Genomic DNA, 57671 nt, shown 5'->3' with positions numbered 1-57671 from the left:
ATGAGTTTTCCAAACATAGTATCCTCCTAAACTCTGAATGTCTCACGAAAGAGAGCATCAATTGATTTCCCATGCTCAGTTCGCAGGTCATCGGTGTTGCCTTGTAAGACAAGTTCCCCTTTTTTGATGAAAATGGCCTCATCTAAAATCGGCTCGACATCACTGATGAGATGAGTAGAGATGATGACAGAACTATCAGGGCTATAATTATTGATGATGGTGCGTAAGATATAATCTCGTGCAGCAGGGTCAACCCCACCAATTGGTTCATCAAGCACATAAAGTTTAGCACGACGACTCATCACAAGAATCAGTTGAACTTTTTCCTTGTTTCCTTTGGACAGGTTTTTCATGAGACTAGTTGGGTCAATGTCAAGGTCAGCCAACAAGATTATCGCTCTGCCATGGTCAAAATCACTATAAAAATCGTTGAACATGGTTAAGAGGTCTGATACCTTCATGTTGTCTCGTAAGTAAGTGGTATCTGGTAGATAGGATACGATAGCTTTGGTTGCTGGCGAAGGGCGTTGACCATCTACAAGCAACTCACCAGAACTTGGTTGCAACAGACCGTTGATGAGTTTGATGAGGGTTGTTTTCCCACTTCCATTTGGTCCCAATAGACCGATAATTTTTCCAGCATCAATTGTCAAGTTCAAGTCATTGATGGCTTGGTGATTGCCATATGATTTACTGAGGTGATATAGGTGCAATAAGTGCGTCATTGTCAGTCTCCTTATCTTCTTATCGTATAGAGGTAAACGAGTAGAGGCATTGAAGTAAAGGGTATGCTATTACTTATTCCTAACATTATCGCTAAGATAAGTAGTGAGTCTCCACTCTTTTTGGAAAATTTCTTAGCCTTTAGTTTCCTTGAGATAGGCTTTAATCTCAGAAATGATGTCCTTCTCGCTAAAACCAAGGGTCAGCATTTTTTTGATAAAGGTTGCAATTTCATTTGCAGCGAGTTCGTGACGTTTTTGGTCGATGAGTTCCTGATCATCAGTTACAAAACGTCCAGATGTCCGCTTGGTATAAACCAAGCCCTCACGTTCTAATTCTGTAAAAGCACGCTGCATCGTATTAGGATTTACACCAGCTTTTTCTGCAAAATCACGCACCGTTGGCAACTGCTCGCCACTCTTTATTTGGTAGCTAACAATTTGTAGCTTGATTTCTTGCACAATTTGTGAATAAATGGGCGATCTTTCGTCAAATGTCCAGACCATAATCTTTTTCCTTTCGCTTTAACGACCCAAAGGGTCTGTTAGTTTATCTCCTATCTAATAAATGAGATGAAAGTGAAACTCAATCAGTCATTTATCAGCAGTTGATGTTGTCGTGCTGCTTTGCCTAGTCCAACCTTTGTTTTTAGGTTGCTGAGACTAGCGCATTTGACGAGTTGTTCCGTCAATCAAGATGATTGACCTTTAAAGTCCGTAGGGATTGAGGGACCCAGCAGTGTTTTTCAACACTAAAGTACCTACTAGAACGGTGGAGGGAAAACTCAACATCCAACAAAGCTGATAAAAATTACCCCTAACCATTGTGTCTCGTTGATTTAATAACAATAACATGGAAGGCTGTAACGCTTGCCACACTCTTGATTTCTCAAGCATTAGTTTGTACTATTCTAATCATACGAAAAAAACTTAGATTTGTCAAGTGAAAACTCTTTTATAAAATAGTATAATAGACATAAGCATCAAGTAGTAGTTGTTCCCAGAAAAACTACTGCCACAAGTTTTGAGGAGGTCAGAATGTTTGTACCCTTAGACACAAAGACAGTCTACTCATTTTTAGATAGTTTGATCGATTTGCCAACCTACATCAGTACAGCTAAAGCTTTGGGCTATCAGAGCATTGGTATCATGGACAAGGAGAACCTCTACGCTGCTTATCATTTTATTCGTCAGACTAAAGCTGCTGGCTTGCAACCCATTCTAGGGATTGAAATCCATCAAGCGATTGCTGGGCTGGAATTGCCAATTTATCTCATTGCTAGGAACACAGCAGGCTACAAAACCTTGCTCAAATACTCCAGTCAACGGCTCACTGATGATGTTGTCCCTGACCTGCCAGAAACTGATGATGTTGCTGTTGTTGTCCCCTACCAAGAGGGCATTGAAGAGCTGGACTTGCCCCATCATGCCTTTATCGGTGTTTTTTTAGATAGTCCGCAAAAAGTGTTTAACCGTCCACTGCTCGCTCTACAAACTGTTCGTTACTTTCGCGAGGAAGAGACGCAGGAATTACGCGTTTTGCATGCTATCCGTGATAATCTACCTTTGCGAGATATTCCGCAGCCAACCTCTCATCAGTTGCTTTATCCTGCTGAACAGATGACCGAGCAGTTCAGACAAAGGTTTCCAGAAGCTTTGGAAAACCTCGAACATTTGGTGACAGGTATCGATTATCAGTTTGATACAGCTCTAAAACTACCGCGGTTTAACCGAAACCGCCCTGCCCATGAAGAATTACGTGACCGTTCAGAACAAGGACTGCGTTCAAAAAATCTCTGGCAGCCCCTTTACTGCAATCGATTAGATGAAGAGTTGGCCGTTATCCACGACATGGGCTTTGATGATTACTTTCTTATTGTTTGGGACTTGCTCCGTTTCGGACGTCATCAAGGCTATTATATGGGTATGGGAAGAGGTTCTGCAGCTGGCAGTCTTGTCGCTTACGCCCTAGATGTTACTGGTATTGATCCCGTGGCTAATCATTTACTGTTTGAACGTTTCCTCAATCGCGAACGTTACAGCATGCCAGATATTGATATTGACCTGCCTGACCTTTATCGTAGTGAGTTTCTACGCTATGTCCGTGATCGTTATGGCAGTCAGCACACCGCTCAAATTATCACTTTTTCAACATTTGGTGCTAAGCAAGCTATTCGTGATGTTTTCAAACGCTTCGGAACGTCTGAATACGAATTAACCAACATAACGAAGAAAATCGGTTTCAGAGACACATTAGCCAGCGCTTACGAGAACAATATCAGCTTTCGACAGCTCATCAACAGTAAGCCCGAATACCAAAAGGCTTTCGCTATCGCCAAGCGTATTGAAGGACAGCCACGTCAGACCTCTATCCATGCGGCTGGTATCGTGATGAGTGACGATGAGCTTACAGACCATATTCCCCTTAAAAATGGAGAGGAGATGTTCATCACGCAGTATGATGCTCCTGCCATCGAAGCAAATGGCCTCTTGAAAATGGATTTTTTAGGCTTAAGAAATTTGACCTTTGTTCAAAAAATGGCAGAAAAAGTCAAGGAAGAGACAGGTGTTACGATTGACATTGCAGCTATTGACCTAGAAGACTCAGCAACCTTGGCACTGTTTGCCCAAGGTCGGACCAAGGGCATTTTTCAATTTGAACAAGCTGGGGCTATTAACCTGTTGAAACGAATTAGGCCAAGACGATTTGAAGATGTTGTCGCAACGACCAGCCTCAATCGTCCAGGGGCTAGTGATTACATCGATAATTTTATCAAGCGACGAGAAGGAAGAGAAGCCGTTGATTTAATCGATGATGTGGTCGCACCGATTCTAGCACCAACCTATGGTATCATGCTTTACCAGGAGCAGGTGATGCAGATTGCCCAGTCCTATGCTGGCTTTAGCCTTGGAAAAGCCGATTTGCTAAGGCGTGCTATGTCGAAAAAAGATAAGGCTGAAATGAACAAGATGGAAACAGAATTCCTTCAAGGCGCGGCTACACTTGGTCGCAACCTAGAGACAGCAAAACGCCTCTATCAAATGATGGCAAAATTTGCAGGATACGGTTTTAACCGAAGCCACGCTTTTGCTTATTCAGCATTAGCTTTTCAGCTCTGCTATTTTAAGGCCCACTACCCAGCCGTTTTTTACGATGTCATGCTCAATTACTCGAACACCGATTACATTGACGATGCACTAGCCGCAGGCTTTCAGCTGGGACGACTCTCGATAAACACGGTTCCTTACTATGACAAAATAGCAGAGCAGACGATTACACTTGGGTTACGTCACCTACGGGCAGTGCCAAGAGAGCTTGCTTACTCGATTCTTGAAAGCAGAGCGAGTCAGCCCTTCGAAAGCATAGAAGATTTCATCACCCGTCTACCTGTCAAGTACCACAAAACTGAGCTACTAGAGCCCCTGGTGCAGGTCGGACTGTTTGACCAATTTGATCGCAATCGTCGTAAAATCATCTCCAACCTAAGCCATCTCTTCACCTTTGTCACCGAGCTAGGTAGTCTGTTTTCGGGTAGCTCCTACAGTTGGCTGACTGCTGAGGATTACAGCCCATCAGAGAAGTATCAGCTAGAAATTGACTTGTTAGGTGTTGGCATTAGTCCACACCCTCTTGTAACCATTAGCAAACAAGAACAGGGTAATTTCATCCCTTTATCTGAGCTAGTTGTTAATAGTCAAGCCACCATTCTCGTTCAACTGATGAGACTTCGCGTCATTAGGACAAAAACGAACGGGCAACAAATGGCTTTTGCCACCGTAACAGATACCAAGCAACAATTGGATGTGACCCTTTTCCCAGAAACTTATCAGTTGTACCATCAGCAGTTAGTGGAAGGGCAAATCTACCTGATGACGGGGCGTTTGCAGGAGCGAAATGGTAACTTGCAGATGATTCTCTCCCAGCTGCATCAGCCTGTCACGGAAAAGTGCTGGATTCAACTGTCTAACCATGACCAAGACAAGGAAATTTTAGCTGTTTTAACAGAACATCCTGGTAACTATCCTGTCGTTCTACACTATGAGGACACTAAGAAAACACTTCAGATAAAACAGCCACGAGTGCAAAAAACGCTTGCACTGATTGAGGAACTAAAACCTCTTGTTATGAAAACGATTTTTCGATAAAATTTTGATACTATTCATTACATTTTTTTCTAACTATGCTATAATAGATAAGTCAAATTGATTTTGAGTCAACTGGTTGACAGTTGGTTATTTTCCTAGAAAAGGAGTTACAAATGAAACGTATTGCTGTTTTAACTAGTGGTGGTGACGCCCCTGGTATGAACGCTGCTGTCCGTGCCGTCGTTCGTAAGGCGATTGTCGAAGGTATGGAGGTCTATGGTATTAACCGTGGTTACAAAGGCATGGTTGAGGGAGACATTTTCCCGCTGAACGCTCGCGGGGTGTCTGATCGCTTAACACGTGGAGGTACCTTCCTCCAGTCTGCACGCTACCCTGAGTTTAGGGAATTAGAGGGCCAACTCAAAGGAATCGAGCAACTGAAAAAACACGGTATCGAAGGTCTTGTTGTTATCGGTGGTGACGGTTCTTATCATGGTGCTATGCGTTTAACAGAACATGGCTTCCCAGCTATCGGTGTTCCTGGCACAATTGACAATGACATTGTCGGTACAGATTTTACAATCGGTTTTGATACAGCTGTTAATACTGCGACAGAAGCCTTGGATAAAATTCGCGACACCTCATTTAGCCATAAACGTACCTTTGTGGTTGAAGTTATGGGACGCAACGCCGGTGATATTGCTCTCTGGTCTGGTATCGCCTCAGGTGCTGACCAAATCATTATCCCAGAAGAAGAGTACGACATCAATGATGTTGTTGCTAATATTCGTGATGGGTATGAGAAAAAAGGAAAAAATCACCACATTATCGTCTTAGCTGAAGGGGTGATGCGAGCAGAAGATTTCGCAGAGCAATTAAAAGCAGCCGGTGACACAAGTGACCTCAGGGTGACAGACCTTGGTCATATCCTGCGCGGAGGGAACCCAACGCCACGTGACCGTGTTCTTGCTTCATGGATGGGAGCTCATGCTGTTGAGTTGCTTAAAGCTGGTCGTGGAGGTCTTGCTGTTGGTATTCATAACGAAGAATTGGTTGAAAGCCCAATCCTTGGTACAGCAGAAGAAGGTGCCCTGTTTAGCTTGACTGAAGACGGCAATATTATTGTTAATAACCCACACAAGGCACGTCTTGACTTTGCGGCCCTTAACCGTGACTTAGCACATTAATCTATCGTAAAACAAAAAGGAGTATCCTAACAAATGAATAAACGTGTAAAAATTGTCTCAACCCTTGGTCCTGCAGTTGAAATCCGTGGCGGTAAACGCTTCGGTGAAGAAGGTTATTGGGCTGGTGAGCTTGATGTTGAAGCATCAGCTCAAATTATCGCTCAGTTAATTAAAGAAGGTGCTAACGTCTTCCGTTTCAACTTCTCTCATGGTGACCACGCTGAGCAAGGCGCTCGTATGGCAACTGTGCGTCGTGCAGAAGAAATTGCGGGAAGAAAAGTAGGTTTCCTGCTTGATACTAAAGGTCCTGAAATCCGTACAGAACTTTTTGCTGACGATACTAAGGGATATGATTACAAAACTGGTGATCAGTTGCGTGTCGCTACTAAACAAAGTATCAAATCAACACGTGATGTCATCGCCCTCAACGTTGCAGGTGCTCTTGATATTTTTGATGATGTTGCTGTAGGAAACCAAATTTTAGTTGACGATGGTAAACTTGGTTTGACTGTCATCGCAAAAGATGAGGATACCCGTGAATTTATCGTTGGTGTCGAAAACGATGGCAAGATCGAAAAACAAAAAGGTGTTAACATCCCTTACACCAAAATTCCTTTCCCTGCTCTTGCTGAACGTGACAACGCGGATATTCGTTTCGGTCTTGAGCAAGGTCTCAACTACATTGCTATCTCATTTGTTCGTACGGCTAAAGATGTTGAAGAAGTTCGTAATATCCTTCGCGAGACTGGCAATGAGCATGTGCAACTAATTTCTAAAATCGAAAACCAACAAGGTATCGAGAACCTTGAAGAGATTCTTGAAGCCTCAGACGGTATCATGGTAGCTCGTGGTGATATGGGTATCGAAGTACCATTTGAGATGGTTCCTGTTTACCAAAAACAAATCATTTCAGCATGTAACGCTGCTGGTAAACCAGTAATCACTGCAACAAACATGCTTGAAACCATGACTGAGAAGCCACGTGCGACTCGTTCAGAAGTTTCTGATGTGTTCAACGCCGTCATTGATGGTACCGATGCAACCATGCTTTCTGGTGAGTCAGCAAATGGTAAATACCCTGTTGAAGCTGTTCGTACTATGGCAACTATCAATAAGAATGCCCAACACCTTCTTAATGAATACGGTCACTTGTCATCTGACGCTTACCACCGTGATTCTAAGACAGATGTCATCGCCTCAGCAGTAAAAGATGCAACTAACTCAATGGACATCAAACTTGTTGTAACTGTGACAGAAACTGGTCATACTGCACGTGCTATTTCCCAATTCCGCCCAAATGCTGATATTCTCGCAGTGACATTTACTGAACTTGTTCAAAAGAGCCTCATGCTCAACTGGGGTGTTATCCCAGTTGTTACAGACAAGCCAAAATCAACTGATGACATGTTCGAATTGGCTGAAAAAGTTGCAATCGAACAAGGTCTTGTCGAAGCAGGTGACAACATCATTATCGTTGCTGGAGTTCCTGTAGGTGTGGCTGGTTCAACCAACACAATGCGTGTACGTACAGTACAATAATCTAAACCGCTAGTAGCCAGTTAGATACTTACTTATCTACTGGCTTTTTGCACTTCTGATTTGATTAAGTAGGTCTGATATGTCAATTGTTCAAAAATCAATAAAGCTTGTCCTTGCTACTAGTTTTGCGATCTATTTAGCTCATCAATTTGGTTTGCTGTACGCTAATTCAGCTGGTGTTATCGCTTTACTTAGTGTGTTAGATACGAGACGTACCTCTTTACTTGTCGCAAAGGAGCGATTGCTGGCGAATTTGTTGGGTCTGTTTCTAGCTAGTTTTGTTTTTTCGATACTAGGTTTCTCACAACTTAGCTTAACTTCTTTTCTGGTGCTCTATTTGCCCTCGGCATTTTATTGGAAACTTGACAAAGGGATTGCGCCAAGTACTGTCCTTGTTCTTCATCTTTTTCAAGAAGGGCAAGTAATGTTCCAGCTTTTGTTAAATGAATTGGCTTTGTTTGGCATCGGGACTGGGCTTGCTTTAGTAGTTAATCTCTACATGCCCTCAAAAGCAACAGCTATCGCCCAATACCGTCAGCAGGTTGAGGAGCAGTTGCGAGTGATTATGCGACGATTCGAGTCTTTTCTCCTGTCAGGCAACGGTATTAACGAAGGCTTGCTTGTCATCGAGCTTGAACAGCTTTTAGAAACTGCCCTGGATCTAGTTTATCAAGAACGTCATAACCAAATCTTCCATCAAACCAATTATGATGTCCATTATTTTGAAATGAGACGGATGCAAGCAACTATTCTAAAACGAATGGCAAAGCTCATCAACGGACTCAAGGAATCATCTCCAGAGAGCATTATTTTAGCTCAGCTATTTTCAGAAACAGCCCAACAAATTAGTGAAAAAAATTCGGGTTATCAACTGCTCAAGGATATTGATGCTTTCTTGACCTCTTTCCGCAAACGAGAACTGCCTCAGACACGATTAGCATTTGAAAATCGAGCCTTGCTCTTTCAGTTACTCAATGATATGCAACACTTTATTCAAGTGAAGTTGGATTTTTATCAGCATTATGAAGGAATCTTGCTCAAAAATGAGCCAAATTCGGCACCTGAACTATAAAATCTGTTATAATAGAAGAAGTAGTTGAAAAGGAGGAGCTGATGCTAGAGCAACCATTGTTAAAACCGGATCAGGAAAATGCCTATGATCATGTTATTGAACACCTTAAGAGCAAGCAGATACGGATTACAGAAACGCGAAAAGCTGTCACCCGTTATATGATTGCCACAGCGCATCACCCTAGTGCTGAGCAAATTTATCAAGACCTACTCCCTATGATTCCTGGAATGAGCCTGGCTACCGTTTATAATAACTTGAGGGTATTAGTGGAAGCGGGATTTGTCTCTGAACTCAAACTTTCTAACGATAACACGACTTATTTTGACTTTTTAGGTCACGAGCACTTGCATGTTGTGTGTGAGTCTTGCGGCAAAATTGCGGATATCATGGATGCAGATGTTTCGATTTTCAAACAGACTGCCCAATCGGCGACTGGCTATAAAATCAGCAAGGAACAGTTTCTCCTCTACGGGATTTGTCCTAGCTGTCAGAACAATTAAAAATCCATTCTGAACTTATTCAGAATGGATTTTTTCGATTATAATGTTACAGCGTTAAAGGTGTCACCATGTTCAATATCACCATACTGGTAGCCACGGTCAAACCAGCGTTTACGCTGCTCAGATGTCCCATGTGTGAAACTATCAGGCACCACTCGCCCGTAAGCTTCTTTTTGCAAGGTATCATCTCCAACTGCATGAGCAGCAGCCATCGCTTCTTCAATATCGCCGACATCAAGATAACCTAGACCATCAACATATTTTGCCCAAGCGCCTGCATAATAATCAGCCTGCAGTTCTAAACGAACAGTTAGCTCATTAGCTTGTTTTTCAGACATCCCTTGACGTGAACGTGCGTATTGATTCATGATCCCTGACTCATTCTGAACATGATGACCGACTTCATGTGCAATGACATAGGCCATCGCAAAATCACCCTTGGCACGGTATTTGGTCGTTAATTCATGATAGAAAGAAATATCTAAATAGACAGTTCGATCAGCTGAACAGTAAAAAGGTCCAGAAGATGCCTGTCCGACTCCACAAGCTGTATGTGTTTGTCCGGTATAGAAGACCAACTTCGGCGCATTATAGGTCTGACCATGGCGACGGAATTCTTCTGTCCAAAAGTCCTCTGTCGATGCCAGAACCTTACTAACAAATTCAGCTTCGTCATCAGTCACATCACTGGCTGGCGTCCCAACTTGAGTTGATTGGTAGGAAGAGTAGCCAGTATCTCCGCCCAGAAGATTCCCCATTCCTCCCCCAGCAAAGACCAGTAAAAGCAAGAGAAGAAGTAATTTACCCTTCCAGCCCATGCGTGAAAATAATAGTGGTAGTAAAATGTTACCACCAGACATGCCACCTTGTCTTCCATAGTTCCCGCCTGGCAATGAACCCGATTGCCCACGTCGGTCTTCGACGTTGTTACTTTTTCGTAAATGATCAGTTTTCATACGATTCTCCTTTAGTGATAGCCTTATTATACGTTATTTTCTTAAAAATGTCATTAGACTTGCCTTTAGTTTATGAAAAGGTTATAATGGCAATTAGAAAGGTAGGCAACATGTCCATTGAGCTAATTATTATTATTGTTTTAGTAGCTTTTTCTATTGTCAAAATCGTTTCAATCAGCAAAGTCACCAAACTCATGACTGAAAAAATCAAAAAAGAGGCAGAAGAAGCTAAACAAGCAGAAAAAAATGAGAATTAACTACGGTTTACATGATAAGGTTAGAGTTGGTATACTTTCCAACTCTTTTTACATAATTATAATTACGCAAAAACATAGTATTTCCTAATAGAAAATGCTATTAAAACAAGGGAAAATCTGCTATAATAAACCTATGGAAATTGAAAAAACCAACCGAATGAACGCCTTGTTTGAGTTCTATGCAGCGCTCTTAACAGATAAGCAGATGAACTATATCGAGCTTTACTATGCCGATGATTATAGTTTAGCAGAGATTGCAGAGGAGTTTCAAGTTAGTCGGCAGGCTGTTTATGACAATATCAAGCGGACAGAGAAAATCTTAGAAGATTATGAGATGAAGCTCCATATGTACTCTGATTACATCGTTCGTTCCCAGATTTTTGAAGAAATAGCAGAGCGCTATCCAGAGGAGGGGTTCCTACAAGAGCGACTAGCCATCCTCAGCAGTATCGATAACCGTGAATGATTTTTACGTAACTTTATTTATGTAAAAATCAAATTTACATCAAAACATAGACAAAAGGAGGTTTACATAATTTATTTTATGTAATATTTTATGGCATTTGAAAGTTTAACCGAACGCTTGCAGGGCGTTTTCAAAAACCTGCGTGGTAAGAAAAAGCTGAATGAAAAAGATGTTCAAGAAGTCACCAAGGAAATTCGTCTGGCTCTCTTAGAAGCTGACGTTGCTCTTCCTGTCGTTAAGGACTTTATCAAAAAAGTTCGTGAGCGAGCCATTGGTCACGAAGTCATCGACACGCTCAATCCCAGTCAGCAAATTGTTAAAATTGTCAACGAAGAGCTGACAACCATTTTAGGTTCTGAAACAGCTGGTCTTAACAAATCGCCAAAAATCCCAACGATTATCATGATGGTTGGTTTGCAGGGGGCTGGTAAAACAACATTTGCAGGCAAGCTCGCAAACAAGCTCATCAAAGAAGAAAATGCTCGCCCACTGATGATTGCAGCGGATATTTATCGTCCAGCTGCCATTGACCAACTTAAAACCTTAGGTCAGCAAATCAATGTCCCTGTTTTTGATATGGGGACAGAGGTCCCTGCGGTTCAAATCGTAGCAGAAGGTCTCAAGCAGGCGCAGATAAATCGCAATGACTACGTCCTCATCGATACGGCAGGTCGGTTGCAGATTGATGAGAAGCTTATGGAGGAGCTACGTGATGTCAAGGCACTAGCTCAGCCAAATGAGATTTTGCTGGTTGTCGACAGCATGATTGGTCAAGAAGCCGCCAATGTTGCTCGTGAATTTAACGACCAGTTAGACATCACAGGGGTCATTTTAACCAAAATTGATGGTGATACTCGCGGTGGTGCCGCCTTGTCTATCCGCCACATTACTGGTAAGCCGATTAAGTTCACTGGTATCGGTGAAAAAATTACTGACATAGAAACCTTCCACCCAGACCGCATGTCCAGTCGTATCTTAGGGATGGGTGACCTCTTAACCTTGATAGAGAAGGCTTCAGCCGAATATGATGAGAAAAAATCGTTAGAATTGGCTGAAAAAATGCGGGAAAATACCTTTGATTTTAATGATTTCATCGATCAGCTGGATCAGGTACAAAGCATGGGCCCAATGGAAGACCTACTTAAAATGCTACCAGGCATGGCTGGTAACCCGGCACTTGCTAATCTCAAAGTTGACCAGCGCGAAATCGCTAGAAAACGCGCCATTGTCTCATCCATGACCCCTGAAGAACGGGAAAATCCAGACTTACTGACACCGAGCCGTCGTCGCCGTATTGCTAGCGGTTCAGGCAATAGCTTTGTTGATGTCAACAAGTTTATCAAAGATTTTAACCAAGCTAAGGTCATGATGCAGGGGATGATGAATGGGGATATGACTCAAATGATGAAGAAGATGGGTATCAATCCCAACAATCTGCCGAAAAACCTCCCAAATATGGGGGGGGGTCTGCCTGATTTTGGTGGTATGGATATGTCTTCCCTCAGCGATATGATGGGGGGCGGTGCTATGCCATCTATGTCAGATATGTTTGGCGGCGGTCTCAAAGGGAAAATTGGTGAATTTGCCATGAAGTCTGCCATGAAACGTCAAGTGAATAAGATGAAAAAAGCTAAGAAGAAACGTAAATAAGATAATCAAACTCACACCTTTTGATCTGCGACTGACAGAAACAAAAGGTGTTTTTTAATCATGCACTTTTTAATTAATAAAATAGTTGACTTTTATTTTTTTATCAGTTATAATTGATAAAATCCGAATGAAAAAGGTGTATTATAGATGGATATTCAACAACTACCTAAAGCCGAGCTACATTGCCATCTGGATGGTTCCCTATCATTCTCAGCTATTCGTCAACTAGCCCATTGGGCCGATATCAGTCTTCCAGAAAGCGATGAGGAGTTAAAAACACTTGTCACAGCTCCTTCAGATATTAGTAGCCTTAATGATTATCTAAGGACTTTTGATACTATTCTTCCTTTGTTACAGACTAAAAAAGCACTGAGGTTTGCTGCCTATGATGTGGCTCAGCAAGCCGCTAAAGAAGGTGTCATTTATGCCGAAATTCGTTTCGCACCAACCCTATCCACCGCTAAGGGGCTGACTGCCATAGAAGTCGTCGAAGCGGTTTTAGATGGCTTTGAACAGGCTCAAGATGATTTTGGTATTGTTGTCAAAGCCTTGGCTTGTGGGATGAGGCAGTCAAATCTTGATGAAACTTATCGCATGTTTAAGGAAGTTAGCCGTCTTGCGACACGAGGCCTAGTTGGTTTTGACTTTGCTGGAAATGAGGCTGATTTTCCGACTGGTGTTTTAGAAAAAATCATCACAGATACTCAGGCACTAGGGTTGCCTTTTACCCTCCATGCTGGAGAATGCGGGTGCGCTAACAATATTGCACAAGGTCTGAAACTAGGCATTAAGCGGTTTGGTCATGCGACAGCCCTATCCTTATCAGCAGAGATTCTTGATGATTTTGTTGCGAAAGAAGCAACTGCTGAATTATGCTTAACAAGCAATCTTCAAACAAAAGCAATTTCTGAATTAAGTGAATATCCTTACCATATTTTCTACGATAAAGGCGTACGAATAACGATAAACACCGATAACCGAACAGTTTCTGACACCAATTTAACAAAAGAATACCAATTATTTGCTGATTATTTTGGGGTATCTATAACAGATTTTTTAAGGTTTAATGAATATGCTTTAGAGGCCAGCTTTGCCACTCCAGCGGAAAAAATGAAACTTTTGGAAAAATTACATCAGGGCTACGCACCATTTTTAAACACAGACAGCAATTAACTAGACAGAGTTGAGATGAGCAAACAATTCATACTTGAGATTGTCAGCGCATCCTACTCTAATTTTCACCTTACATCTTTCCGAAAAACTATAATTTTCTTGAAAAATATATCTTTCTATGCTATACTACTTATATAGAAAGATATAGTATAGGTGATTTATGCGACGTGAGTTGTTATTGGAGAAAATTGAGGAATTAAAAGGAATGATGCCCTGGTATGTCTTGGATTATTACCAGTCCAAGCTCGCTGTTCCTTATAGTTTCACGACCCTGTACGAGTATCTAAAGGAATACCGTCGATTTTTTGAATGGTTGCAAGATACAGACTTGGTCAGCGCTCAGCGGCTGGCAGATATCCCCTTGGATACACTGGAACATTTAACCAAAAAAGAGGTCGAAGCCTTTATCCTCTACCTACGAGAGCGTCCTCTGCTCAATGCTAATACCACCCAACAGGGAGTCTCGCAAACGACCATTAACCGTACCCTGTCAGCTCTTTCAAGTCTTTATAAATACCTGACGGAAGAGGTCGAAAACGAACAAGGAGAGCCTTATTTTTATCGCAATGTCATGAAAAAAGTCTCCACCCAGAAAAAAAGAGAGACTCTAGCCTCTCGTGCGGAAAACATCAAGCAAAAACTCTTTTTAGGTGATGAAACGACTGCCTTTCTCGACTATGTGAACACCGAGTACGAGCACAAACTCTCCAATCGTGCTGCTTCTTCTTTCCGAAAAAACAAGGAGCGGGACTTAGCGATTTTAGCTCTGCTATTGGCGTCTGGCGTGCGATTATCCGAAGCGGTCAACCTCGACCTCAAGGATGTCAATCTCAAGATGATGATCATCGACGTGACGCGAAAAGGTGGCAAGCGCGATGCTGTTAATGTGGCAAATTTTGCCAAACCGTATCTGGAAGCCTATGTCGCTATTCGCAAGCAACGCTACCGATCAGAAAAAACGGATGTTGCCTTTTTCTTGTCTGAATACCGCGGTAAAGCTAATCGTATCGACGCTTCTTCTATTGAAAAAATGGTGGCAAAGTACTCCGCTGACTTCAAAATCCGTGTCACTCCTCACAAACTCCGCCATACGCTAGCCACTCGCCTCTACGATGCCACCAAGTCTCAGGTCCTTGTCAGTCACCAGCTCGGGCATGCCAATACCCAAGTCACAGACCTTTATACCCATATTGTCAATGATGAGCAAAAAGATGCCCTAAACAAGCTATAATGTTACATATTTATAATTATGTAAAACACCAACTCGGAAAGTCGGTGTTTTTTTACGGTTAACTTCTTGTGAATACGATATTGATAACAAGGTCGGGGTGCAATAACTGCTTAACCCGACATTTATCGGCGATGTAAGCTTCTAACTCAAGTTCAAGGTCAGGCTGTATTGGCTCTGATAGGGCAACCTGTATATCAAATGTTGCCTCACTATAGCTTGCAGAAACCTCAACTGGAAAATCCTCGTTTCCGTGTCGTCGTGCAAAGTAGCCTTGGACACACATGCTGACACAAGAGGCTAGGGCAACGACAACCAAACTGACAGGGGTCTCTCCTTGTTCAGTTGTTGCAAATGTGGTGATTGGCTCCCCATAACCTGTTGATTTCACTTGAAATAGCTGTTCCCCTTTGACGTATGTCTGATACATCACTTGTTCTCCTGATTCTCATCCTCATTGGCTGATACAGCTTTTTTGAATTCGGTAATCATTTTACCGATGGAAGCGCCTAGTTCTGGTAGTTTTTGCGGTCCAAAGATAATCAGAGCTGCAATCACAATAACCAAAACACCTGGTGCACCAATATCTCTTAACAATCCCATTATTATCCTCGTTTCTTTTCTACACTTCTACTTACTATGATACCAATTTCATAAATCAATAGCAAGGGTAAACTCATGATCAGGTCACTAATCACATCTGCTGGTGTTAACATCACTGCCAAACAAATCATGGCAAAATAAGCCTGCCTACGATAGCTTCTTAGGAAGCGAGCATTAACAAGACCTAGACGTGTCAAAAAGGCGATAATAACTGGAAATTCAAACAAAATAGCTAACGGCAGGGTGGTGTGCCAAACGAAAGACAGGTAATTTTGTGCTGTTATCTGGGTGATAAATAAATCATCTCCCAATGATAGTAAGACCCGAAATAAAGACGGTGTAACCAGATAAAAACCAAATGCTAAGCCTGTGATAAAACAGGCAAAAACAGCTGGAATATAGGTCAGTACCCCTCTTGCTTCACTAGGTTTTAGCGCGGGACGAACATAAGCCCAAATCTGATAAGTGATGAATGGCAATATCAGGCTGAAGCTCATCAAGCTCGCCAACCGAACATAAATCCATAAAATATCATTCGGACCAAGAACCAGCAATTTTTGTTTCAGGGGACTGGTGATAAAACGATACAGTTCAGGTGACCAGTACAGACTTAGGATAAAAAATCCGACAAAGGTCAATAAGACAATGATGAGCCTTTTCCTAAGTTCGGTCAAATGCTCTAAGATACTTTCTTCTTTATGGGTCATGCTTCCCTACTTTTTATAACAAACAGGCTAACAGCGACCGCCAGAATAAGGATTATCTGCAGTAGGACAACTTCCCAGCTCGGATAAATGCCCAACCAGTCAATACTTGGCAGCCAAGTGATGTGATGGCTCGAAACCTGATTGGTCAACTGTAAGGTGTGAATGCTGACACCTAACATCTTAAAGGCTAGCCCATAAATCAACCACCCCAAAACATAAAAGAGACGGTTAATCGGCAATCGTTTGGCAGAATTCAAGAAAATGACGGTCAAAACGAGTAAGCAGGCTAGGGCTAGTCCAATACCAACCAAAAAATCAGGCAGGGAAATGTGAGGCAACATGCCTGCATAAAACAAAATGGCCTCAGCTCCTTCACGAAAAACAGCTAAAAATGATAGAAGAAACATGGAAAAGAAAGATCCTGTTGACATGACAAGGGACAGTTGTTTTGTCATATAAGCTTGCCAGGCAGTAGCTTGAGATTTACGATGTAACCACATGCCGATGGTCAGCATCATCACAACCGCAAAAATACCAATAAATCCTTCTAAAATTTCACGGTTAGCACCTGAGGTAAAAGTTGGAAAGAGCTGATGGAGCAACCAAGCTGTCACTGCGCTCGCTACTAGTCCTGCTACTGCTCCGCCATATACCCAGCGTAAGCCTTTCTTTTGCCCGACTGAGCGTAAGACACCCACTAAACTCAAAACAATGAGCAGAGCTTCAACTCCTTCACGTAGCAAAATCAACATGCTATCAAAAGGTGTATAAGCCGCTGTCGTATCAATGGTTTTTAACTGACTGATTAAGTCACGCAGGTCTTGCTGCGAATCTTTTTCAGAAAACTTTGCCATGATAATCGGTATCTGGCTTTCTACCTGACGGTACAAACTGGCATTCCTTGTGCTGACGGCACTTTCAAAGCTCGGCCAGGCAAGAATAAATTCACGCAACTGTTGTTGTCCCTTGCTCAAGTTTCCCTCGTTAGAAGCTTTTACTGCTGCTTCTAGGGTGGCAATGCCTTGACTGAGACTAGAAATCGTGGAAATGGCAGCTACGTCTTCTCCTGAAACAAATGCCTTAAGCGCCGTTTCTAGCTCATTTAACTGGCTAATGATGAGTGTTTTGTCTAAAGGGTCGGTCTCGATAGCTGCTCGCAAAAAGGATAAAGCTGTTTCGATACGCCCATAATGCTTAATGGTTGGGCGAACCCGAGCCTCATGACGTGTCCAAACACTATTAAAGGCTAAAAAGGCTGTTTTTAACTCCTCTCTATCCTCTACACCGCTGATGGTTTGGCGCAGGCGCTCAAGAGCTGGAAAAACCTTGTTCTCAAATTTTTCAAGTTCGGTCTCGTAATCGACAGGATTTTGTTCCTGTTCAAACTGCAGCAACTGTTTGGATAGATTAGTGAGTTCAGCTTCTGTGATGGTTTTATCAGATAAGCTATCGGCTACTGCAACTAAAACTTCCTGACCTGCTTTAGACTTGCTCTCTTCTAAAGCAACAAATGCTTGCTGGAAATTTTCTAGCTCTGTGAGAGCTTTGTCTGCTTGATGATTTTGTAGAGCTGTTTTGGCATCGGAGATTTTGATAAAAAATTCACTGTAAGACTGGGCATGAACTGGGCTGACAAACAAGGCAAATGCCGCTATTATCAGCAACACAAGTCTATTCAAATAAGTCTTGACCAAGATAGCCTCCTTTTTTGACACCAGCAAAGCAAGCAAATAGCCCAGAACCAATATGAGTGATGTATTCATTAAGCTTATCACTGGCCCCCATCATGGTCTGGATTTTGACAAATTGGTCAGGGTCCTTTTGAAAGGAGATAAAGAGCAGACCAGACTCAAATTGCCCTGTTGTCTCGTTAATCCCGTCAGAATAGCTATAAGAACGACGATAAAGCTCCAGACCGGTTTTCTTAGCCAGATGAACATGAGAATCAACAGGAATGACAGGATTTCCTTGAGCATCTGTTTTCTCAATATCGACTGTGGCAAATTCATCAGTTTCTCCCAAGGGTGCTCCGCTAATCTTATGACGACCGAAGGTATTTTCCTGCTCATTCAAACTGGTTCTGTCCCATGTTTCTAAATGCATGCGGATTTTTCGAATCGCCATAAATGTCCCATCTGCCAGCCAGTCCTTACCATCGTACCAGATAATATCCTGCTGGGCTTTAGGTTTTGTTGGGTTGGCAGTTCCGTCTTTAAATCCAAAAAGGTTACGTGGTGTTTCCTTACCGTTGCCGATGGCTGTAAACCCAGACTGACTCCATTTCATGGTGACTGAACCTCTGGCTTTCCTGATTAGATTGCGAACAGCATGAAAGGCGACTTGCTCATCATCTGCACAGGCCTGAATCATGATGTCGCCACCTGTATAACGTTCCTCTAGCTGCTCACCAGGAAAGGGCGGAAACTCTTTGAAAACACTAGGAATTTTATGGGTCCAGCCTAATTTTTCCAGAAAACGTCTGCTAATGCCAAAGGTCAAGGTTAAGCGATAAGGATTTAGCCCGACGGTTTCTCCAGTATCTTTTGGCGGTAAGTGAATGTTATCTGGTTCGTCTTCGACAGCCTTACCATCAATGAGGTTCTCAGCATAGACCGTCCAGTCCTTAAAGACCTGACGCAACTGATTTCTATCTTTTGTCGCCAAATCGAGTACCACAAGGTAGATGTTTTTCTGCACTGGGCTGACGATACCGGCCTGATGACGGCCGTAAAAGGCAAAACTATCCTGACCGACCAACTCGTTTTTAACTGATTGAACCTGCTTGGTCAAGAGACCTCCGACGACTGATGAACCGACCAGTGCTCCAGCACCTGCTAAACTAGCCTGCTTGAGAAAATCTCGTCTACTCAGTTTTTTGTCGAAAAATCTTGTTTTTTTATCATCTTGAGTCATCGATGTCTCCTATTCAATGACAATCCCCATTTGAGATAGGGGTTCACCTAACTTCGTGACCGCTTCTGACAAGGCACGTGTGTCTTCCTTGGTCAAGTCAGTATAGGATTTGTAGTTGGTACCATCCGTCATGTGGCTGTCAAGTAGCGCATGTACATCTGCAAATCGAGCCTCCAACTCTTTAACAAGGTCAGAATTCTTTTCTTGTAAGAGCAGACGGAAGAGGTCAAAAATCTTTTCTGCTCCCTCGATATTGGCGCGGAAGTCGTACAGATCGGTATGCGAGTAGATTTCTTCTTCACCGGTTATCTTGCTTGTGGCAACTTCGTTGAGCAAATCAACCGCTCCCGTAGTCATCATGTCTGGAGTCACATCAACTGTTGATACCTTGGCACGGAGTTCCTTGATGTCTTTGACCAACTGGTCAGCGTATTCGACCGTTCCCTCGGTCGTGTTATTTTCCCAGAGAATGCGTTCGATACGGTGAAAACCAGACCAGCCCTCCTCCGTGTTATTCTCATCGACATAGTCTACCAAACGGAAATCAATTCGAACATCCAGCTCACCGAAACTCTCTGCAATCGGTTCGCTCCGTTCATAAGCCATCCTGATAATGGGATACTGCGCTTTAGCTTCTTCAAGTTTGCCCGCTTTTAAGAGCTCCGCCCATTTTTCGGTATCCGTCAGCAGCTGGTCGATTTGCTGTTCAACAAAAGCCTGATAGTCCTTAGTAATCTGATTTAACTGGTCTTGATTATTTAGGACAACCGTCTGACCAGACGAGGGAGATGTTGCCGTCGGGCTGTTTTGAGCACAAGCTGCAAGGCTAAGGGTAGCTACTGCCAATAGGGAATAACGCAAAATATTCTTCATTGTAACCTCTTTCTAATGCTTATATTATAACGGATAGGAACGAGTCTTGTAAACCATTTCTCAAATATGAGAACTGTTATAAAATAAGCTATCTCCACTCTCTTCTATCGTGACCTTTGCCTGGCTTTTTGGTAAAATAAAGAAATGAAAAGCATTCTTAAACATTTCAAACCTTATGACTATCTTTTAATTGGGGTAACCCTGCTAATCAGCCTATCGCCTTGGTTTATTACTCTCTGGAAAGCCCAACACCCGCAACCAGCTAACCTGGTTGCTGTTGTCAAAATTAAGGGTGAAATTGTTGACCAGTTCGACCTGACTGCTGACAGCACCAATCAGACCATCACCTATACCCCAAATCCTGGTCAGTATAATATTGTCGAAATCGACAGCGGGCGGATTCGGGTCAAGGAAGACAACAGTCCTGATCAGATTGCTGTTCGGACTGGATGGATTAGCCAGGCTGGACAAGTTCTGGTCTGCCTGCCCCACCAATTTCTCATCGAAATCCAAGGTCAGGCTAGCGAGGATGAGCTTATTTTACCGCGATAGCAAAAAAGCCCAAACTAGGGCTTTTTCTTCTTAACGAAACAGTCCAGCAATCAGCAAGACCAGCACATAGAGCCCGCTCCAAAGCACAAAACTCTTTATGCTCTCTATAAAAGTCTCCCGTTTGACCTGATTGGCTGAAAAACGTTTGATACTGCTCAGGTGCAAGGGAATAGCTAAGCAGATAAGCAAGCTCCACCAAGGTAACAGCCTTAGCAGAACAGCTAAAAGAAAACTCACCCAAGGCAGAGCGGACAACATTTGATAGAGCTTGACTGAGCGGTCCGGGGTCAAGTAATGCACCAAGGTGTAACGGTGATTGCGCACATCCTGTTCATAGTCGCAGATATTGTTGGCAAGCATGATATTGGCAATCAAGGCCACCAGAGGCAAGCTGATTAAGGCTAGCTCAACGAGAGGCCTGACATTGACTTGCAAGCTGAAGAAACCATCCACCCAGCCACTGCGGACAAAGTAGGTTGGGTACTGGACATAATTGGCCAAAAAGAAGATGCCAAAACCCATGGTCACTCCAGAAAAAGCTTCTCCCAGAGGCAGGCGAGACAGGGGCAGAGGACCAAAGGTATAGAAAATCCCAATCAAAAAGCAAACCATACCCATAGGCAGGAGCAACCAGTCCGTCTGCCAGACCAAGACCAGAGATAAGGCAGTTGCTAAGCCTAAAAGACCAAAGATAATTTGGACCATTCGATTATAATCGAGCCGATGTCGCCCAATGATATTATCTTCTGTTTTATAGAGTATGTCCTTAGCCTTCTTATAGTCCATCGTATTGTTGATGGCAGTGGTCGTCAAATCAAAAGTCAAGACCGCTAGGCTAAACAAAAAGGTATTGAGCCAATCCAGCTGACCGTACCAGTAACGGTACCAGAGCAAGCCCATGATCAGTGGGAAAATACTAGCCACTTTGGTCTTAAGTTCCACAAACTCTAAAAAAATTGGTAGGGTTAATTTGGTTTTAGTTGGCAAGGTGATACTCCTCGTTGCTTAATTCAAAGGTGTTTTTCAGACCATCACTAACATGAACTCCGTGGTCCTTGTCAACGAAAACAGCTTCCGCATCGTCCAGTTGGTTGATATGGGCAAGTCCTTCCTCTAAGCCCATGACAAAGAGACTCGTAGAGAGAGCATCAGCCTGGGTAGATGACTTGGTAAAGACCGTTACGCCGGAGATACTGTTGTCAATCGGGTAGCCCGTTTTAGGATTAAGGATATGGTGATATCGAACCTCATCCACTTCCAGATACCGCTCGTAAATGCCAGAAGTCACAATAGAGCTGTCGGTCTGAAGCACACTGCCAACCGTTGCTCCACGGATTTCGTCAGGGTCTTGAACACCGATCTTCCAGCCGTCAGGATTGTTGGGAGAGCTACCCATAACAATGACGTTACCTCCTAGATTGATGACGGCTGTTGTGATGCCTTTCTTGACAAAAAGATTTCTAATCTGGTCAGCAATGAAGCCTTTAGAAATGGCTCCCAGCTCCAAAATCATGCCTGCTGGAATTTTTACGGTCTGGTTGGTCTTGTCTAATTCAATTTTTCGATAGTCGATATGATTTAGCCCTTCAGTAATTTCTTCATCCGATGGTTTTCTGGCCTCAGTTGACCCAATTCGCCAGAGCTGACTGATAGCCCCGATAGAGATGTCAAAACGACCTTGGCTGGTCTTAGAGACCTCAATAGCTTCTTCTATCAGGCTAAAGGTGCGCGAATCCACCTTAATAGCCTCTTTACCTGCAGCCTGATTAATCTTGTAAATGTCGGACGTTTCTAAATTAGTGGAGAGTAGGCTTTCAAGCTCTGCTATTTCAGCCAAAGCTTCCTCCATAACCTCCTCTAGACCTTCGTGGTAGATGCTAAGGGTGACGACGGTGTGAAGGAGGGACTCGGTTCGGGTCAGGGGTGTTTTGGTGACGGTCAGACCGTCAGTGTTTTTGGTCTGGCAGGCGGTCAAGAGGGTCAAAACCAGACCTACAAGGACAAAAAAGCGTTTCATAAGATCCTTTCTTTGATAGGCGAAAAGCCCTCAAATGAGGACTTTCTTGACAATTATTTGATGATGATAGTCTCAGTTTTGCCTTCTTTAGCAGCTGCAATCAACTCAGCAATTGATTTTTTGAAGTCGTTAGAGATGGTTGTTGCACCTGAAACTACTTCGATGTTCTCAAGACCTGGTGTTGCAACAACGCCAGCGTTAAGTTTCTCGATAGCTTCTGCATGAGAAACGCCAACTTTATCTTTCATGTTGGTGTTATACTCAGCACTCTCACTTTTAAGTTGACCTTCAGCGTTGATGTAGTCGAATTTAGACTCAACTACTTTAGCGTCTTTAACAACAATCGTGTGAGTGATTTTCCAACCGTGCTCATCTGCTTCAGCACCTTCTGCTGTGTAAGTCCCATCAACAAGAGTGCCGTTAGTTGCACCTGATGTTGCTTCTGCTGAGCTTGAAGCTACCACTGATGAGCTTGCTTCTGAAGATGTAGCGGCAGTTTCTTCTTTCTTAGCACCACAAGCAGCCAGCGTCAAGCTAGCAGCCAAAACAAGAGCACTGTTTAAAAACCATTTTTTAGACATGTATGTTCCCTTTTCTATTTGTTTTTTTACTACTTAATGTTACCATATCGTGATAAAATTGTCAAATTTTTTTCGACAATTTTGCCAAAGACTGTGAGGATATCCCCAATTCCTTGAAAGCTCGTTCAGCCTTAGCCAAATAAGCTATTTTTAACCTTCTCGTTTTTTCCAGAGCCTGACTGGTTGCCAGTTTATCCATCAAAATCTGCAAATCTTCCTCTGACCAACCGTGTTTTTGTCGCTCATTTATCCAGCCCTTAAAATCAGGATAACCAACAAAGGCATAGAGGATTGGAGCCGTATAAATACCGTTTTGCACGTCCTGAAACCGAGGTTTACCTGACTGACCTAAAGCCTGCTCATAATCTAAGAGGTCGTCCGCTAGCTGAAAGGCCATCCCCAGAGCCCGTCCTGCCTGATGGGCTAACTGGAGCTCACGAGGACTACTTCCCACTCTCAGACTACCACCTTGACAGGCTAAGGAAAATAGCAGAGCTGTTTTACCTTGGATTTGTTTGAGGTAGTCTTTGAAGGTAATTTGGAGATTGTAGTGATTGAGGAGTTGACGGATTTCACCAACTAAAACCCCATCAATCAGCCGATCTTTAAGACCGTCTGGTGATTCTTTCAGACCAAGCAGTTGTAATCCCTTGGTTGCCAAATGTCCCGCCTTAGTTAAGAGGTAATCTCCTGTGTAAATGGCTAAGCGATTAGAAGTTACCTGATGCAGGGCTTCAATGCCTCTTCTGTAACTGGCCCCATCAATCACATCATCGTGCACCAGGGTGGCCAAGTGAAAGAGTTCTAAAGCAGCAGCCAAGTAGTAACGCCCTTCCCTTAACTCGCCATCCAACTCCAAGGCGACCAGGAGGATTAGACCAGACCTCAGGTATTTACCAGGAGCGGTGATATAACGTGCTACTTCCTGTCCAATCAGACCAGGCAAACCCTTAGATTCATCCAGCATAATCTGACGAACCTTAATCAGCCCAGCCTGAACCTGAGGAAAATCATCCCAAATCGGGTGAACCATAATAACCTCTCCTTTCGTCTCTTGTCGCTTGCAGAGGGAGTGAGGGGCCAGAGATAGTATTTCATCTTTTCACCCCTTGCTCGATTACTCGGGGTGAAAAGATAAGAATAACTTGCCAATTCTTCCCCCTGTGTCTTATTTCATTAACCGCGAACCTAAGAAGGTCAGGAACCTTGTCCTAACCTTTTTACATTTTCTTTTTATCCTTATTCTGGTTGAGAAAACGCATTGCTCTGCTATTTCCCAAAGGTAATCCATAAACTATTTCTTCTGCCCATAAATGTGGCGTTCTTTACCGTATAGGAGGCGATCTAGCTGGTTACCTAGCCAAGGCATTACCCAGTAGTCCAGACCAAAGGCTTGACCAGCGCCACCCATGAGGGCGATAGCAACTGGAATAAACCAGATGTTTACCCAATAGAACATGCCCGACAGGCTGAACATAGCCACCATACCAGCGGTTATTGCAGAAATCAACCAAACAAAGAGACCAGCAATCAGAGCCAAACCGATGGCAATCTCAACGAAGACCATGAATTTTTGCATGAGAAGAGCTACTTCTTGATTAGGCATCATAAATTCCATAATGGACGCAAACCAATCTGGCATTTGTTCAAAGACCGTCATCGGGGTTTCGCCGTAAGTGTAGCTCAGGCTAAAGACTGGCTCAGCCACTTCTGCTGCTGCCATTGAGGCACTGGTTGTTGCCTCCACTGCCTGAGAAGCACCTGAAACTGTCTCTTGCAACCAAGGAAATGGAAAGACCACCTTGTCTCCCAACCACGAGGTTGTGCCGAAGAGACCAAAAGCTTTTTTCAAGCCTTCAAAAAGCCAGACACTACCGTAGAAGACCCGCAAAGGCACTAGCCAGAGACGATTGCCTTTGCTGGACAAATGGCCACCAAAGACGTTACGACGGTTTTTGACATCAAAGAACTCGTGACGGGTATAGGTCACCATGTTGTAGAGGGAGCTGATACTGAAGAAGTAAACTAGGTTGACCAGATGCTTGACCAGGGTCGCCATAAAGCCTGACAGGTGGTACTTGTCATTGAGGTAAGCCACGGCATATTTGGCACCGATAGAGACCATGAAACCATCGTACTTGCCTTCGAAAGTGTGTTTTTCCCCTCCGGTAATGGCTGCTGCAATGTTGCTAGCTGCGGTATGCCCAGTTTGCTCAGCTGCTTGAACAATCTGAGGTACTGGTCGCCCTTCCTGACTGGCATCTTCATAGTAGACCAAGTCACCAGCCACATAAACATTTTCCTTGTCCAAGGCTTCCATGCATTGGTTAGCCATGAGACGTCCAGCACGACCTTTACTGATGTTGAAGTTTTCAGTATCTGAATTGGCCTGAACACCAGCTGTCCAAATTGATGTATAAGTTGGGATGGAACGACCTGACGCCAGATTGAGCTGATGATTGTCAACAGACGTTACCCCATCTGCCAAAATCAATTCAACACCTCTTTTCGTCAGGTACTTGGTCGCCTTCTCACGCTCCACCTCAGTCACCATAGCCAAGATGTTTGGTGTGGCTTCAACCAATTTGAGAGAAAATTCTTTTTCGTCCAAACGGAACTGTTTAGCCAAGATTGGTACCCAATCAATCAGCTCACCAATCATCTCAATCCCTGTAAAGCCTCCCCCAATAACAGTGAAGGTCAAGAGGGCACGGCGTTTGGATTCGTCATGTTCACGGCTTGCGCGGTAGCAGGCATCAATGATTTGGGCATGCAGGGCTTCCGCTGCTTCGATAGACCAGAGGGTAAAACCATTCTCTTTAACACCAGGTGTGCCGAAGTCATTGGCTTCACCCCCCATAGCTAAGAGCAGGTAGTCATAAGAAAAAGTGCCGTGCTCAGCAAGAACTGCCTTCTTATCATAGTCAACCTTGGTCACCTTGTCGGTCACTAGATCAACTTTGGAGTACTTTTTGAAAATTCGTTGTAGATCATGCTTGACCGCATCAGGTTCCACCCGACCAGCTGCTACTTCATGAAGCTCAGTCATATAGGTCATAAAGGGATTCTTGTCAATCAAGGTGATGCTGATATCTTGATTTTTCTTAAAGGTCTTTGCTAAATGGCGAGCAGCTGAAACACCAGCATAGCCAGCACCAACAATAACAATCCGTTTCATTGGGAAAAATCCTCTCTAACTATTGATAAGTTCTATTATAGCAGGTTCTCAAGAAAGAGCAAGGGAAATATTTCGACCAAGCCTAATAATAGGAGTTTTAGAGAATAATAATGGGCTTTTTTTATCTCACTTTCAATATACGCTCAACTTCCACAACAATCCTCACTTGCCTATTTGACTCAAAAGAGTTAGTATTAAAGTAAGAATAATTTTAAGTAATAATAGTTTTAGAAAGGACTGACGTGACCAAATCTATTAACAAAACCATGTTTATCACCATGTTGGCAGCACAGGCAGTGATTATCAGTCTAGTTGAGCGGACTATCCCAGCTCCCTTTGCCTTTGCACCTGGAGCCAAGCTAGGTCTAGGTAACCTGATTAGCTTAATCGCCATTTTTAGTCTCAGTCCCAAAGACAGTTTTAAGGTAATCAGCCTGAGGCTAGGTGTCTCTACTCTTCTGGCTGGGGGCTTTTCTAGCTTTCTTTATGCCTTGGCCGGAACCCTACTCAGCTACCTGGGTATGCTGGCTAGCAAACAGCTAGGACCAAGACGGGTCAGCCTAATCGGGATTTCTACTTTAGGTGGGATACTTCATAATCTTGGGCAACTCCTGGTCTTCTCAATCTTAGCGCGATCTTTTGCCCCGCTGAACTACCTCCCTATCCTAGCTTTTTCAGGTATCCTCTCAGGATTTGTCGTTGGTCTAGCTGGTCACTTCCTCCTCAAAAAAATTGCACCTCTACGCACCTATTATCCTGAACTAGCCAAGACTTGGCTGTAGTTATTTTTTAGGAAAATAGCTGATTAGTAAGGATGTACTCTACAAAAAAACTGAGATAGATTCGCATAACTGCCAGTCAGCCCTGCGAACCTGTCTCGGTTTTTTCTTTATGAGATTAGTTTTTCTTCTCAATCGGTGCTAGGCTGGCGAGCAGTTTTTTGAGACCGATTTCTGGGAACTTGATTTTGAGTTCTTGGTTGCTGCCTGTGCCCGTGACTTCAAGCACTAGACCTTGCCCCCATTTGCGGTGAATGGCAATATCTCCCACCTGCCAATCAGTTGCGTTGGTGTCTGGCTGACCGACACTTGGTCGAACAGGCTGTCCGAAGGTGGCTGGGCGAGCCTGAGCTTTGCGAGCTTGCAAGGCTTGAGATAAACTCATCCCTTGACCAAACTGGGTTGCTCCGCCATTTGCAGAAGAGGCAATAAAAGACGTGTGGGCTGGACGTGCCAGTCCCTGATAATCCAGCAGATCCGCTGAAATCTCGTTAAGGAAGCGACTAGGACGGTTGTAGCCCAGCTTACCAAAGAGGGTGCGGGCGTTGGCGTTGGTCAAGTAAAGCTGAGTCTCAGCTCGAGTGATGCCGACATAAGCTAGACGGCGCTCCTCCTCCAGCTCCTCAGGGTTTTCAGTCGCACGACTGAGCGGAAAGACGCCCTCCTCCATGCCGATAAGAAAGACCAGCGGAAACTCCAGTCCCTTGGCCGCATGAAGGGTCATGAGGGTCACCTCAGCGCTCTGACTGTCGCCATCATCGGTGTCTGCAATCAGGGCCAAGTCATTGAGAAAGCGACTGAGTTTATCAAGCCCTATCTCTTCTGTCGTTTCTTCCTTGTCGTCAAAGTTCTTAGTCACCGAGAGAAATTCTCGGATATTTTCTACCCTTGCCTGACTCTCCAGCGTATTTTGTAACTCAAGGGCGGACAGGTAACCTGTCTTGTCAAGAACGGTCTCCACTAACTCAGTCAAACTATAATTGTCTAATCGGTCACGGAGGTTGAGCAAGAGATTACCCAGCTCAAAGAGAGCTTGAGCGGCCTTGCCCTTGATGCCAGACAGCATAACCTGACTAGCCCCCTCCAGCAAGGATAGGCCAGCTGGATAGGCAAAATCGCGGATCTTGTCCAGCGTGCCTGGCCCCACACCACGCTTGGGTTCGTTGACAATCCGTTCAAAGCTCATGTTGTCGGCCGGGTTAGCAATGACATTAAGGTAGGCGATGAGGTCTCGTATTTCCTTACGGTTGTAGAATTTGGTGCCGCCGACCATGGTGTAGGGAATATCGGCCTTTAACAGGGCTTCCTCAATGGTACGAGACTGGGCATTCGTCCGATAGAGCACAGCCATATCCTTGAAAGACCTGCCGTCCTGTCTGACAGCTTGATCAATCTGGCTAGCGACAAAAATTGCTTCCTCATGCTCATCACGCGCCCGATAATAAACCAACTTGCCGCCGTCATCATTTTGCGTCCAGAGTTTCTTGTCCCTGCGATTGCGATTATTTTTGATGACCTCGTTAGCTGCCTGCAAGATGGTCTTGGTTGAGCGGTAGTTCTCCTCCAGGAGCACCACCTTAGCCTCAGGATAGTCCTTTTCAAAATCTAGGATATTCTGCATATCCGCACCCCGCCAGCCGTAGATGGACTGATCTGCGTCTCCGACCACACAGATGTTGCGAAAACGAGAGGCCAAGAGCTTAACCAGCTGGTACTGAGCATGGTTGGTGTCCTGATACTCGTCCACGTGGATATACTGGTAACGGTTTTGGTAATAGCTGAGCACCTCAGGTTGTTCGTCAAAGAGGCGCAGGGTCACCATAATCAGGTCATCAAAGTCCATAGCCTCGCTGCGGCGCAGTTCAGCCTGATAGAGCTTGTAGCACTTGGCGACCATTTGTGTGTAGATATCGCCAGCCTGCATCTCGTAGGCCTTGTCATCCAGTAAATCATTTTTAGCATTGGAAATGGTACCTAAAATCGCGCGTTCATTCCATTTTTTCGGATCCAGATTGAGCTGTTTGAGGATACGCTTCATCAGCGTCCGCTGCTCACCAGGATCAACGATGGTAAAGTTGTGACCATAGCCGATTTTGTCTCCCTCACGGCGCAAGATTCTCACGCACATGGCGTGAAAAGTGGCAATCAAGGTATCCGCTGTCGCTGGATTGAGGGCCATAGCACGCTCTTTCATCTCGCGTGCGGCCTTATTGGTAAAGGTGATGGCGAGAATGTTCCAAGGTGCTACACCGACCTCATCAATCAAATAAGCGATACGATGGGTCAATACCCTGGTCTTACCAGAGCCAGCCCCAGCCATAATCAAGAGCGGTCCTTGCGTTGTCTGCACAGCCTCTGCCTGTTTGTCATTCATTCCGTTTAATAATGGGTTCATATTATCCTCATTTCTTTGTCTTGAAAATTATAGCACATTTCCAACAGGAAAAAAAGAATGGCACAAGCGATTTGCGTCATTTCGTGCTATAATAGTCTCATGACACATCCTAGTAAGAACCTCAAGTTAGCGGAGCGTGGACCGCTGATTAGCATTGTGACCTATCTCATTTTAGCGATCAGCAAATTGACCGCTGGGTATTGGTTAACATCATCGTCATTGATTGCCGATGGCTTTAACAACCTTTCAGACATTCTGGGAAATTTGGCCATCCTCATCGGACTAAAAATGGCACAGAAACCAGCCGACGGTGACCATAAATTTGGGCACTGGAAGATTGAAGATTTGGCCAGTCTGGTTACTTCTTTTCTGATGTTTGTGGTGGGGGTTCAGGTTCTGGTTCAAACAACTAGAGACATTGTCGCTGACAGCCCTGTGACAGCTGACCCTCTAGGCAGTCTGGTCGGCTTGGTCTCAGCTGGCGTCATGTTTGCCCTCTACCGCTATAACAAGCACCTGTCTCAATCCCTAAAGTCGGGCTCACTCCTAGCTGCTGCCAAGGACAACCTCTCAGATGCGGTGACTTCGCTTGGAACCAGCTTAGCTATTGTCGCCTCAACCCTCAAGTTTCCCCTATTCGACAAACTCGTTGCCTTGGTTATCACGCTTTTTATCCTCAAAACCGCCTATGAGATCTTCAGCCGCGCTACCTTTAGTTTGTCGGACGGCTTTGACGACCAGCACCTGACTCAGTACGAAACGGCTATCCTCCAGTTGCCTAAGGTTTTGGCAGTCAAATCCCAAAGGGGTCGAACCTACGGTTCGAATGTGTATCTGGATATTGTGCTGGAAATGCACCCCGACCTATCGGTTTACGAGAGCCATGAGGTAACTGAACAGGTCGAGCAGCTCCTACGTGACCAGTTTGGTGTCTACGACATTGACATTCACGTCGAGCCTTCTCCTGTTCCTGAGGACGAAGTCTACGAGAATGTTTACCACAAGCTCATTAAACTGGAAAAAACTGTCCTCTCTAAAATCCCAGATTACGAGAACTTGTTGACAAGTGAATTTAGATATGTTGATTATACTGGTCAAGTCCTTTCAGCAAGAGACTTTGACCATGATAAACCGTCTATTGGCAACGACATGACGGCTATTGAACTAGTCTCTATCAGTCAGAAAACCAAACTCCTGACCTACGAGCTGGACGGCTGTCATCACAGCTCCCTCTGGCGACGGCATGAAACCTGGCAACTGATGTTTCATCAGGTAACACAAATCCCTCGTTAAGTAACCTTAGCGAGGGATTTCATATAGCGTCATCGTAAAACAGCTTCTGCCACGGCTTGTTGAATCTGGATGACACTGTTATCGCTCTTGAATTGGAGAATTTCAGCCGGTTCTGCTACCGAGGAAATCCAAATTTTCAACTCAGAGTCAAGGTCAAAATGACCAGAGGTTTCAACAGTAAAACGTGAAATGGAACGATACGGAATGGACTTGTAAGAGACTTTTTCCCAGTTACTCCCTGTTTATCCACTAAAATTAAACGTTTCTCTGTAAACACAATCAAGTCTCGAATCAGGCTAAAAGTCAGGTGTACCTGTTCGTTTGGAATGAGAATGTCTGCTAAGTCGCGCTCGACCTTATCGTTGTCACGTTGGGACGCATTGCCTAAAAGTCCTAAAAATAATCCCATTGTTAGCTCCTTTTATTTGAATAGATGAATTAAATACTGTAGTAACTTTGCACCATACACCCACAGCACAGAGTAGCCGATAATAGAAAAGGGTTTTGTCAAAAGGATGATGGTCGTAAATCGTCGTAAGCTCATCTTAGTCAAGCCTGTTATCATCACCATAATATCAGCTGGTGAGACAGGAGAGACCATACAGAAGATAAAGAACCATTCATACGTTTTACTCTCTAACTTCTTCTCGTACTTGTTGAACTCACTTTCTTTAACAAATAACAAAATGAAAGCTTTGCCATATTTCTTAACCAAGAGAAATAGCAAAATGCTACCGATGACAATACCTGTATAGTTGTAAATAAAGCCCCATATTGGACCAAAAACCAAGGCACCTGCTACTGTCGTGACCCCACCTGGAATGATTGGAATAACGATTTGAACGATTTGAATGAGAATAAAAATAACAGGAGCAAGTAATTTGTACTGTAAGACCCAATCTTTGAAAGCATTGCTATCATTGAGGATCCCTTGCTTAAAGAGCCAGATAACCATGACTGCTGATCCTACCAGAGCTAAAATACCTAAAATCTGGAAAAATTGCTGTAATCGTTTATACATGGATTCTATCATACCAAAATCTTTTTTATTTTGCTATTTTTTACTGTTTATGTTACAATGTTGTAAGCAACATAATTTTCGGGGTCGTTACGGATTCGACAGGCATTATGAGGCATGTTCTGCAACTCGTGTGGCGACGTTAACGCTCAGTTAAATATAACTGCAAAAAATAACACTTCTTACGCTCTCGCAGCTTAATAACCTGCAAGCGTGACTGACGGCTGTTTGCTTACGGCAACCTGAGGTCTTAATCTAGTAAGCTGGTTGACAAGAGAGGTTTCGTGCTTGTCAACGAGATTTAGAAACTCGCTAGTCGCAGGCCTGAGTGGTGTGTCGGCGATTAGTTAAAGCAAAACACCACCTATGGTTGTAGACGAATATGTTAGCAGGTGTTTGGACGTGGGTTCGACTCCCACCGGCTCCATAATAAGTTCTTAAAATTTTTTTAGAATAGCTAAAGACGTTGTTAAAGCAGCGTCTTTAGTTTTTACCTTGCTAATTTGCAATATTTTAAAATGTCATCTATCACGGTTTAACAGTCGGTTCTGTCAGTTCGACTGTTTCGTGCTTAATAACAGATGTCTCTAAATACCTTGTCTAACATCATATAGAGTGGGGCTTAATCGGGTTATCGTCAGAGCTATAAAAGCTGATGACATCAACTCATTAGGGAATAGAGATGATCTGCAACTCACGTTTTACAACTGTCAAGGCTCAGGCACTTTGGAGCGTTCAGCTATGTCTTACTTAGTGAATAATAATAAAAAGGAGAGAACTAATTTAGTTCTCTCCAAATTTTAGCGTTTCGCTAATTTATTTAAGGGCAATAATAATTTAAAATCTTATTTCGCACTTAAAGCTGCCATGGTGATGTAGTTGTATGGCTTATTGAAATGTGGCAAGAAGAGAATATCAAGAAGAGCCAACTTGTCGATGGTTACTTGCTCTTGGATAGCTAGTGAGAACATGTGCATACCCATAGAGATGTCTTCTTTAGAAGCTATTTGTGCACCTAAGATAACACGAGTATCAGCATCGTAAACGATACGGATTTTCACATCATGGTTATCGTGTTCCATGAATTCTGGTTTTTGCAAATCTTCAAAGTCAGTTGCAACAGCATTGAATCCGAAGCGTTTAGCTTTTTCAAGTGTCAAACCAGTTGATACCATCTTGAGATCAAAGATAGAGATACCGTTAGATCCTTGAACACCAGCTGTTTCAAGCTCAGTACCACAAGCATTATGTGCTGCAACAATAGCTGTACGGACTGCGTTTGATGCCAAAGCAATATAGTTTGTATCTTGCAATGAGTTGTCATAAACAGTTGCACAGTCACCAATGGCATAAACATCAGGGATGTTGGTTTCACCTTTTTTGTTAACCACAAAGGCACCGTTACGGAAGAGTTCAATCTTACCATCTCCAAGGGCAGTGTTTGGACGGAAACCAACAGCCAAGATAACCATATCAACATCGAAAGTTTCTTTGTCAGTCACCAAACGCTCAACTTTGCCATCGCCTTCCACGGCTTGTACAGTTTGACCAAATGCCAACTTGATACCATTTTCTTCAAGGTTTTTGTTCATCAAATCAGTGAATTCTGAATCGTAGTAACCACCGAGTGATGTTTCAGCAATATCAACCAAGATAACTTCTTTATCAAGGCGTTTGAAGGCTTCAGCCAACTCAACACCGATGTAACCTGCACCAACAACAGCTACACGTTTGATGTCTGGGTTGTTGAGTTTTTCGATAACCTCAGCAGAGTTTTGGTAAAGTTTTACGAATTGCAAGTTTTCCAAAGTTGCTTTGAACTCACGTGAACCTTCTTGGATTTCAGCACCTTTGATTGGAGGCAAGATTGGTTGTGAACCTGTCGCAAGGATCAACTTGTTATAGCTCTCAACATGTTTTTCACCGTTGACAATAGCATGCACTTCTTTTTTATCGTAGTCGATGAACTCAACAGGTGACTCCATGTAAACTTTAGCGCCTTTTGATTCAAGCGTTTCTTTATCTGAGTAGAACAAACCTTCTGGACCTGAGATTTGTTTACCAATCCAAAGCGCCATACCACATCCCAAGAATGAGATGTTGTTGTTTTGGTCGAAAACAACTACTTCGTTTTGATCGCCATAGTTGTTCAAGATAGTGTTAATAGCTGATGTACCGGCGTGGTTAGCACCGACAACAACGATTTTAGCCATGTGTAAATTCCTCTTTCTCATTTTATGTAATCATTTACAATAACTATTATAGCATACTTCACAAAGAGTTTCAAGTTTTTTCTCTGAAAGCCCTTAAATTAACAAAAATCAAGATTTTTATCCAAGTTTTTGTGAAATTTGTAACTTTCCGGAATCATAAATCAATCAAATACTACTAAAGAAGGTTTTAGCTCATATTGTTTTCTTGTTGGATTTATCTGGAATGACCTAACAGTAATAAGAAAAAATAGCATCATAAGACCGGCGTGTCTCACTGGTCTTATGATGACTATTATCATTTTGATTTGATATAATTGACACCGCCTGCTTTTGGTCCAACGGCTTTACCAAAGAAAGCAGCAAGAACGATAATTGTCAAGAGATACGGAGCCATCTGCAAATAGACCGTCGGAACTTTTGACAAGAATGATATTTGCCCGCCAATAACTGCTAAACTTTGTGATAAACCAAAGAACAAACTAGAGAGCATCGCCCCAATTGGATTCCAACGACCAAAGATCATGGCTGCTAGCGCAATGAACCCAGGACCCAGTATGGTTGTTACGGCAAAGTTAACAGAGACAGATTGTGCATACAAGGCACCGCCCATACCACCAAGGAAGCCTGAAATCATGATGCCTAGATACTTCATCAAATAAACGTTAATCCCTAAGGTATCTGCTGCTTGTGGGTGTTCCCCTACTGAACGTAATCTCAATCCAAATCGCGTCTTATAAAGGATATACCAAGCCACGAAAGCAAAAGCAACCGTTAGATAGCCTGCAAGGCTAGTGTTTTTGAAGAAAATATCTCCAATCACTGGCAAATCTGCTAGTACTGGAAAATTAAATTTACCAAAAGCATGTCTAATGTTATCTGTCTGACCTTTGCCATAGAAAACTTTAGTCAAGAAAACGGCTAAGGCTGGTGCCATTAGATTTAAGACAGTCCCTGAAACCACATGGTCAGCACGGAAATTAACCGTAGCAACCGCGTGGATTAGTGAGAATGCTAGTCCTGCAATTCCTGCCATTAAGAGGGCAATCCAAGGGGTCGCTTTCCCCAAATTCTCCGCCATTTCAAGATTAAAGACAATACCTGTAAAGGCACCGATAACCATGATTCCTTCAAGACCAACATTGACAACGCCTGAGCGCTCGGAGAAGACGCCACCAATGGACGTTAAAATGAGAGGCGCCGCATAAACCAGCATTGACGGAACTAAAATTGCAAACATATTCATCTTATTTCCCTCCTTTTACTGCTTTTTTAGGCTTGATGTAACGCTCAATCACATAGTGAGCTCCGACAAAGAAAATGATAGAAGCTGTCACAATTTTAACTACTTCCGGTGGAATGCCTGCAATATTCATACCAGGAGAGCCGACACTCAAAGTACCGAACAAGAAAGCTGCAAAAATACTGCCGATTGGGTTGTTACCTGCCAGAAGACTGACAGCCATACCATCAAATCCGATGGCCAATGAACTTGATTGAACAAAGACGTTTTCAAAAGTGCCTAGACCTTCAACAACACCAGCTAATCCCGCCAAAGCACCTGAGATAATCATTGAGAGAATGATGGTTCGTTTGGAGGAAATACCTGCATACTCACTGGCATAGGGGTTAAGTCCCACTGAGCGAATCTCAAAACCAACGGTTGTCTTGTTGAGCAAATACCAAATAATCGCCACCGCAATCAAGGCAAGGAAAATGCCTAAGTTAGCACGAGAATTATTGGTGAAACTTGACAGCCACTCTAAGCGGTAAGTCGCATTAGCAGAAACAGCAACGGTTGAATCAATGGATTTTTTAAGCGGCTCTGCCATCAATTGTTGAATAGCATAGTTCCCAAAATAAAGGATAATGTAGTTCATCATGATGGTAACGATAACTTCACTTGTGCCGAGAAATGCCCGCAAGATACCAGGGATAGCCCCTGCAATGCCCCCAGCTATCATACCAATCACAACGGTTAAGAAAATCATCAGCGGTCGTGGCAGGTCTGGGAAAGCTAAAGCAAACCAGCCTGCCGCCAACCAGCCCGCAAAGGCTTGACCAGACAGACCGATATTAAAGAAGCCTGCTCGGCTAGCTACTGTAAAGCCAAGTGCCACTAAAATCAGAGGCGCCATCGCACGAACAATTTCACCGATATTCTTCAAGCTACCAAATGCTGTCTGGAACAGCCCTTCATAACCCCAGATAGGATCATAGCCAAAGAGCAGCATAATCAGAGCCCCTAAAATCAGACCCATCAGTACCGAAATCAGAGGTACAGCAATCTGTTGCGTTTTTTTAGACATTGTTTGCCTCCTTTTCAATACGACCACCTGCCATCAAAATACCCAATTCTTGCTTGTTGGTGTCTTCTGGCAAGACAATACCTTGAATCTGACCATCATGGATAACTGCAATTCTGTCAGATAGGTTAAGGATTTCATCCAGTTCAAAACTCACCACCAAAACAGCCTTGCCTTTGTCACGTTCTTCAATGAGACGACGGTGAATATACTCAATCGCACCAACATCAAGTCCACGAGTGGGTTGGCTAACAATCAGCAAATCAGGGTTTCTATCCACTTCACGAGCGATAATGGCTTTTTGCTGGTTACCACCTGAAAAACCTTTAGCAGGCACCAATTCATTTGCTCCACGGACATCGAACTCAGCCATTAGCTTTCTAGCGTACTCATTCATTTTATTGTAGTTAAGGACACCATTTTTGCTAAGCGGTTCTTTGTAGTAAGTTTGCAAAGCGGTGTTTTCAGCTAATGTCATTTGAAGAATCAATCCGTCACGATGACGGTCCTCAGGAACATGACCAACACTGAGCTCTGTGATTTGGCGGGTCGTCATTTTTGAGACTTCTTGCCCTTTTATCGTAATACTACCTGATTTAATCTTACGAAGACCTGTGATAGCTTGGATCAACTCACTCTGTCCATTACCATCAATCCCTGCAATACCAACAATCTCTCCAGCTCGTACATCCAGAGACAAGTTCTTTACAGCAGGGACACCACGATTTTCATTGACAACTAAATCCTTGATAGACAAGACAACGTCCTTAGGCTGTGCTGCTTGTTTTTCAGTTTTAAATGAAACTGAGCGTCCGACCATCATTTCAGCTAAATCTTGTGCAGAAGCCCCGGCCACATCAACTGTTTGAATGGATTTACCACGACGAATAACCGTCACGCAGTCTGCAACCGCGCGGATCTCATCAAGCTTATGGGTAATCAAAATGATCGACTTGCCTTCCTTGACCAGATTTTTCATGATAACCATCAATTCTTGAATCTCAGCGGGAGTCAGAACTGCTGTTGGCTCATCAAAAATGAGCATGTCAGCACCACGATAGAGGGTTTTCAAAATCTCTACACGTTGTTGTGCTCCAACAGAAATATCTGCAACTTTGGCTTCTGGATCAACAGCCAAGCCATACTTTTCTGACAAAGCTTTAATTTCCTTATGAGCTTGTTTCAAATCAAGCACACCGTTTTTAACAACTTCATTGCCTAAGATAATATTTTCAGCAACCGTAAAAGCTTCAATAAGCATAAAGTGCTGGTGAACCATCCCGATACCTAGGTGAGCTGATTTAGAAGGTGAATCGATGACAACAGGCTGGCCGTTAATCACAATCTCACCACTAGTCGGTTGTAAGAGACCAGCTAGCATGTTCATGAGCGTTGACTTACCAGCACCGTTCTCACCTAATAAGGCATGAATTTCGCCTTTTTTGACTTGAAGATTGATGCGATCGTTTGCAACAAAATCACCAAATTTCTTGGTAATTTCACGCATATCAATGACAGGTTGTGCCATATCGTTTTCCTTTCATCCAAACATTATAATTCAGTAAAACCTATCAAAACGATGATAGGTTTTGCTGAAGCATAAGGCTTCAGTTTTGGAAAAAGCGACCGACTCTAGTCAGGTCGCCTTTCTCTTATATTATTTTTCAGGAACAGTAACTTTACCTGAGATAATCGCTTCTTTTGCTTCTTCTACAGCTTTTTTCGCGTCATCATCTAGGCTAGTTGTTGCCAATTCTACACCAGCATCTTTCAAACCGTAAACAGTAACAACACCACCTGGGAATTTACCGTCTTGTGTTTGAGTTGCAATCAATTGAACAGCTTTACCAACTTCTTTGATGGTTGATGCTAAAACAAAGTTAGATTCTTTACCATCTTTAGATGTGTATTTACCTTCCTCTGCTTGGTCACGGTCAACACCGATAACCCAAACTTTTTCAGCTTCATTTTTTGTTTCGTTGATTGCTTTCGCTTCAGAGAAGACACCTGCACCAGTACCACCAGCAGCTTGGAAAATCACATCAGCACCTGCAGCGTATTGAGCTGCAGCGATGGTTTTACCTTTAGCTGAATCGCTAAATGAACCAGCATATTGAACGTCAACTTTGATTGATGGGTCAACTGAGGCAACACCTGCTAAGAAACCTTTTTCAAAGCGAGTGATAACGACACCTTCCATACCACCGACAAAACCGATTTTCTTAGTTTTAGTTGCTTTTGCAGCAGCAACACCTGCTAAATAAGAAGCTTCGTGGTCAGCAAAGGTTACGCTAGCAACGTTATCCAAACCTTCAATAACATTATCAACAATGATAAAGTTTGTGTCGGTATTGTTTTTAGCTGTTGTTTCAACAGCTTCTGTCAATAGGAAGCCGATACCTGCAACAAGATTGTAGCCGTTTGATACCGCTGTATCAAAGTTAGTCACATATTCTGATTCATTGTTAGAGCTGAAATAGTGGTAACCATTTCCTTTAGACAAACCATTTTCAGCACCCCAAGCTTGCAAACCTTCCCAAGCTGATTGGTTAAATGATTTATCATCTATACCACCAGTATCTGTAACGATAGCAACCTTCAAATCAGTCTTAGCTTCAGTACCTGATGCAGCTTCTTTAGAAGCACCACGGTTGCCACAAGCAGCCAAACCAAGAACAGCAACTGCTGTCAAACCAACACCGATATATTTCTTGTTCATTTGAATGAACCCTCCTAATTTTTTTGGCAACAAAATGTTGCAAGTTAAATGGCTTTGCCTCAAAGAGGCGGTTTTCACAAACTAGGTCAAGTCTGTGAAAGAGTATGGAAGTAATTCCCTGACCGTCATCTCGACCGTCTGACCGTCTTTAGCGATCAATGTAATTTTTGCATCCTGTGGAAAAAATTCTGCCATGACTTGGCGACAAGCGCCACAAGGCGATACAGGTTGATCTGTCTGACCATAAACGGCTAGTTCAATCAGGCCGCGATGCCCATCGGAAACGGCTTTGAAAATAGCTGTTCTCTCACCACAATTAGTCAGACCAAAACTGGCATTTTCAATATTGCACCCTGTGTAAACCTGTCCATCTGCGGTTTTCACGGCTGCACCAATGGGAAAATGTGAATAAGGAACGTAGGCGTTTTGGCTGGCTTCAATGGCTAATTCAATCAGATTAGTAGCCACCATTGACCTCCTGTCCTTGGACAATGGCTACGCCAGACGACGTTCCAATACGGGTTGCCCCAGCTTTGATAAAGGCTTCGGCATCTGCTAAACTACGAGCACCGCCCGCTGCCTTAACTCCTACATCTGGACCAACAGTCTGACGCATCAAAGCGACATCTTCCAAGGTCGCACCGCCAGTTGAAAAACCGGTTGACGTCTTAACGAAATCCGCCCCAGCACGAACACTCGCCTCACAAGCGGCGACTTTTTCTTCGTCTGTCAGCAGGCAGGCTTCGATGATGACTTTAACGATTTTGTCACCACTCGCCTCAACAACAGCTCGAATATCGTCTTCAACTAACTGCCAGTTGCCGTCTTTGGCAGAACCGATATTGATAACCATGTCAATCTCGTCTGCGCCATTCTCGATAGCGTTCGTTGTTTCAAATGCTTTGACAGCACTGGTTGTCGCTCCCAGAGGAAATCCGACAACGGTACACACTTTTACAGTTGTTTCATTCAGCTTTTCCGAACAATAACTCACCCAAGTCGGATTGACACAGACGCTAGCAAACTGATGTTGAATAGCCTCTGCAATCAGTTGGTCGATTTGGTCTTTGCGACTGTCTGCTTTAAGCAGGGTATGGTCGATGTAAGTATTGATTGTCATTTAATCTCCTCCTTTATCTGATAATGGTGATGATTTCTTTAGGGACAATTTTCTCTTCACCTATTGTAACATTTTTTTGGAAATTTGTAAGCCCTTTTGAATCAATTTTTTCATTGGAATAGATTTTGGCGATAACTTCCCCTTCTTTAACCGAGTCACCCACCTTTTTATCGAACACTATGCCTGTTTCAAAGTCCAATGAATCGGTTTTTACAGCGCGTCCTGCACCTAGCCGCATAGCATATAGGCCAAATTCTAAAGCTGGAAGAGCAGTAATGTAACCTGTTTTTTCAGCATAAACCTCTGTAACATAGGCTGCTGTGCTCGGACGGAACAGGTCATCAAGGTCTCCGCCTTGAGCAAGAACCATCTGCTTGAATTTGTCCAAAGCTCTGCCATTGACCAAATGCTCTCTAATCTCATCAAGAGACTTGGTAACGCCTGCTAAATCAAGCATGAGCTGAGCCAGTTCGCAGATAAAATGTGTGATGTCCTCGCGCCCCTGTCCCTGCATGATGTCAAGAGCTTCCAATACCTCTAAGCGGTTGCCAATAGCGCGTCCAAGTGGCTGACTCATGTCTGTGATGACCGCAATCGTCTGGCGGTTAACAGCTTTTCCGAGGTCAACCATGGTACGAGAGAGCTGTTTGGCATCCTCAATGGTCTTCATGAAAGCCCCGTCTCCAACAGTCACATCAAGCAGAATAGCATCTGAGCCCGCAGCAATTTTTTTACTCATGACCGAGCTTGCGATTAAAGGAATAATATCCACAGTCGCTGTCACATCGCGCAGGGCATAGAGGAGCTTGTCTGCTCGCACCAACTGATCAGATTGACCGATGACTGCGATATTGATGTCCTGAACCTGCTTGATAAATTCTTCCTCGCTACGCTCAATCTGAAATCCTTTGATAGATTCCAGCTTGTCCAGAGTACCACCTGTATGCCCTAGACCTCGACCGCTCATTTTTGCCACAGGTACTTCAAAACTAGCAACGAGGGGAGCTAGGATCAAGGTCACCTTATCTCCGACACCACCTGTTGAGTGCTTATCAGTCTTTATCCCTGGGATGGCTGAGAGGTCAATCTGCTGACCAGTGCCTACCATGGCCATGGTCAAGTCACTGGTTTCCCTCGTGGTCATGCCTCTAAAATAGATTGCCATAGCCAAAGCTGACATCTGATAATCTGGCACATCACCTTTGGCATAGCCATCAATTAACCAATAAATTTCTTCTGTTGACAGCTCCTTGCCGTCTCGTTTTTTCTGGATTAAGTCAACTGTTCTCATAGTAACTCCTTAGAATATAGTAGCCCTTATCCTTTTTCAAAATCTCACAATTCTCAAAAACCTCTGCCATCTTCGTTTTGGCACTCGGTGCGCCTTGTTTCTTTTGAATCACAATAGTCAAATGCCCACCTGTTTTCAGATAAGTTGGCGCCTGCTCGATAATGGCATGAACAACCTGTTTTCCTGCTCGAATGGGTGGGTTGCTGATAATGGCATCAAACTGTCCCTCCACCTGAGCGTAGAGATCTGACTGGTAAATCGTCGCAATCACACCGTTTCTCTCAGCATTTTTCTGGGCAAGCCCAATCGCTCTGCTATTGACATCAATCATAGTAGGCACCACACCTTGTGTTTTTGCCAGAGCAATGCCAAGAGGTCCATAGCCACAGCCAACATCAAGCAAGGTCTGACCTGAAGTCACATCATCTAAGCAACTCAGCAATACCTGACTACCGTAGTCAATCATTTTTTTCGAGAAAACCCCTGCATCAGTATAAAATTGAAACGTTTCACCTAGCAAGGTCACGCTTAAATCATGAATGTCATGAGCAGCATCTGGATTTTCCGCATAATACATCTGTGTTATCGTTATCACCTACTTTCATCCCAGAAAGTAATTATAACATTTTTTGAAAATGTTTTCAACACCTATCTGATACTAGTAAATAAAAACCATATCCCCTCAGATAAACGTATAAGAGTGTTGTCACCACATTTGCTACTAGAACTAAATATAAGAGATCTTCTAATGGTTCACTATTCGTTATATATTTAACCTTGCAAACATTCTAAAATAGAAAAATCCTGCAGTATTTTTCTATTTTAGAATGTTCTATTGACGCAATCTATTCCAATTCTCGTTCACCGCTTAACCTCATGTCATTAAAAACACCCTAGAGCTTAGATTTGTTATCTGATGCTCTAAGGTGCTATTTAAAAGAATCACCGGTTGTAAATTAGAAGTATGGATTTGAACTAATTATTAAATTGATAAAACTTAGTTGTTCTACTCATGCAACTCTAGTGGCAAGCCATCTGGATCAAAAAAGAAGGTCATGGCTTTCCCTGTGTAGTCATCATAACGAATGGGTTCACAAGCAATCCCTAGCTTGGTTAATTCTGCTACTGTTGTTTTAACGTCTGGAACATAAAAGGCTAGGTGTCTAAGACCGCAGGCCTCTCGGTCGTACTCTGGTCTGCCTATCCGCTTGGGCGGTGCAACGTAGGCAGCATCGCTCAGCTTATTGCCAAAAATCTCTAGCTCAATAGTCCCGCAACGTAAATCTAATTTATAATCATGGCGTTCTGGACGATAGTTCTCACGAATCACTTCAAAACCCAGCTTGTTAACATAAAAATCACGGGATCGATCATAGTCTGAGACGATAATCGCCACATGATGAATGGCTGATAAGTCAAGTGTCATCTCTTTCTCCTTACTAAGAACCCCTCGCATTTGCGAGGGGGATTGTCTTAAAAAATACGCTGGTTGTACTTCATTTCAAAGGCTTTAAGGACTTCCGTTGGTGCTTTTGCAAATTCTACAGACTCTTGGAAAGTGCCGTGGACGATAATCCGATTCGTCGCATCAAAGTCTGTACAAGTCACCAAGGTCACCTCCGTTTGACCAGGACGGTCATCAATGACCTCAACGTGTTCAGGTGATACGACCTTGACCTCAGAAATGACATAGGTATAGATTTTCTCCTTGTCAGTCAAGTAGATTTTCATACCGTTTTGAGCATTGTCCAGCGGTGAAAAGAGCATTTTAGAAGCTCCTTCAATACCGAAGATATGGTGGCTAGCGAGTGCATAGTTACGCTCTCCCATCACCTGATCAGGCTTCATGGTGCCTGCACCATAAGCAATCTCGGTATTCCCAACCCCTTTAAAAATCGGTAGATTAATTTCCAACTCAGGAATAGCAATGCCTCCGATAACAGGTAAGTTTTGAGCATTCATCTGGGCTGCTAGAACAGCTTCCGTACTGAGCGACTGTACAGCAGCAAAGTCAAAGCTAGCTTCCGCTTCTTTGTTGGCCTCAATTTCTTCCTTAGTGACTTGTGTCACCTGATATTTATTACTATTTTGCCCTATGATAAAATTGCGGATAGACTTGTTAAAAATCAAAGCCAAACCAACAATAACTAGAAGAAACAAGAATAGATTGTAGAGGAAACGTCCTAGTCTTTTTGAATGTTTGGTTTTACGAGTTTTCGTCATGTTCTGCCTCATTTTCTTCATTTATTTCCTCAGGCTTGACCAAAGCAAAGGTGACAATTTTTGCTTCCTCATCTAGTCTCATAACCTTAACCCCTTGGGTTGAGCGACCGGTTTGAGAAATATCTGCCACGCGTGTTCGGATAATAACCCCTGTATCAGTGATAATCATGATGTCCTCATCTCCTGATACGGTTACTAAACCTGCCAAGACCCCGTTTTTGCTGGTGATGTTAGCAGTTTTAATACCTTTACCTCCACGGTTCTTGGTTGGGTATTCGGTCGCTGAGGTCCGTTTACCAAAGCCTTTTTCGGTGATAATCAAGACTTCCTGATCATCATTGATTTGGGCTGCGCCGACGACACGGTCACCTTCTCTTAAAGTTACACCTTTAACCCCGGTCGCGACACGGCTCATGCTTCGGATAGTTTCTTCGTTGAAACGAACAGAATAACCCGTCTGAGTCCCGATAATGATGTCGTCTTGACCCGATGTCAACAGGACGTTAATCAACTCATCTTCGTCCCTCAGATTGAGTGCTCTTAGTCCATTTTGACGGATGTTGCCAAATTCAGATAGGCTAGTCCGCTTAATCACTCCTTGACGGGTCGTGAAGAAGAGGTGCTTATCCTTGAAGTCATCAGTTTTGACATTGATAATGGTCTGAATCGTTTCCCCCTCATCTAACTTGAGCAGGTTGACGACAGGAAGACCCTTGGCAGTCCGACCGTATTCTGGAATTTCATAGCCCTTCAGACGATATACCCTTCCTTTATTCGTAAAGAAGAGCATGGCGTCGTGGGTGCTGGTAGACACTAGCTCACGAACAAAGTCATCATCGTTGACACCAGTTCCTTGCACCCCACGACCACCTCGTTTCTGAGCACGAAATTCATCTTGCGCCAAGCGTTTGATGTAACCCTTGTTGGACAGAGTAATCAAGACATCTTCTTCTTCGATTAAATCTTCATCTTCAATAGACAATACTTCACCGACCATAAGTTCCGTGCGGCGGGCATCGTCATACTTGCGCTTAATCTCATCCATCTCATCCTTAATGATGGTCACTACCCGCTCTGGTTTAGCCAGAATATCAGCCAAATCAGCAATCAAGGCAATTAACTCATCATATTCGGACTGAATCTTGTCACGTTCCAAGCCCGTCAAACGACGCAGACGCATATCCAAGATAGCTTGACTCTGACGCTCTGACAGGTCAAACTTAGCCATCAATTCTGCCTGAGCTTGGGCATCTGTCTCACTATTTCGGATAATCCGAATGACTTCATCAATGTGATCAAGGGCAATCAAAAGACCGGCTAAGATATGCGCCTTACTTTCTGCCTTGTCTTTATCAAATTGGGTGCGACGAACAATGACTTCCTTCTGGTGAGCGATGTAATTATCCAAAATCGCCCTCAGGGAGAGGATTTTTGGAATGCCATTTTCAATGGCCAGCATGTTAAAACTAAAATTAGTTTGAAGCTGCGTCAGCTTGAAGAGGTTGTTGAGGATAACACTAGCTGAGGCATCACGCTTAACCTCAATCACCATCCGTACCCCTTCACGACTGGACTCATCCCGAACAGCGGTGATGCCTTCTATTCGCTTCTCCTGAGCAAGCTTAACAATATGCTCAAGGACCTTACTTTTGTTGACCATGTAAGGGAATTCTGTCGCCACGATGCGTTCTCGACCAGACTTGGTGGTTTCGATTTCAGTTCGTGACCTCAGAACAATCGACCCTTTACCTGTGTCGTAAGCGCGGTGAATGCCTGATTTCCCCATAACCAGAGCCCCTGTAGGGAAGTCTGGTCCAGGCAAAACCTCCATCAATTCACGCGTCGTCACCTCTGGCTTGTCCATCACCAACTTGACTGCCTCAATGGTTTCACCGAGGTTATGAGGGGGGATATTGGTTGCCATACCAACGGCAATCCCTGTCGCTCCATTCACCAAGAGGTTAGGGAAGCGAGCAGGAAGCACCAAGGGCTCTTTCTCATTGCCATCGTAGTTGTCGGTAAAATCAACGGTGTTTTTGTTGATGTCACGGAGCATTTCAAGGGCAATCTTACTCATGCGAGCTTCGGTGTAACGCTGAGCAGCAGCCCCATCACCATCCATGGAGCCAAAGTTGCCGTGACCGTCAACCAGCATGTGGCGGTAGCTCCACCACTGAGCCATTCGCACCATGGCCTCATAGATAGAACTGTCCCCATGAGGGTGGTATTTACCCATGACATCACCCGTGATACGGGCGGATTTTTTGTGAGGCTTATCAGGCGTCACACCAAGTTCATTCATGCCATAGAGGATACGGCGATGAACAGGTTTAAGCCCATCTCGAACATCCGGAAGAGCCCGAGCCACGATGACACTCATGGCGTAGTCAATAAAACTCGTTTTCATTTCGCTGGTTAAATTGACCGTAATTAGGTTTTTATCTTGCATAACCATTCTCTTTCTTTGAGGTTAATCAATTACCATTATACCACAAATTAAGGAATTTAGCAGATTTATCGGCGATTAAACTTCTCAGTTAATTATTTTAAAGTCATTGATGGTTTTTAAGTGATTGATGACAGAACATCAGGGCTAAAAATATGGTTATAAGATTGGTTATAACTGCGTAGTTTATGCCATTGCTTGGAATGAGCAACTCTACATCAAGAAAGTTCATCTCAAAAAAGATATCATAAACATAAATAAGTGCAACAGATTCTAATAAAGCCCGAGAAGATAATTTTTTTCTTCTACTGAATTTTGTAATTCCTTCTATACTTTTTACAAAGTCAATAATAGCTTGAGTTGAAACTGTTGTTTTAGAATTCAAATCAGACAAGATGCAATTGTTATGGGCTGCAGCATTCCTTAAATTACGAACCAGATTCAAAACTTCCTTTGGAATATGAGAGATTATCTTTATTTATTTGATCCATTACCTTGTTTCCATATTTTTCTAGCATTTCTTCCAAAAATCTTGCTAATTCATCTATGTCTCTTATTTCAATAGTTGCATTTAACATCATTACGTCATCCTTCTTCCCAAAAATTTTGAATGGATCATCGAAAAAGACACAAAAAAAAGAGACACAAACATAACCTAACCGGAAAAGATCTCATTCAAGATGAAGCTGGAAATTTTTATGTTGTCGTTAAACGCGGTAAAGGAGGTAAACGGCAGGAACAATTAATCTTACCAAAAGATGTACCTACAGTTTTAGATACATTTAAAAATATTGACAATGAAGACCCCGTCTTTTCAGGTAGGAAATGAAAAATTTAATCAATTTTCATGGAATGCGTGCGCATCACGCAAGAGACTGTTGACCGTTCATACTTACCATTTCAGTCAGCAAGAGAGCACCAGGATACTAAGATGCAAAAATGGATGGGATTTTTCCTATCTGAGCATACATCAGCACTCTTTGATGACACAAACAAAATAACGTACATGTCAGATTTGTCACTGGAGAAGAAATTATTACTCCTCAGTCAAGTATACGCTGGGCAGCTACACACGCGCATTCATCTGATTGATAAAAACTTCCTACACTGGAACAATACCAAGTCTGAATAAGGATTTCATTTTGATAAAAACTACAACAGCCCACATCAATTTGAAATTGAAAGATATTTTGAGTATTGAACTTGTTGAGGAGGTGCTTTATGAATCAGCTTGAGTTTCAGCGTAATCACCTGCAAATGGACTATTATAGCGAGAGCTACCAAGATTTTGAACGTGACTTCTACCGTTACTCCAACATGAATATTCCATTGACCTTCCTGATCGATGATATCCTCAAAACAATGGCGACTTCACGTAAGAATTACTTTGTCCTAAATAAGGAGAAGGCAAGAGATAACCGTGATCACTTCTTCATTTTTGAGGTAAGAACCTTAGAAGAGAATCCACTAATCTACCAATATTCGTATAAGAAAACTACAACATATTTAACTTGATTAATTTCCAACATAAGCGGTATACCGACTAGGTCAACCTGACCTGTTCGGGCAAACTGTCCCCAAACTCTGCGAAGTCGTTGACCATCAACTTGAGTTTCAGATCAGCTTTTTCCCAAAAGAAAGGGCGAATCCGGAAAAGCAGAGAAATTAAAAAGTAGTGGCAATTCTAAATCGTGACCCGCAGCAACAAGGTGGCTCTAATCTTGCCAAAAAAAGCTGTAATGGTAAGTTTTCCCACCAGCCTCAGCATAGGCTTGGGCAAAGTCCAGGGCAGGTTGGTTAAAAATCTTCCGACTGAGCTTCTTGACCACTAGCTCAATGGCCTTGCGGCCCAGGCGTTTGTCGCTCAATCCCAAAATCTTAGGCTGGGTCGGCAAAAAGCTGGCCACTTCTCTGGTGTTACTGCCGATAAAGAGGGTCACCTCCTTGGCACGCGCCTCTAAACGATCAGGAATCTCAGCCAAACTAGGCAAAGGATAGACCCCATAGTGCGGGCCAAACTTCATAAAACGAGCCAGCCCCCTGACCTTGGTCGTCTCCTCAATCTCCACCTGCTTAGTCAACAGTTCAGACAGGGGAGCATCTAGCGGGAGTTCCAGCAACTTGTCCAGCATCTCTTGGGACATGGCAGAGCGGTCAGCTTGTGCAGCCCCGATTGGGTCACTCTGTATTATCGCTCTCTGAATAAGACCTTCTGTCCCATCTGCAAGCAGGATGGCTCGTACTGATTCTGCTCCAGCCGATTGGCCAAAGAGTGTCATTTGAGCAGGATTACCACCAAATTGAGCAATTTGTGCCTTAATCCACTTAATTGCTTCAATTTGGTCTAGCAAGCCAAGATTGGCCAAGTGACCAGCTTGGTCTCGCAAATATCCCAACCCCCCCAAACGGTAGCTGATATTAACCACGATGACCCGCTCTTGGGAAACCAATAAATCTGGAGTGTACTCACTACTCTCCCCACTCCCATTCGTAAATGCTCCTCCATGAATCCAAATCATGACAGGCAACTGGTCAGCCTCTGTCGTTCCGACCGGTCGGTAAATGGATAGGATTTGCGGGTGCTCAGTCTGCTCCTGACTGCTGTAATTTTGCTTGAAGTAGTATTCCTTGAAATAGATGTTTGGCTGGGCTGCAATTGGTGCCAGCTTGGTCGCATCAATCACGCCACCTTCATAAGAAAAGGGCTGAGGAATACCATAGTGCTGGGCATGGGCATATCGAAGCCCTGCAAACCGCTCAGTTACCCCGTCGCTACTACCGTGCACACGACCAAAAGTTGTCTCTTGAAATACACTTGCTCTCATTGTCTATAACCTCTTGTTTTTTTATCCAACTTAGTATAAACTATGAACCATAGTTTAATGTCAAGAGGTAAGATTATGACAATTAAAGAATTAGCAAAAGCAACAGGACTACCTATCTCCACCATCCGATATTACGAGCGAAGAGGACTTCTGCCTGAGCCTGAGCGTTTACCCAATAACTACCGTAATTACCCAGACCAAAGCGTCAAAACACTCCATCTCATTTTGTACTTTTCAGGCTTGGGCTTAACTCTTGAACAAATCAGGACAATATTGAGAAAAATAACTGAGAAGACCCTAACAAAAACACTGATTCTAGAGTTAATCAATGACCAAAAATCTCACATTGAGAATCAGCTTAAACAACTCATATCCTTAAAACGTAGACTTAACGCTCTTGAATCACACGAACAACTTATTGATGAATTCGTATCCTTTGATTGGTTTGAACACAATTCATCTCATAAGCCTGTTAACAGTTGGATTGAACAGGTTAACAGTGGACAACTACATCCCGATATCGCTAGCTTATTAATCTAAAATGACTGAAAAATTAAATTTCTAATTAGTACAATTGCTATAACAAACAAAAGTATAAATTGTTTTATGTGGATTCACTAGCCTGGTCACCTGTTCTAGTGCCAAAGACTTTTTTTGAATTGTCCTATTTGGACAATCGAAGTTACTGTATGACTTTCAGAGTGCTCCTGGCTATGCTTAATAATAAAAACCTCCACGAACAATATGGAGGCTCGCTAATAAAAATTAAAACGATTCTTACCTTTATAAGATCGTGATGTCAAACTCTTTACGACTCATTTGATCAGGTTCAATCATTTCAACTTGACGTTTTTGATGGAAGTCATCACTTTCCTCAAGAGACGTCGAGAGACCACTCCAGGGTTCCAGGGCAATAAATGGACCTTTATTGGTTGTTGACCAAATGATAAGATTTGAAAAGTCAGCAAAATCCACTCTCAGACCCTTATGACTTGTTCTAGATTTGAGGCTGACACTACGAGAAATCAGTTGATCTAGCGTAATCGCATCATGACTAAATAAATCGTAATCTAAATCTAAAATCTTTTGTCCATTCAAAAATGGTGTTCGGTCGTTTACATCCAACAAACCAGTTTCTGGGAAGCTCCGTGGAACGGTACAGGTTTCATCAGTCTCGAACTCCAGATAATAATCTTCGTAAGCTTCACCATCAAGTAGAGGACAATTGAAACCAGGATGACCACCGATAAAATAAGGCAATTCCTTCTCTGTTTCATGGTTGATTACCTGATAAGTTGTCCTAAGCGTTTTTCCAATTAAGGTATAAGTAATCTTCAATTCAAACCGATAAGGGTATTGTGCCAACATCTCATCAGTTGCTTGAATACCAAATGTTACCTGATTCTCACTATGGTCTACTAATTCAAATTCACACTTACGAACAAGACCATGACGTGGCATAAAACCAACTTCATTATCGTCGTAAATAGCTTTGTCATTTCGCAAGCTGCCACAAATAGGAAAAAGAACTGGTGCTTGCCCACTCCAATAAGTGGCATCTCCCTGCCAAAGGTATTCGATACCGTCTTTATCTTTGATTGACGAAAGAGCTCCGCCAAAAGTTGAAAATTCAACCGTTAGCTCATCATTTTTTAATTGAATAACCATCATCTATCCTCCACACAGAAGAGGGAGAGGCGTTAAGTGCGACCCTCCCATCAAAAATATCTCTTATAAAATTGTTAATGTCTCAGCTACTTCTTTGTACCAATAAGCCGATTTCTTAGGGTATCTTTCTTGAGTTTCAAAATCAACATAGAACAAACCATAACGTTTTTCGTAGCCGTTTGACCATGAGAAAACATCCATCAGAGACCAGATAAAGTAGCCTTTGACATTTGCACCGTCAGCAATCGCATCAGAAATCACTTCTAGGTGTTTTTTGACATAGTCAATCCGACCATCATCATAAACAGTACCATCGACAAATTCATCTTTATAACCCAAACCGTTTTCTGTAATATAGATTTTTTTATAGTTTGGATAATCTGTTTTGACACGCATGATTTGATCATACAACCCTTGTGGGTAAATAATCCAATCCCAGTCAGTTTTTGGAATATTGCCAGGTGCCTCACGACGTCCTATCCCCTTAATTTGGTATTTAGAACTGCCTTTTTCTCCCTTGCCATTATGAATGATTTCCGTCTCACCATCGAAAGCCCGCATCCAATCACTCATATAATAGTTAATTCCCAAGAAATCATTAAGAGCTTTGGCTGCTTCTAAGGCTGCAAAATCGTCATCACGGAGATCTAATTCCCCGCCATTTGTTGCTAAAATGTGACGAACACCAGTCATAGTTGCTTCAGAATAATGACCCAAATAGGTGGCATCAAGGATAAATTTATTATGGATAATATCCTCTAATTCCGCTGCACGAACGTCTTCTGGGTTTTCAGGATCATATGGGTATTTGGTCGGCAAAGCATGAACCACACCAATTTCACCAGTATAACCCTTATCTTTATAGAGTTTAACCGCACGCGCATGAGAAACCATCATGTTATGGTGAGATTGGAACACTTTAGCTAAATCGTACTGGATTCCAGGAGGGAATTTTCCAACCAAGTATTGCCCATCACCAATTGGACCAATTTCATTGAAGGTTGTCCAGTAATTAACTTCTGTGAATTCTTCAAAGCAAAAGGCTGCATAATTCACAAAGTGGTCAATATTGTCACGGTTCAAGAAGTCACCATTTGAATGTAGTGCTTCCGGGGTATCAAAATGGTGCAACGTGACAAATGGCTCCACCCCACGTTTATGGCATTCCTCAAAAAGATTGTGATAGTATGCAACACCTTTGGGATTGACCTCTCCAAATCCAGTTGGAAAAATGCGTGACCAAGCAATTGAAATCCGAATGCCATTAACACCAAATTCCTCTGCTAACTTCAAATCAACTGGATAACGGTTATAAAAATCACTAGCTGGCTCTGCAGTGTACCAGTAATTTTCTTCCAGGTATTTATCCCAAGCAACCGACCCCTTACCATCTGTTTTTGTTGCCCCTTCTGCTTGGTAAGCAGCTGTTGCGCCACCGAAAATAAAGTCTTTTGGCAATGTTTTTGTCATCATATTCCTCTTCTAAAACTAGTTCTTCTAAGCCAAAGAGAAGGCTTAGTTCCCCCAACCTTCCATGTTTTCTTATTTAATTTTCAAATTGTTGCTTAACAAATTCAAGTGAACCTTGACCATCACGGGTCAAACCAATGTATTGAGCCCCTTCAGTCTTAGCCAATTTAATGCCAAGTTTATCTGTTTCCACCTTCATATCTTCATAGTTAGAAGCGACTTGAGGGGCTAGAATAACCAATTGATACTGTGGCAAAATTTCACGGTGAGCACCATAGCTTCCAGCAGCAGCAGTTACTGGAGCACCATATTCTTTAGCCGCTTTATTCAAGGCATTAGCCAGGAGACCACTGGTGCCACCACCTGCACAAAGGACGAGAACATTAGTCTGCTCAGTGATTTCTGTTTCTGATGCTTTTTCTGTCACACCAGCTTTTTCAAGAATGGCATCCGCTTTAGCTGTATTAAAGTTCGCCGCAACTTTTTCTTTCAAGATATCATTGCTGGTACCAGCCGCTTCCTCAGCCAAAATTTGGTCATCATACACTTTCAAGAATGGGTAATAGATGGCAACGTCAACAACAATAAGCAAAGCTGCAAGTACAAATGATAGGGCTGCAAATTGCGTTCCCATGATAATGCCCAGCGGTCCTGGAGTTGTCCAAGGAAGGTTCACAGAGAAACTGTTCATGCCCAAGGTATCAACGAAGAATTTGAAAATCCAGACGTTAACAATTGGAGTCAAGATAAACGGTACAAAGAAAATTGGGTTAAGAACAAGCGGTGCACCAAACAAAATTGGTTCGTTAACACCGAAGAAAGTCGGAACAACTGAGGCACGTCCAATGGCCTGATTGCGTTTTGATTTTGTCAACCACATGAACATGAATGGGACTACCAAGGTTGCACCAGTACCACCCATGGTCACGATGAACATTTGTGTTCCTGAAGTCAACACTTTATCGGCATGTTGACCTGCTTGGAGTAACTGCAAGTTCGTTTCAATGTTAGCGTAAGTAATAGCTGCAATCGCTGGCTCAACAATTGATGGACCATGGATACCAACAAACCAGAAGAGGGCATAAGCACCAAAGATAATGGTAATACCAAGGTAACCATCCGCTGCTGTAAAGAGCGGTGCAAGAAGTGTACCGATAGCTTCAGCAACACTGGTTCCAATGGTATTGCGAGCAAGCAAATCTAAACCATAGAGCGCAAAGATTGAGAACGAGAATGGGAACAAATCTTTGAATACCTGTGAAATATTCGGTGGAACTTCGGCAGGCATGCGAATGGTGACATTGTTTTTAACACAGACTTTATAAATGTTAACGGTGATAAAAGCCGCCAGGAAGGCAGAAAGCAACCCCTTCGTACCCAAAAAGCCATTAGCAAAACCACCCTCGATAGAATCAGAAGCTAGCAACAAAAAGCCTGTAATTGATGCCAACATGGTAGACATGTAGTTAATCTGATTGGTGCTTTCCAAATCACGGTTAACCGAATCTGTTAATGATTTCGCTGTTGTTCCAGCAACCAGCAAGGCAACAACACCCATCGTATAGCCATAAGGTTTCATCAGCATGCTGACAACATCATCACTCCAAGTAAAACCGAAAATGTTTGGCACAAATGCAATCAACAGGAAGATACTAGAGAAAAGAATAACTGGCATGCTGGCGATAAAGCCATCACGAATAGCACGGAGATAAATGTTCCGTGAAATTTTCTCAAACAATGGCTTTTGTTTTTCTAACGCATTAATCAAAGCATTCATTAGCGATTACTCCTTCTGTAAAGTTCAATCATATGTTTCATCATATCTTTCAACAACAGGGTTGTCATCAAGTGGTCTTGACCGTGCATCAAGGTCACACTAAAGGCCAGATCATCACCCAGGGCTTCTTTTTGAAGCAAACTTGTCTGAGCTTTATGGGCATTGGTGATACACTCCCCAGCTGCCTCAACAAGTGATTCAGCTTTGTCATAATCACCCGCTTGTGCAGCCGATAAGGCTTCCAGGAGACGTGAGCGTGCATCGCCTGCATAAGCAACGATTTCAAACCCTAACAGGGTAATTTCTTCTCTATTCATCAGAGAATTCCTCCTAAAGATAGTGTTTTTTATAAAAGACTAAACGATTGGTAACCATGTTCTAATCGTGATACTCTCCACGATTCCATTTTTCTAAAAATTCATTAAAGAACTCTGGTTTAGCTTGTTCAGCATTTTGCGTTTCAATTTGACTGATTTTTTCAATCAACAGTTTATTTTCCGGAGTTTTTTTGTATTCAGCAGCAATGAATGCATCAATAATATCACACATCAAAAGCTCCCCTGTTACTTTGCCTCCAAAACCAATAACATTGGCATTTAATTCCTCCTTGGCATATACTGCAGAAGACATGTCTCGGACAAGTGCTGAACGGACACCCGGAACCTTGTTCACGGCATTGTTGATGCCGACACCAGTTCCGCAGATACAAACGCCCAAGTCTGCTTGACCACTGACAACAGCCTCACCAACCTTTTTTCCATAAATCGGATAGTGTGTTCTCACATGGTCATAAGTCCCGCAGTCAATGACATCATGACCTTGGTTTTTTAGGTAATCAACAACAGCCATTTTCTCGTCTGTCACAATGTGGTCACAACCAACAGCAATTCTCATAATTAGTATCCCCTTCTTCTATTTTAACCCATTTTATTCAGCATATCTACACGAATTTGGTGTCTACCACCATCATAGGAACCAAAGACAAATCCTTTAACAATATTTTTAGCAAGAGTTGTACCAACAATCTCCGACCCAATTGTAATCATCCGAGAATTGTTGTGACCTCTCGTCATATAGGCAGACCGCTCATCTGATACCTCTGCTGCTACCATACCTTTTACCTTGGTAGCGACCATGAAACTACCTGCTCCATAAGCATCAATCGCAATACCCAAGTTTTCATCGTCCTTTTGAACCTCTTTGGCAACAGCAAGAGTCGTATCGACAAAATCTCTTACCTCGCCTTGACTAACATCAATAACCTCTAATTGATTTTCTTTAAGATAGTCAACGATAATATCTTTTAGTTTTAGTCCAGCTTGATCTGCACCAATGATAATTGCCATAATGTACTCCTTATAGTTAATATATAAAAAAGCGTTTCCAACCTTTTTACAACTATGATTATATACCCAAGGTAACATTTTGTCAACACTTTTTGTTCAAAAAATGTTATTTTTTTATTTTTTTGATTTTTTTAATAAAAAAACAAACAATTTATGTGGTTTTTGTTGGTTTTTTTGTTATACTAAGAAATCACTTCTGTAAAATCTTGAATTTTTTGCAGTTGTTCTGGTCTCATGCAATCTGTAATGACAGCCGTTAATTCTCCCAAATGACAAAACGTTGTAAAATCTTCTTTTCCTATCTTGGTTGTATCAATTAGTAAATATTTTTCCAAAGAATTTCTTAAAGCCATTTGTTGTGTAAAAGCTTCTGCAAAGGAAGAAGTCATGACCTCTCCTTCTTTTACACCATTGCCACTAAAAAACATTTTACTGAATTTCATCTTTTCTAAGATAGTATTTGTAATTTCACCCACAAACGATTCCGTTACTTGTCGCATTTCGCCACCTAAGAGATAAACTTTAAAGGTTTCCGTCTTTTTCTCATAAAGGTGCTTGAAAACAGGGTAGCAATTGGTCACAACAGACAAGGCAGTATTCTGAATCTCCGTTGCTAGCAATTCGACAGTTGTGCCCGGACCCAGAAAGATGGTGTCGCCATCCTCGATCAAAGCCGCTGCTTTCTTTGCTATTTCAGACTTTTCTGCAATGTTTTTATCGTGTTTTTCCTGATGAGAACTCTCTTTCACGGCAAAAGCATTATTGCTACGAGCACCGCCATGTATTTTTGTCAATACTCCCTGCTCTTCTAACTCAGACAAATCACGTCGAGCCGTCATATCTGTAATGTTGAATCGTTCAACTAACTCAGCTATCCTAACCGTTCCCTTTTCTTGCACAAGTTGCGCTATTTCTTCGTGTCTTCTATATTTTTTCATTTTCAACTTCCTCAAATTTGTTACTTTCATTATATCACTTTTCCAACATTATTTGTTTGTGTTATTGTCAAAAAATATTAAATCCATCATTTTTTGTTGATTTGGAAATAAATTCTCTTTCCCAGCAATTTGATTAACAAATTTCTCTACACGTCTCACTTCATATTCATAATCATCTATTAATTTACCCAGTTCTTCTTGACATTGTTTTACCTCATGATCTACCTGTTCAAGTGCAATATCTGCGGTCAGATTCATCTTGGCATAATCATACCAGGCTAGTCTGCGATTTTCTGGATCTGCGTTATCAAGATTGAGTAGCACTTCCGCAACCTTGTTAAGGTAAGCAAGTTTATCCTGATAATCCGTAATCATCAACTCCAGTTGAGCAAGGTCTTGGAGCATCCCGTCCTTGATTTGAAAAGGCACCCCTTTTCTGTACAATTTTTATAAAGTGTTTTTGTTAAGCGATAACTCGCTTAACCATAGGTGTTTGGTAATCGAGACTACCGTGAATGCGATGATGGTTCCACCAGTGGACATAGTCCTTGGTTTTAAGGGTTAGTTCTTCTAGTGACTGGAAGGTCTCCTGGTTGATAAACTCCAGTTTGAAAGAGCGGTAGGTGCTCTTTCAATTCTGGAGAATAGCTGAGCAACTTAGCGACGATCTCCTGATTAGTCAAGTGCGTACGAAAAGTTGGGCGATAGAAGCGTTTATCGCTGAGCTTTCGACTATCCTGCTGAATCAGTTTCCAGTAGCGCTTGAGCGCCCTATACTCGTGGGATTTTCGGTCAAACTGGTTTATGATTTGGACACGCAGGCGATTCATGGCTCTGCTCATGTGTTGGAGTAAAATAGTCCAGTGGACTATTTTAGCCTCGAGCTAAGAAATTTGAAAGCGAGAGGTAGAAGCGATCAAGGACGATTTTGGCATTCGGAAATAGTTTCTTAGCGATGTCGTAGCAAGGGCTAAACATGTCCATAGTGATGACCTTGACTCGGCTTCTGACCGCCCTAGAATAGCGTAGAAAGTGGTTGCGAATGGTAGCTTTGGTTCGACCATCTAGGATTGCCACAATTTTAAGCGAGTCAAAATCCTGAGCAATGAAGCTCATTTTTNAGGATTGCCACAATTTTAAGCGAGTCAAAATCCTGAGCAATGAAGCTCATTTTTCCTTTCTTGAAACTGTTGCTCGCTTTCTCGTTTCAAGGCTCGCACCTCAAACAGTCTCTCCCCAGACTGTTTGAGTCCCAGGACATGTTCTCAGGGAGCCAGGTCAGATCAGTCTTGAACTGGCCTTCCTTTAGCTTTCGGAAGACGGTTGAGGTCGATACGGCTAAACTTTCAGCGATGGCTGTCATAGCGACTTTCTCAATCAGCTTCTGGACAATTTTCTGATTCAGGATAACAGTAAGAGGTGGTTTTTCTTGACCAGTGATGTCTCCGCGACCGCCATTTTTCGGCTCTATAATTTCTGTAGTGGGTAAATCCACCATGGAGATTATAGAGCCTTTTGAGTGTAGAAAAAAAGTTCCATATGACCTACAATGAAAAGTGCTTAAACAACTCATTAGAAAGACACATA

55 protein-coding genes, 1 other RNA gene and 5 pseudogenes (1 of these 61 running past the window's edge) are annotated in these 57671 nt (G+C 42.9%); 18 read left to right on the top strand and 43 right to left on the bottom strand.

What is annotated here, in order from left to right; genetic code table 11:
• The 3 genes from ACERC7_RS03145 to ACERC7_RS03135 form a co-directional block, all read right to left on the bottom strand.
• Positions 1-17, bottom strand: the beginning of a protein-coding gene (locus ACERC7_RS03145) for an ABC transporter permease (protein WP_373658420.1). Its footprint begins 760 nt before the window's first position; the window shows 17 of its 777 coding nt (coding positions 1-17); the start codon lies at positions 15-17; its stop codon lies off the left edge, out of view.
• A 9-nt stretch (positions 18-26) separates the two neighbouring features.
• A complete protein-coding gene (locus tag ACERC7_RS03140; protein WP_373666111.1) occupies positions 27-725 on the bottom strand; it encodes an ABC transporter ATP-binding protein in 699 nt (232 codons plus the stop codon).
• Between the two features lie 132 nt (positions 726-857).
• Positions 858-1229, bottom strand: coding sequence for a GntR family transcriptional regulator (locus tag ACERC7_RS03135; protein WP_373666110.1), 372 nt, complete (start codon positions 1227-1229; stop codon positions 858-860).
• A 531-nt stretch (positions 1230-1760) separates the two neighbouring features.
• Here ACERC7_RS03135 and ACERC7_RS03130 point away from each other — a divergent pair.
• The 5 genes from ACERC7_RS03130 to ACERC7_RS03110 all read left to right on the top strand — a co-directional run bounded on the left by ACERC7_RS03130 (position 1761) and on the right by ACERC7_RS03110 (position 9106).
• Entirely contained in the window at positions 1761-4868 is a 3108-nt protein-coding gene (locus ACERC7_RS03130) for a DNA polymerase III subunit alpha (protein ID WP_373666108.1), read from the top strand.
• 113 nt (positions 4869-4981) lie between these two features.
• Complete coding sequence (gene pfkA, locus ACERC7_RS03125) at positions 4982-5995, top strand: 6-phosphofructokinase (RefSeq protein WP_373666107.1); 1014 nt, start codon at positions 4982-4984, stop codon at positions 5993-5995.
• Between the two features lie 33 nt (positions 5996-6028).
• Positions 6029-7534 carry a pyruvate kinase gene (pyk, locus tag ACERC7_RS03120; RefSeq protein ID WP_373666106.1) on the top strand — a complete coding sequence of 502 codons (1506 nt, stop codon included), beginning with the start codon at positions 6029-6031 and terminating at the stop codon, positions 7532-7534.
• A gap of 79 nt (positions 7535-7613) precedes the next feature.
• Positions 7614-8606 carry an aromatic acid exporter family protein gene (locus ACERC7_RS03115; protein WP_373666105.1) on the top strand — a complete coding sequence of 331 codons (993 nt, stop codon included), beginning with the start codon at positions 7614-7616 and terminating at the stop codon, positions 8604-8606.
• 41 nt (positions 8607-8647) lie between these two features.
• A complete protein-coding gene (locus ACERC7_RS03110; protein WP_373666104.1) occupies positions 8648-9106 on the top strand; it encodes a Fur family transcriptional regulator in 459 nt (152 codons plus the stop codon).
• A gap of 38 nt (positions 9107-9144) precedes the next feature.
• Here the strand turns inward: ACERC7_RS03110 and ACERC7_RS03105 are convergent, their stop codons facing one another.
• Positions 9145-10062: a neutral zinc metallopeptidase gene (locus tag ACERC7_RS03105; RefSeq protein WP_373666103.1), complete on the bottom strand. Its 918-nt coding sequence runs from the start codon at positions 10060-10062 to the stop codon at positions 9145-9147.
• A 47-nt stretch (positions 10063-10109) separates the two neighbouring features.
• Between ACERC7_RS03105 and ACERC7_RS03100 the strand changes: the two genes are divergently transcribed.
• The 5 genes from ACERC7_RS03100 to xerS all read left to right on the top strand — a co-directional run bounded on the left by ACERC7_RS03100 (position 10110) and on the right by xerS (position 14839).
• Positions 10110-10319, top strand: a complete 210-nt coding sequence (locus ACERC7_RS03100) for a hypothetical protein (protein WP_373658429.1) — start codon at positions 10110-10112, stop codon at positions 10317-10319.
• 133 nt (positions 10320-10452) lie between these two features.
• On the top strand, positions 10453-10785 hold the full coding sequence (locus ACERC7_RS03095) for a putative DNA-binding protein (RefSeq protein WP_373659845.1): 333 nt from the start codon (positions 10453-10455) through the stop codon (positions 10783-10785).
• Between the two features lie 90 nt (positions 10786-10875).
• Positions 10876-12435 (top strand): signal recognition particle protein, encoded by a 1560-nt coding sequence (ffh, locus tag ACERC7_RS03090; protein ID WP_373666102.1) that lies wholly within the window; start codon positions 10876-10878, stop codon positions 12433-12435.
• A gap of 147 nt (positions 12436-12582) precedes the next feature.
• Positions 12583-13608: an adenosine deaminase gene (gene add / locus ACERC7_RS03085; protein ID WP_373666101.1), complete on the top strand. Its 1026-nt coding sequence runs from the start codon at positions 12583-12585 to the stop codon at positions 13606-13608.
• Between the two features lie 160 nt (positions 13609-13768).
• Positions 13769-14839 carry a tyrosine recombinase XerS gene (gene xerS, locus ACERC7_RS03080; RefSeq protein ID WP_373666100.1) on the top strand — a complete coding sequence of 357 codons (1071 nt, stop codon included), beginning with the start codon at positions 13769-13771 and terminating at the stop codon, positions 14837-14839.
• A 58-nt stretch (positions 14840-14897) separates the two neighbouring features.
• Here xerS and ACERC7_RS03075 read toward each other — a convergent pair whose 3' ends face one another.
• The 6 genes from ACERC7_RS03075 to efeO are packed head-to-tail and all read right to left on the bottom strand — an operon-like array spanning position 14898 to position 19932.
• Positions 14898-15266 (bottom strand): OsmC family protein, encoded by a 369-nt coding sequence (locus ACERC7_RS03075; RefSeq protein WP_373658434.1) that lies wholly within the window; start codon positions 15264-15266, stop codon positions 14898-14900.
• The gene (locus ACERC7_RS03070; RefSeq protein ID WP_373666099.1) at positions 15266-15439 is read right to left on the bottom strand and encodes a twin-arginine translocase TatA/TatE family subunit; all 174 of its coding nucleotides are present in this window, start codon (positions 15437-15439) and stop codon (positions 15266-15268) included. Before ACERC7_RS03070 ends, ACERC7_RS03075 begins: the two co-directional genes overlap by 1 nt.
• Before the next feature lie 2 nt (positions 15440-15441).
• Positions 15442-16146: a twin-arginine translocase subunit TatC gene (tatC, locus tag ACERC7_RS03065; protein WP_373666098.1), complete on the bottom strand. Its 705-nt coding sequence runs from the start codon at positions 16144-16146 to the stop codon at positions 15442-15444.
• Positions 16143-17840, bottom strand: a complete 1698-nt coding sequence (locus ACERC7_RS03060; RefSeq protein ID WP_373666097.1) for an FTR1 family protein — start codon at positions 17838-17840, stop codon at positions 16143-16145. Before ACERC7_RS03060 ends, tatC begins: the two co-directional genes overlap by 4 nt.
• The gene (gene efeB, locus ACERC7_RS03055; RefSeq protein WP_373666096.1) at positions 17818-19059 is read right to left on the bottom strand and encodes an iron uptake transporter deferrochelatase/peroxidase subunit; all 1242 of its coding nucleotides are present in this window, start codon (positions 19057-19059) and stop codon (positions 17818-17820) included. The genes ACERC7_RS03060 and efeB overlap by 23 nt, the downstream gene beginning before the upstream one ends.
• Before the next feature lie 9 nt (positions 19060-19068).
• Positions 19069-19932 (bottom strand): iron uptake system protein EfeO, encoded by an 864-nt coding sequence (gene efeO / locus ACERC7_RS03050; protein ID WP_373666095.1) that lies wholly within the window; start codon positions 19930-19932, stop codon positions 19069-19071.
• Between the two features lie 144 nt (positions 19933-20076).
• On the opposite strand from efeO, the gene ACERC7_RS03045 reads away from it, so the two are divergent.
• A complete protein-coding gene (locus tag ACERC7_RS03045) occupies positions 20077-20484 on the top strand; it encodes a NusG domain II-containing protein (protein WP_373658440.1) in 408 nt (135 codons plus the stop codon).
• 30 nt (positions 20485-20514) lie between these two features.
• On the opposite strand, the gene ACERC7_RS03040 is transcribed toward ACERC7_RS03045, so the two are convergent.
• The 5 genes from ACERC7_RS03040 to ACERC7_RS03020 all read right to left on the bottom strand — a co-directional run bounded on the left by ACERC7_RS03040 (position 20515) and on the right by ACERC7_RS03020 (position 26260).
• Entirely contained in the window at positions 20515-21471 is a 957-nt protein-coding gene (locus ACERC7_RS03040; RefSeq protein WP_373658441.1) for a 1,4-dihydroxy-2-naphthoate polyprenyltransferase, read from the bottom strand.
• Positions 21461-22501, bottom strand: coding sequence for an FAD:protein FMN transferase (locus tag ACERC7_RS03035; RefSeq protein WP_373666094.1), 1041 nt, complete (start codon positions 22499-22501; stop codon positions 21461-21463). Before ACERC7_RS03035 ends, ACERC7_RS03040 begins: the two co-directional genes overlap by 11 nt.
• A 53-nt stretch (positions 22502-22554) precedes the next feature.
• Positions 22555-23082: an FMN-binding protein gene (locus ACERC7_RS03030; RefSeq protein ID WP_373658443.1), complete on the bottom strand. Its 528-nt coding sequence runs from the start codon at positions 23080-23082 to the stop codon at positions 22555-22557.
• 61 nt (positions 23083-23143) lie between these two features.
• Positions 23144-24115 carry a polyprenyl synthetase family protein gene (locus tag ACERC7_RS03025; RefSeq protein WP_373658444.1) on the bottom strand — a complete coding sequence of 324 codons (972 nt, stop codon included), beginning with the start codon at positions 24113-24115 and terminating at the stop codon, positions 23144-23146.
• Positions 24116-24376: 261 nt separating this feature from the next.
• A complete protein-coding gene (locus ACERC7_RS03020; protein WP_373666093.1) occupies positions 24377-26260 on the bottom strand; it encodes an FAD-dependent oxidoreductase in 1884 nt (627 codons plus the stop codon).
• 266 nt (positions 26261-26526) lie between these two features.
• On the opposite strand from ACERC7_RS03020, the gene ACERC7_RS03015 reads away from it, so the two are divergent.
• Positions 26527-27042: a Gx transporter family protein gene (locus ACERC7_RS03015; protein WP_373658477.1), complete on the top strand. Its 516-nt coding sequence runs from the start codon at positions 26527-26529 to the stop codon at positions 27040-27042.
• A gap of 115 nt (positions 27043-27157) precedes the next feature.
• Here the strand turns inward: ACERC7_RS03015 and pcrA are convergent, their stop codons facing one another.
• The gene (gene pcrA, locus ACERC7_RS03010; protein WP_373666092.1) at positions 27158-29434 is read right to left on the bottom strand and encodes a DNA helicase PcrA; all 2277 of its coding nucleotides are present in this window, start codon (positions 29432-29434) and stop codon (positions 27158-27160) included.
• 99 nt (positions 29435-29533) lie between these two features.
• On the opposite strand from pcrA, the gene ACERC7_RS03005 reads away from it, so the two are divergent.
• Positions 29534-30727, top strand: a complete 1194-nt coding sequence (locus tag ACERC7_RS03005; RefSeq protein ID WP_373658448.1) for a cation diffusion facilitator family transporter — start codon at positions 29534-29536, stop codon at positions 30725-30727.
• 29 nt (positions 30728-30756) lie between these two features.
• Here ACERC7_RS03005 and ACERC7_RS03000 read toward each other — a convergent pair.
• Positions 30757-31136: pseudogene (locus ACERC7_RS03000) on the bottom strand (PH domain-containing protein).
• 12 nt (positions 31137-31148) lie between these two features.
• Positions 31149-31748 (bottom strand): TVP38/TMEM64 family protein, encoded by a 600-nt coding sequence (locus ACERC7_RS02995; protein ID WP_373658449.1) that lies wholly within the window; start codon positions 31746-31748, stop codon positions 31149-31151.
• An 80-nt stretch (positions 31749-31828) separates the two neighbouring features.
• Between ACERC7_RS02995 and ssrA the strand changes: the two genes are divergently transcribed.
• Positions 31829-32175, top strand: a transfer-messenger RNA (tmRNA) gene (ssrA, locus tag ACERC7_RS02990).
• A gap of 415 nt (positions 32176-32590) precedes the next feature.
• Here ssrA and nox read toward each other — a convergent pair.
• The 14 genes from nox to ACERC7_RS02920 form a co-directional block, all read right to left on the bottom strand.
• The gene (gene nox / locus ACERC7_RS02985) at positions 32591-33958 is read right to left on the bottom strand and encodes a H2O-forming NADH oxidase (protein ID WP_373658450.1); all 1368 of its coding nucleotides are present in this window, start codon (positions 33956-33958) and stop codon (positions 32591-32593) included.
• 295 nt (positions 33959-34253) lie between these two features.
• Complete coding sequence (locus ACERC7_RS02980; protein WP_373666091.1) at positions 34254-35201, bottom strand: ABC transporter permease; 948 nt, start codon at positions 35199-35201, stop codon at positions 34254-34256.
• A 1-nt stretch (position 35202) separates the two neighbouring features.
• On the bottom strand, positions 35203-36264 hold the full coding sequence (locus ACERC7_RS02975) for an ABC transporter permease (protein WP_373658453.1): 1062 nt from the start codon (positions 36262-36264) through the stop codon (positions 35203-35205).
• Complete coding sequence (locus ACERC7_RS02970; RefSeq protein WP_373658454.1) at positions 36257-37789, bottom strand: ABC transporter ATP-binding protein; 1533 nt, start codon at positions 37787-37789, stop codon at positions 36257-36259. Before ACERC7_RS02970 ends, ACERC7_RS02975 begins: the two co-directional genes overlap by 8 nt.
• Before the next feature lie 129 nt (positions 37790-37918).
• On the bottom strand, positions 37919-38980 hold the full coding sequence (locus tag ACERC7_RS02965; protein WP_373658455.1) for a BMP family protein: 1062 nt from the start codon (positions 38978-38980) through the stop codon (positions 37919-37921).
• Between the two features lie 81 nt (positions 38981-39061).
• Positions 39062-39451 carry a cytidine deaminase gene (locus ACERC7_RS02960; protein ID WP_373666090.1) on the bottom strand — a complete coding sequence of 130 codons (390 nt, stop codon included), beginning with the start codon at positions 39449-39451 and terminating at the stop codon, positions 39062-39064.
• Positions 39438-40100: a deoxyribose-phosphate aldolase gene (gene deoC / locus ACERC7_RS02955; protein ID WP_373666089.1), complete on the bottom strand. Its 663-nt coding sequence runs from the start codon at positions 40098-40100 to the stop codon at positions 39438-39440. The genes ACERC7_RS02960 and deoC overlap by 14 nt, the downstream gene beginning before the upstream one ends.
• A 13-nt stretch (positions 40101-40113) precedes the next feature.
• Positions 40114-41391 carry a pyrimidine-nucleoside phosphorylase gene (locus tag ACERC7_RS02950; RefSeq protein WP_373666088.1) on the bottom strand — a complete coding sequence of 426 codons (1278 nt, stop codon included), beginning with the start codon at positions 41389-41391 and terminating at the stop codon, positions 40114-40116.
• Positions 41378-41977, bottom strand: a complete 600-nt coding sequence (locus ACERC7_RS02945; RefSeq protein ID WP_373658478.1) for a class I SAM-dependent methyltransferase — start codon at positions 41975-41977, stop codon at positions 41378-41380. The genes ACERC7_RS02950 and ACERC7_RS02945 overlap by 14 nt, the downstream gene beginning before the upstream one ends.
• A 420-nt stretch (positions 41978-42397) precedes the next feature.
• Positions 42398-42817, bottom strand: coding sequence for a VOC family protein (locus ACERC7_RS02940; RefSeq protein ID WP_373666087.1), 420 nt, complete (start codon positions 42815-42817; stop codon positions 42398-42400).
• A 47-nt stretch (positions 42818-42864) separates the two neighbouring features.
• Positions 42865-43614: a class A sortase gene (locus ACERC7_RS02935; RefSeq protein ID WP_373659857.1), complete on the bottom strand. Its 750-nt coding sequence runs from the start codon at positions 43612-43614 to the stop codon at positions 42865-42867.
• A complete protein-coding gene (gyrA, locus tag ACERC7_RS02930) occupies positions 43598-46063 on the bottom strand; it encodes a DNA gyrase subunit A (protein WP_373666086.1) in 2466 nt (821 codons plus the stop codon). The genes ACERC7_RS02935 and gyrA overlap by 17 nt, the downstream gene beginning before the upstream one ends.
• A gap of 103 nt (positions 46064-46166) precedes the next feature.
• Complete coding sequence (locus tag ACERC7_RS02925; RefSeq protein ID WP_373658462.1) at positions 46167-46505, bottom strand: hypothetical protein; 339 nt, start codon at positions 46503-46505, stop codon at positions 46167-46169.
• A complete protein-coding gene (locus ACERC7_RS02920) occupies positions 46489-46641 on the bottom strand; it encodes a hypothetical protein (RefSeq protein WP_373658463.1) in 153 nt (50 codons plus the stop codon). The genes ACERC7_RS02925 and ACERC7_RS02920 overlap by 17 nt, the downstream gene beginning before the upstream one ends.
• Before the next feature lie 29 nt (positions 46642-46670).
• Between ACERC7_RS02920 and ACERC7_RS02915 the strand changes: the two genes are divergently transcribed.
• From ACERC7_RS02915 to ACERC7_RS02905, 3 genes and pseudogenes are all read left to right on the top strand, one after another.
• On the top strand, positions 46671-46889 hold the full coding sequence (locus ACERC7_RS02915; protein ID WP_373659860.1) for a hypothetical protein: 219 nt from the start codon (positions 46671-46673) through the stop codon (positions 46887-46889).
• Between the two features lie 102 nt (positions 46890-46991).
• Positions 46992-47295: pseudogene (locus ACERC7_RS02910) on the top strand (hypothetical protein).
• Complete coding sequence (locus tag ACERC7_RS02905; protein ID WP_373659861.1) at positions 47282-47575, top strand: DUF5960 family protein; 294 nt, start codon at positions 47282-47284, stop codon at positions 47573-47575. Before ACERC7_RS02910 ends, ACERC7_RS02905 begins: the two are co-directional and overlap by 14 nt.
• 200 nt (positions 47576-47775) lie before the next feature.
• Here the strand turns inward: ACERC7_RS02905 and ACERC7_RS02900 are convergent, their stop codons facing one another.
• Positions 47776-48885 (bottom strand): carboxylesterase family protein, encoded by a 1110-nt coding sequence (locus ACERC7_RS02900; protein WP_373666085.1) that lies wholly within the window; start codon positions 48883-48885, stop codon positions 47776-47778.
• 75 nt (positions 48886-48960) lie between these two features.
• Between ACERC7_RS02900 and ACERC7_RS02895 the strand changes: the two genes are divergently transcribed.
• Complete coding sequence (locus tag ACERC7_RS02895; RefSeq protein WP_373666084.1) at positions 48961-49425, top strand: MerR family transcriptional regulator; 465 nt, start codon at positions 48961-48963, stop codon at positions 49423-49425.
• Positions 49426-49668: 243 nt separating this feature from the next.
• On the opposite strand, the gene ACERC7_RS02890 is transcribed toward ACERC7_RS02895, so the two are convergent.
• The 10 genes and pseudogenes from ACERC7_RS02890 to ACERC7_RS02845 all read right to left on the bottom strand — a co-directional run.
• Positions 49669-50553 (bottom strand): aldose 1-epimerase family protein, encoded by an 885-nt coding sequence (locus tag ACERC7_RS02890; protein ID WP_373666116.1) that lies wholly within the window; start codon positions 50551-50553, stop codon positions 49669-49671.
• 63 nt (positions 50554-50616) lie between these two features.
• Positions 50617-52023, bottom strand: coding sequence for a 6-phospho-beta-galactosidase (gene lacG, locus ACERC7_RS02885; RefSeq protein WP_373658470.1), 1407 nt, complete (start codon positions 52021-52023; stop codon positions 50617-50619).
• A gap of 76 nt (positions 52024-52099) precedes the next feature.
• Positions 52100-53800, bottom strand: a complete 1701-nt coding sequence (locus ACERC7_RS02880; RefSeq protein ID WP_373658471.1) for a lactose-specific PTS transporter subunit EIIC — start codon at positions 53798-53800, stop codon at positions 52100-52102.
• On the bottom strand, positions 53800-54117 hold the full coding sequence (locus tag ACERC7_RS02875) for a PTS lactose/cellobiose transporter subunit IIA (RefSeq protein ID WP_373658473.1): 318 nt from the start codon (positions 54115-54117) through the stop codon (positions 53800-53802). Before ACERC7_RS02875 ends, ACERC7_RS02880 begins: the two co-directional genes overlap by 1 nt.
• A gap of 61 nt (positions 54118-54178) precedes the next feature.
• Positions 54179-54694 (bottom strand): galactose-6-phosphate isomerase subunit LacB, encoded by a 516-nt coding sequence (gene lacB / locus ACERC7_RS02870; protein WP_373658474.1) that lies wholly within the window; start codon positions 54692-54694, stop codon positions 54179-54181.
• Positions 54695-54717: 23 nt separating this feature from the next.
• Positions 54718-55146 carry a galactose-6-phosphate isomerase subunit LacA gene (lacA, locus tag ACERC7_RS02865; RefSeq protein WP_373659866.1) on the bottom strand — a complete coding sequence of 143 codons (429 nt, stop codon included), beginning with the start codon at positions 55144-55146 and terminating at the stop codon, positions 54718-54720.
• A gap of 182 nt (positions 55147-55328) precedes the next feature.
• A complete protein-coding gene (locus tag ACERC7_RS02860; RefSeq protein ID WP_373659868.1) occupies positions 55329-56084 on the bottom strand; it encodes a DeoR/GlpR family DNA-binding transcription regulator in 756 nt (251 codons plus the stop codon).
• A 48-nt stretch (positions 56085-56132) separates the two neighbouring features.
• Positions 56133-56501 (bottom strand): annotated as a pseudogene (locus ACERC7_RS02855) (helical hairpin domain-containing protein); the annotation flags it as partial.
• Between the two features lie 46 nt (positions 56502-56547).
• Positions 56548-56715 (bottom strand): annotated as a pseudogene (locus ACERC7_RS02850) (IS3 family transposase); the annotation flags it as partial.
• Positions 56693-57545: pseudogene (locus ACERC7_RS02845) on the bottom strand (transposase); the annotation flags it as partial. The pseudogenes ACERC7_RS02850 and ACERC7_RS02845, both read right to left, overlap by 23 nt.
• Between the last annotated feature and the right edge of the window lie 126 nt (positions 57546-57671).

This window comes from Streptococcus sp. E17BB (genome assembly GCF_041807725.1).
Lineage (GTDB): Bacteria > Bacillota > Bacilli > Lactobacillales > Streptococcaceae > Streptococcus > Streptococcus entericus.
The sequence above is the reverse complement of the archived record's forward strand: the minus strand, read 5'-3'. Positions and strand labels throughout refer to the sequence as shown.

What these genes read in the sequence shown, in the direction of transcription:
- ACERC7_RS02965 (WP_373658455.1), bottom strand. Translation starts at nt 38,980, where the DNA reads ATGAACAAGAAATATATCGGTGTTGGTTTGACAGCAGTTGCTGTTCTT.
- ffh (WP_373666102.1), top strand. Translation starts at nt 10,876, where the DNA reads ATGGCATTTGAAAGTTTAACCGAACGCTTGCAGGGCGTTTTCAAAAAC.
- ACERC7_RS02970 (WP_373658454.1), bottom strand. Translation starts at nt 37,789, where the DNA reads ATGGCACAACCTGTCATTGATATGCGTGAAATTACCAAGAAATTTGGT.
- ACERC7_RS02890 (WP_373666116.1), bottom strand. Translation starts at nt 50,553, where the DNA reads ATGGTTATTCAATTAAAAAATGATGAGCTAACGGTTGAATTTTCAACT.
- ACERC7_RS03115 (WP_373666105.1), top strand. Translation starts at nt 7,614, where the DNA reads ATGTCAATTGTTCAAAAATCAATAAAGCTTGTCCTTGCTACTAGTTTT.
- nox (WP_373658450.1), bottom strand. Translation starts at nt 33,958, where the DNA reads ATGGCTAAAATCGTTGTTGTCGGTGCTAACCACGCCGGTACATCAGCT.
- efeB (WP_373666096.1), bottom strand. Translation starts at nt 19,059, where the DNA reads ATGACTCAAGATGATAAAAAAACAAGATTTTTCGACAAAAAACTGAGT.
- ACERC7_RS02915 (WP_373659860.1), top strand. Translation starts at nt 46,671, where the DNA reads ATGGATCATCGAAAAAGACACAAAAAAAAGAGACACAAACATAACCTA.
- ACERC7_RS03015 (WP_373658477.1), top strand. Translation starts at nt 26,527, where the DNA reads ATGTTTATCACCATGTTGGCAGCACAGGCAGTGATTATCAGTCTAGTT.
- ACERC7_RS02950 (WP_373666088.1), bottom strand. Translation starts at nt 41,391, where the DNA reads ATGAGAACAGTTGACTTAATCCAGAAAAAACGAGACGGCAAGGAGCTG.
- ACERC7_RS02860 (WP_373659868.1), bottom strand. Translation starts at nt 56,084, where the DNA reads ATGAAAAAATATAGAAGACACGAAGAAATAGCGCAACTTGTGCAAGAA.
- ACERC7_RS03100 (WP_373658429.1), top strand. Translation starts at nt 10,110, where the DNA reads ATGTCATTAGACTTGCCTTTAGTTTATGAAAAGGTTATAATGGCAATT.
- ACERC7_RS03140 (WP_373666111.1), bottom strand. Translation starts at nt 725, where the DNA reads ATGACGCACTTATTGCACCTATATCACCTCAGTAAATCATATGGCAAT.
- ACERC7_RS02900 (WP_373666085.1), bottom strand. Translation starts at nt 48,885, where the DNA reads ATGAGAGCAAGTGTATTTCAAGAGACAACTTTTGGTCGTGTGCACGGT.
- ACERC7_RS03070 (WP_373666099.1), bottom strand. Translation starts at nt 15,439, where the DNA reads ATGGGATTGTTAAGAGATATTGGTGCACCAGGTGTTTTGGTTATTGTG.
- pyk (WP_373666106.1), top strand. Translation starts at nt 6,029, where the DNA reads ATGAATAAACGTGTAAAAATTGTCTCAACCCTTGGTCCTGCAGTTGAA.
- lacA (WP_373659866.1), bottom strand. Translation starts at nt 55,146, where the DNA reads ATGGCAATTATCATTGGTGCAGATCAAGCTGGACTAAAACTAAAAGAT.
- ACERC7_RS02905 (WP_373659861.1), top strand. Translation starts at nt 47,282, where the DNA reads ATGAATCAGCTTGAGTTTCAGCGTAATCACCTGCAAATGGACTATTAT.
- pcrA (WP_373666092.1), bottom strand. Translation starts at nt 29,434, where the DNA reads ATGAACCCATTATTAAACGGAATGAATGACAAACAGGCAGAGGCTGTG.
- lacG (WP_373658470.1), bottom strand. Translation starts at nt 52,023, where the DNA reads ATGACAAAAACATTGCCAAAAGACTTTATTTTCGGTGGCGCAACAGCT.
- ACERC7_RS02940 (WP_373666087.1), bottom strand. Translation starts at nt 42,817, where the DNA reads ATGACACTTGACTTATCAGCCATTCATCATGTGGCGATTATCGTCTCA.
- ACERC7_RS02875 (WP_373658473.1), bottom strand. Translation starts at nt 54,117, where the DNA reads ATGAATAGAGAAGAAATTACCCTGTTAGGGTTTGAAATCGTTGCTTAT.
- ACERC7_RS02975 (WP_373658453.1), bottom strand. Translation starts at nt 36,264, where the DNA reads ATGTCTAAAAAAACGCAACAGATTGCTGTACCTCTGATTTCGGTACTG.
- ACERC7_RS03095 (WP_373659845.1), top strand. Translation starts at nt 10,453, where the DNA reads ATGGAAATTGAAAAAACCAACCGAATGAACGCCTTGTTTGAGTTCTAT.
- xerS (WP_373666100.1), top strand. Translation starts at nt 13,769, where the DNA reads ATGCGACGTGAGTTGTTATTGGAGAAAATTGAGGAATTAAAAGGAATG.
- ACERC7_RS03075 (WP_373658434.1), bottom strand. Translation starts at nt 15,266, where the DNA reads ATGTATCAGACATACGTCAAAGGGGAACAGCTATTTCAAGTGAAATCA.
- ACERC7_RS02995 (WP_373658449.1), bottom strand. Translation starts at nt 31,748, where the DNA reads ATGTATAAACGATTACAGCAATTTTTCCAGATTTTAGGTATTTTAGCT.
- gyrA (WP_373666086.1), bottom strand. Translation starts at nt 46,063, where the DNA reads ATGCAAGATAAAAACCTAATTACGGTCAATTTAACCAGCGAAATGAAA.
- tatC (WP_373666098.1), bottom strand. Translation starts at nt 16,146, where the DNA reads ATGACCCATAAAGAAGAAAGTATCTTAGAGCATTTGACCGAACTTAGG.
- ACERC7_RS03005 (WP_373658448.1), top strand. Translation starts at nt 29,534, where the DNA reads ATGACACATCCTAGTAAGAACCTCAAGTTAGCGGAGCGTGGACCGCTG.
- ACERC7_RS03025 (WP_373658444.1), bottom strand. Translation starts at nt 24,115, where the DNA reads ATGGTTCACCCGATTTGGGATGATTTTCCTCAGGTTCAGGCTGGGCTG.
- lacB (WP_373658474.1), bottom strand. Translation starts at nt 54,694, where the DNA reads ATGAGAATTGCTGTTGGTTGTGACCACATTGTGACAGACGAGAAAATG.
- ACERC7_RS03105 (WP_373666103.1), bottom strand. Translation starts at nt 10,062, where the DNA reads ATGAAAACTGATCATTTACGAAAAAGTAACAACGTCGAAGACCGACGT.
- ACERC7_RS03020 (WP_373666093.1), bottom strand. Translation starts at nt 26,260, where the DNA reads ATGAAACGGATTGTTATTGTTGGTGCTGGCTATGCTGGTGTTTCAGCT.
- ACERC7_RS03035 (WP_373666094.1), bottom strand. Translation starts at nt 22,501, where the DNA reads ATGAAACGCTTTTTTGTCCTTGTAGGTCTGGTTTTGACCCTCTTGACC.
- efeO (WP_373666095.1), bottom strand. Translation starts at nt 19,932, where the DNA reads ATGAAGAATATTTTGCGTTATTCCCTATTGGCAGTAGCTACCCTTAGC.
- ACERC7_RS02920 (WP_373658463.1), bottom strand. Translation starts at nt 46,641, where the DNA reads ATGATGTTAAATGCAACTATTGAAATAAGAGACATAGATGAATTAGCA.
- ACERC7_RS02935 (WP_373659857.1), bottom strand. Translation starts at nt 43,614, where the DNA reads ATGACGAAAACTCGTAAAACCAAACATTCAAAAAGACTAGGACGTTTC.
- ACERC7_RS03130 (WP_373666108.1), top strand. Translation starts at nt 1,761, where the DNA reads ATGTTTGTACCCTTAGACACAAAGACAGTCTACTCATTTTTAGATAGT.
- deoC (WP_373666089.1), bottom strand. Translation starts at nt 40,100, where the DNA reads ATGACAATCAATACTTACATCGACCATACCCTGCTTAAAGCAGACAGT.
- add (WP_373666101.1), top strand. Translation starts at nt 12,583, where the DNA reads ATGGATATTCAACAACTACCTAAAGCCGAGCTACATTGCCATCTGGAT.
- ACERC7_RS02880 (WP_373658471.1), bottom strand. Translation starts at nt 53,800, where the DNA reads ATGAATGCTTTGATTAATGCGTTAGAAAAACAAAAGCCATTGTTTGAG.
- ACERC7_RS03110 (WP_373666104.1), top strand. Translation starts at nt 8,648, where the DNA reads ATGCTAGAGCAACCATTGTTAAAACCGGATCAGGAAAATGCCTATGAT.
- ACERC7_RS03030 (WP_373658443.1), bottom strand. Translation starts at nt 23,082, where the DNA reads ATGTCTAAAAAATGGTTTTTAAACAGTGCTCTTGTTTTGGCTGCTAGC.
- pfkA (WP_373666107.1), top strand. Translation starts at nt 4,982, where the DNA reads ATGAAACGTATTGCTGTTTTAACTAGTGGTGGTGACGCCCCTGGTATG.
- ACERC7_RS03135 (WP_373666110.1), bottom strand. Translation starts at nt 1,229, where the DNA reads ATGGTCTGGACATTTGACGAAAGATCGCCCATTTATTCACAAATTGTG.
- ACERC7_RS02980 (WP_373666091.1), bottom strand. Translation starts at nt 35,201, where the DNA reads ATGAATATGTTTGCAATTTTAGTTCCGTCAATGCTGGTTTATGCGGCG.
- ACERC7_RS03045 (WP_373658440.1), top strand. Translation starts at nt 20,077, where the DNA reads ATGAAAAGCATTCTTAAACATTTCAAACCTTATGACTATCTTTTAATT.
- ACERC7_RS02895 (WP_373666084.1), top strand. Translation starts at nt 48,961, where the DNA reads ATGACAATTAAAGAATTAGCAAAAGCAACAGGACTACCTATCTCCACC.
- ACERC7_RS02960 (WP_373666090.1), bottom strand. Translation starts at nt 39,451, where the DNA reads ATGGTGGCTACTAATCTGATTGAATTAGCCATTGAAGCCAGCCAAAAC.